This window comes from Raoultella sp. T31 (assembly GCF_002806725.1).
GTDB lineage: Bacteria > Pseudomonadota > Gammaproteobacteria > Enterobacterales > Enterobacteriaceae > Klebsiella > Klebsiella electrica.
Genome location: NZ_PIBO01000014.1, coordinates 1 through 54945, shown reverse-complemented (window position 1 = coordinate 54945; position 54945 = coordinate 1). Strand labels below are relative to the sequence as shown.

General features: G+C 51.7%; 66 protein-coding genes, 1 tRNA gene and 3 pseudogenes (1 of these 70 only partly in view). 14 read left to right on the top strand and 56 right to left on the bottom strand.

The genetic code is table 11. The annotated features are described in order from the left end of the window. The 4 genes from CWM52_RS12125 to dpaL all read right to left on the bottom strand — a co-directional run. A protein-coding gene (locus CWM52_RS12125) for an MFS transporter (protein WP_100684339.1) crosses the window boundary here: on the bottom strand, positions 1-110 show its 5' end (the start). Its footprint begins 1177 nt before the window's first position; only the first 110 of its 1287 coding nucleotides appear in the window; it begins with the start codon at positions 108-110; its stop codon lies beyond the left edge, outside the window. A 75-nt stretch (positions 111-185) separates the two neighbouring features. After that, positions 186-1781, bottom strand: coding sequence for an N-acyl-D-amino-acid deacylase family protein (locus CWM52_RS12120; protein ID WP_100684338.1), 1596 nt, complete (start codon positions 1779-1781; stop codon positions 186-188). A 67-nt stretch (positions 1782-1848) separates the two neighbouring features. After that, positions 1849-3033 (bottom strand): YgeY family selenium metabolism-linked hydrolase, encoded by a 1185-nt coding sequence (locus CWM52_RS12115; RefSeq protein WP_100684337.1) that lies wholly within the window; start codon positions 3031-3033, stop codon positions 1849-1851. Between the two features lie 21 nt (positions 3034-3054). Further along, entirely contained in the window at positions 3055-4281 is a 1227-nt protein-coding gene (gene dpaL, locus CWM52_RS12110) for a diaminopropionate ammonia-lyase (protein ID WP_100684336.1), read from the bottom strand. Between the two features lie 363 nt (positions 4282-4644). Between dpaL and CWM52_RS12105 the strand changes: the two genes are divergently transcribed. The 4 genes from CWM52_RS12105 (at position 4645) to xylE (ending at position 10051) form a co-directional block, all read left to right on the top strand. After that, on the top strand, positions 4645-6393 hold the full coding sequence (locus CWM52_RS12105) for a sigma-54 interaction domain-containing protein (RefSeq protein ID WP_100684335.1): 1749 nt from the start codon (positions 4645-4647) through the stop codon (positions 6391-6393). A gap of 52 nt (positions 6394-6445) precedes the next feature. Next, entirely contained in the window at positions 6446-6841 is a 396-nt protein-coding gene (locus tag CWM52_RS12100; protein WP_100684334.1) for a hypothetical protein, read from the top strand. 305 nt (positions 6842-7146) lie between these two features. Then, on the top strand, positions 7147-8463 hold the full coding sequence (gene xylA / locus CWM52_RS12095) for a xylose isomerase (protein ID WP_100684333.1): 1317 nt from the start codon (positions 7147-7149) through the stop codon (positions 8461-8463). Positions 8464-8578: 115 nt separating this feature from the next. After that, positions 8579-10051, top strand: coding sequence for a D-xylose transporter XylE (xylE, locus tag CWM52_RS12090; protein ID WP_100684332.1), 1473 nt, complete (start codon positions 8579-8581; stop codon positions 10049-10051). A gap of 828 nt (positions 10052-10879) precedes the next feature. Here the strand turns inward: xylE and CWM52_RS12085 are convergent. The 6 genes and pseudogenes from CWM52_RS12085 to CWM52_RS26140 form a co-directional block, all read right to left on the bottom strand. Next, positions 10880-11173 carry a hypothetical protein gene (locus CWM52_RS12085; protein WP_100684331.1) on the bottom strand — a complete coding sequence of 98 codons (294 nt, stop codon included), beginning with the start codon at positions 11171-11173 and terminating at the stop codon, positions 10880-10882. Positions 11174-11411: 238 nt separating this feature from the next. Beyond that, on the bottom strand, positions 11412-11963 hold the full coding sequence (locus tag CWM52_RS12080) for a plasmid pRiA4b ORF-3 family protein (protein ID WP_100684330.1): 552 nt from the start codon (positions 11961-11963) through the stop codon (positions 11412-11414). Positions 11964-12129: 166 nt separating this feature from the next. Continuing rightward, on the bottom strand, positions 12130-13044 hold the full coding sequence (locus CWM52_RS12075) for a sensor domain-containing diguanylate cyclase (protein WP_206057713.1): 915 nt from the start codon (positions 13042-13044) through the stop codon (positions 12130-12132). 207 nt (positions 13045-13251) lie between these two features. Beyond that, a pseudogene (locus tag CWM52_RS12070) lies at positions 13252-13626 on the bottom strand (DUF2280 domain-containing protein); the annotation flags it as partial. Positions 13627-13676: 50 nt separating this feature from the next. Then, complete coding sequence (locus CWM52_RS12065) at positions 13677-14084, bottom strand: hypothetical protein (protein ID WP_206057712.1); 408 nt, start codon at positions 14082-14084, stop codon at positions 13677-13679. Then, complete coding sequence (locus tag CWM52_RS26140; RefSeq protein ID WP_133121746.1) at positions 14071-14421, bottom strand: hypothetical protein; 351 nt, start codon at positions 14419-14421, stop codon at positions 14071-14073. Before CWM52_RS26140 ends, CWM52_RS12065 begins: the two co-directional genes overlap by 14 nt. 252 nt (positions 14422-14673) lie before the next feature. Here CWM52_RS26140 and CWM52_RS27140 point away from each other — a divergent pair, with 252 nt between their 5' ends. Both CWM52_RS27140 and CWM52_RS27135 read left to right on the top strand, forming a co-directional pair. Beyond that, the gene (locus tag CWM52_RS27140) at positions 14674-14850 is read left to right on the top strand and encodes a YnfU family zinc-binding protein (RefSeq protein WP_227521293.1); all 177 of its coding nucleotides are present in this window, start codon (positions 14674-14676) and stop codon (positions 14848-14850) included. Positions 14851-15542: 692 nt separating this feature from the next. Further along, the gene (locus CWM52_RS27135; protein WP_165785388.1) at positions 15543-15662 is read left to right on the top strand and encodes a small membrane protein; all 120 of its coding nucleotides are present in this window, start codon (positions 15543-15545) and stop codon (positions 15660-15662) included. 212 nt (positions 15663-15874) lie between these two features. Here the strand turns inward: CWM52_RS27135 and CWM52_RS12060 are convergent, their stop codons facing one another. Continuing rightward, positions 15875-16054 carry a hypothetical protein gene (locus CWM52_RS12060; protein WP_100684328.1) on the bottom strand — a complete coding sequence of 60 codons (180 nt, stop codon included), beginning with the start codon at positions 16052-16054 and terminating at the stop codon, positions 15875-15877. 98 nt (positions 16055-16152) lie between these two features. Further along, positions 16153-16581, bottom strand: a complete 429-nt coding sequence (locus CWM52_RS12055) for a TOBE domain-containing protein (protein WP_100684327.1) — start codon at positions 16579-16581, stop codon at positions 16153-16155. Positions 16582-16789: 208 nt separating this feature from the next. Here CWM52_RS12055 and CWM52_RS12050 point away from each other — a divergent pair, with 208 nt between their 5' ends. Beyond that, positions 16790-17149 (top strand): hypothetical protein, encoded by a 360-nt coding sequence (locus CWM52_RS12050; RefSeq protein ID WP_100684326.1) that lies wholly within the window; start codon positions 16790-16792, stop codon positions 17147-17149. Here CWM52_RS12050 and CWM52_RS12045 read toward each other — a convergent pair. From CWM52_RS12045 to CWM52_RS11970, 16 genes are all read right to left on the bottom strand, one after another. Beyond that, on the bottom strand, positions 17146-17337 hold the full coding sequence (locus CWM52_RS12045; protein ID WP_100684325.1) for a hypothetical protein: 192 nt from the start codon (positions 17335-17337) through the stop codon (positions 17146-17148). The two genes, CWM52_RS12050 and CWM52_RS12045, sit on opposite strands and share 4 nt — an antisense overlap. A 296-nt stretch (positions 17338-17633) precedes the next feature. Beyond that, positions 17634-18047 (bottom strand): KilA-N domain-containing protein, encoded by a 414-nt coding sequence (locus CWM52_RS27130; RefSeq protein ID WP_416308806.1) that lies wholly within the window; start codon positions 18045-18047, stop codon positions 17634-17636. Positions 18048-18302: 255 nt separating this feature from the next. Beyond that, positions 18303-18740: a hypothetical protein gene (locus CWM52_RS26800; RefSeq protein ID WP_227507030.1), complete on the bottom strand. Its 438-nt coding sequence runs from the start codon at positions 18738-18740 to the stop codon at positions 18303-18305. 2 nt (positions 18741-18742) lie between these two features. Beyond that, positions 18743-19201, bottom strand: coding sequence for a Panacea domain-containing protein (locus tag CWM52_RS12025; protein WP_048974492.1), 459 nt, complete (start codon positions 19199-19201; stop codon positions 18743-18745). Between the two features lie 138 nt (positions 19202-19339). After that, positions 19340-19672 carry a hypothetical protein gene (locus tag CWM52_RS26135; protein WP_133121745.1) on the bottom strand — a complete coding sequence of 111 codons (333 nt, stop codon included), beginning with the start codon at positions 19670-19672 and terminating at the stop codon, positions 19340-19342. Next, positions 19669-20193, bottom strand: coding sequence for a hypothetical protein (locus CWM52_RS12020; protein ID WP_100684324.1), 525 nt, complete (start codon positions 20191-20193; stop codon positions 19669-19671). The genes CWM52_RS26135 and CWM52_RS12020 overlap by 4 nt, the downstream gene beginning before the upstream one ends. A 270-nt stretch (positions 20194-20463) precedes the next feature. Continuing rightward, complete coding sequence (locus tag CWM52_RS12015) at positions 20464-21489, bottom strand: tyrosine-type recombinase/integrase (RefSeq protein WP_100684323.1); 1026 nt, start codon at positions 21487-21489, stop codon at positions 20464-20466. Between the two features lie 9 nt (positions 21490-21498). Further along, positions 21499-22086, bottom strand: coding sequence for a hypothetical protein (locus CWM52_RS12010; RefSeq protein WP_100684322.1), 588 nt, complete (start codon positions 22084-22086; stop codon positions 21499-21501). Between the two features lie 400 nt (positions 22087-22486). After that, the gene (locus CWM52_RS12005; protein WP_100684321.1) at positions 22487-23143 is read right to left on the bottom strand and encodes a Gp138 family membrane-puncturing spike protein; all 657 of its coding nucleotides are present in this window, start codon (positions 23141-23143) and stop codon (positions 22487-22489) included. Between the two features lie 10 nt (positions 23144-23153). After that, positions 23154-23411 carry a hypothetical protein gene (locus CWM52_RS12000; RefSeq protein WP_227521295.1) on the bottom strand — a complete coding sequence of 86 codons (258 nt, stop codon included), beginning with the start codon at positions 23409-23411 and terminating at the stop codon, positions 23154-23156. Between the two features lie 108 nt (positions 23412-23519). Continuing rightward, positions 23520-24584 carry a hypothetical protein gene (locus tag CWM52_RS11995; RefSeq protein WP_100684319.1) on the bottom strand — a complete coding sequence of 355 codons (1065 nt, stop codon included), beginning with the start codon at positions 24582-24584 and terminating at the stop codon, positions 23520-23522. A 2-nt stretch (positions 24585-24586) separates the two neighbouring features. Then, positions 24587-24892, bottom strand: coding sequence for a phage baseplate plug family protein (locus tag CWM52_RS11990; protein ID WP_100684318.1), 306 nt, complete (start codon positions 24890-24892; stop codon positions 24587-24589). Beyond that, a complete protein-coding gene (locus tag CWM52_RS11985) occupies positions 24889-25479 on the bottom strand; it encodes a phage baseplate protein (protein ID WP_100684317.1) in 591 nt (196 codons plus the stop codon). Before CWM52_RS11985 ends, CWM52_RS11990 begins: the two co-directional genes overlap by 4 nt. Beyond that, positions 25479-27563 carry a transglycosylase SLT domain-containing protein gene (locus CWM52_RS11980; protein ID WP_100684316.1) on the bottom strand — a complete coding sequence of 695 codons (2085 nt, stop codon included), beginning with the start codon at positions 27561-27563 and terminating at the stop codon, positions 25479-25481. Before CWM52_RS11980 ends, CWM52_RS11985 begins: the two co-directional genes overlap by 1 nt. Then, positions 27560-27745, bottom strand: coding sequence for a hypothetical protein (locus tag CWM52_RS11975; RefSeq protein WP_100684315.1), 186 nt, complete (start codon positions 27743-27745; stop codon positions 27560-27562). The genes CWM52_RS11980 and CWM52_RS11975 overlap by 4 nt, the downstream gene beginning before the upstream one ends. A 199-nt stretch (positions 27746-27944) precedes the next feature. Continuing rightward, positions 27945-28199 (bottom strand): hypothetical protein, encoded by a 255-nt coding sequence (locus CWM52_RS11970; protein ID WP_100684314.1) that lies wholly within the window; start codon positions 28197-28199, stop codon positions 27945-27947. 434 nt (positions 28200-28633) lie between these two features. Between CWM52_RS11970 and CWM52_RS11965 the strand changes: the two genes are divergently transcribed. Then, on the top strand, positions 28634-29572 hold the full coding sequence (locus CWM52_RS11965; protein WP_100684313.1) for a patatin-like phospholipase family protein: 939 nt from the start codon (positions 28634-28636) through the stop codon (positions 29570-29572). An 83-nt stretch (positions 29573-29655) separates the two neighbouring features. Here CWM52_RS11965 and CWM52_RS26795 read toward each other — a convergent pair. The 11 genes and pseudogenes from CWM52_RS26795 to CWM52_RS26335 all read right to left on the bottom strand — a co-directional run. Next, a pseudogene (locus CWM52_RS26795) lies at positions 29656-29754 on the bottom strand (single-stranded DNA-binding protein); the annotation flags it as partial. A 12-nt stretch (positions 29755-29766) separates the two neighbouring features. After that, complete coding sequence (gene xisR / locus CWM52_RS26790; protein WP_227521292.1) at positions 29767-30105, bottom strand: excisionase family protein; 339 nt, start codon at positions 30103-30105, stop codon at positions 29767-29769. An 18-nt stretch (positions 30106-30123) separates the two neighbouring features. Beyond that, positions 30124-30504 (bottom strand): hypothetical protein, encoded by a 381-nt coding sequence (locus CWM52_RS11950; protein WP_100684312.1) that lies wholly within the window; start codon positions 30502-30504, stop codon positions 30124-30126. A 335-nt stretch (positions 30505-30839) separates the two neighbouring features. Then, the gene (locus CWM52_RS11945; RefSeq protein ID WP_100684311.1) at positions 30840-33503 is read right to left on the bottom strand and encodes a TOPRIM and DUF927 domain-containing protein; all 2664 of its coding nucleotides are present in this window, start codon (positions 33501-33503) and stop codon (positions 30840-30842) included. Positions 33504-33507: 4 nt separating this feature from the next. Beyond that, positions 33508-34080 (bottom strand): hypothetical protein, encoded by a 573-nt coding sequence (locus CWM52_RS11940; protein WP_100684310.1) that lies wholly within the window; start codon positions 34078-34080, stop codon positions 33508-33510. Then, on the bottom strand, positions 34073-34294 hold the full coding sequence (locus tag CWM52_RS11935) for a DUF4222 domain-containing protein (RefSeq protein ID WP_100684395.1): 222 nt from the start codon (positions 34292-34294) through the stop codon (positions 34073-34075). Before CWM52_RS11935 ends, CWM52_RS11940 begins: the two co-directional genes overlap by 8 nt. Positions 34295-34306: 12 nt before the next feature. Further along, on the bottom strand, positions 34307-34522 hold the full coding sequence (locus CWM52_RS11930; RefSeq protein WP_100684309.1) for a hypothetical protein: 216 nt from the start codon (positions 34520-34522) through the stop codon (positions 34307-34309). Then, the gene (locus tag CWM52_RS11925) at positions 34519-34782 is read right to left on the bottom strand and encodes a nicotinic acetylcholine receptor subunit beta (protein ID WP_100684308.1); all 264 of its coding nucleotides are present in this window, start codon (positions 34780-34782) and stop codon (positions 34519-34521) included. The genes CWM52_RS11930 and CWM52_RS11925 overlap by 4 nt, the downstream gene beginning before the upstream one ends. Further along, positions 34779-35096: a ubiquinol-cytochrome C reductase gene (locus CWM52_RS11920; protein ID WP_100684307.1), complete on the bottom strand. Its 318-nt coding sequence runs from the start codon at positions 35094-35096 to the stop codon at positions 34779-34781. The genes CWM52_RS11925 and CWM52_RS11920 overlap by 4 nt, the downstream gene beginning before the upstream one ends. After that, entirely contained in the window at positions 35093-35272 is a 180-nt protein-coding gene (locus CWM52_RS11915; protein ID WP_100684306.1) for a hypothetical protein, read from the bottom strand. The genes CWM52_RS11920 and CWM52_RS11915 overlap by 4 nt, the downstream gene beginning before the upstream one ends. Beyond that, complete coding sequence (locus CWM52_RS26335; RefSeq protein WP_165785387.1) at positions 35265-35483, bottom strand: host cell division inhibitor Icd-like protein; 219 nt, start codon at positions 35481-35483, stop codon at positions 35265-35267. The genes CWM52_RS11915 and CWM52_RS26335 overlap by 8 nt, the downstream gene beginning before the upstream one ends. Before the next feature lie 211 nt (positions 35484-35694). Here CWM52_RS26335 and CWM52_RS11910 point away from each other — a divergent pair, with 211 nt between their 5' ends. Then, complete coding sequence (locus tag CWM52_RS11910) at positions 35695-36030, top strand: YlcI/YnfO family protein (RefSeq protein WP_100684305.1); 336 nt, start codon at positions 35695-35697, stop codon at positions 36028-36030. A gap of 423 nt (positions 36031-36453) precedes the next feature. Here the strand turns inward: CWM52_RS11910 and CWM52_RS11905 are convergent, their stop codons facing one another. The 7 genes and pseudogenes from CWM52_RS11905 to actS form a co-directional block, all read right to left on the bottom strand. Then, a complete protein-coding gene (locus CWM52_RS11905) occupies positions 36454-37128 on the bottom strand; it encodes an ORF6N domain-containing protein (RefSeq protein ID WP_100684304.1) in 675 nt (224 codons plus the stop codon). A 13-nt stretch (positions 37129-37141) separates the two neighbouring features. Continuing rightward, positions 37142-37575, bottom strand: a pseudogene (locus CWM52_RS11900) (hypothetical protein). Next, the gene (locus tag CWM52_RS11895; protein ID WP_100684303.1) at positions 37575-37781 is read right to left on the bottom strand and encodes a helix-turn-helix transcriptional regulator; all 207 of its coding nucleotides are present in this window, start codon (positions 37779-37781) and stop codon (positions 37575-37577) included. Before CWM52_RS11895 ends, CWM52_RS11900 begins: the two are co-directional and overlap by 1 nt. Positions 37782-37923: 142 nt before the next feature. Then, a complete protein-coding gene (locus CWM52_RS11890) occupies positions 37924-38991 on the bottom strand; it encodes a DUF6387 family protein (RefSeq protein WP_100684302.1) in 1068 nt (355 codons plus the stop codon). A 144-nt stretch (positions 38992-39135) separates the two neighbouring features. After that, complete coding sequence (locus tag CWM52_RS11885; protein ID WP_100684393.1) at positions 39136-40350, bottom strand: tyrosine-type recombinase/integrase; 1215 nt, start codon at positions 40348-40350, stop codon at positions 39136-39138. Between the two features lie 164 nt (positions 40351-40514). Continuing rightward, positions 40515-40588, bottom strand: a tRNA-Gly gene (locus CWM52_RS11880). A gap of 80 nt (positions 40589-40668) precedes the next feature. Continuing rightward, the gene (gene actS, locus CWM52_RS11875; RefSeq protein ID WP_100684301.1) at positions 40669-41391 is read right to left on the bottom strand and encodes an amidase activator ActS; all 723 of its coding nucleotides are present in this window, start codon (positions 41389-41391) and stop codon (positions 40669-40671) included. Between the two features lie 231 nt (positions 41392-41622). Between actS and idi the strand changes: the two genes are divergently transcribed. Continuing rightward, positions 41623-42177 (top strand): isopentenyl-diphosphate Delta-isomerase, encoded by a 555-nt coding sequence (gene idi / locus CWM52_RS11870; protein ID WP_100684300.1) that lies wholly within the window; start codon positions 41623-41625, stop codon positions 42175-42177. 124 nt (positions 42178-42301) lie between these two features. On the opposite strand, the gene lysS is transcribed toward idi, so the two are convergent. The 5 genes from lysS to xerD form a co-directional block, all read right to left on the bottom strand. Continuing rightward, on the bottom strand, positions 42302-43819 hold the full coding sequence (lysS, locus tag CWM52_RS11865) for a lysine--tRNA ligase (RefSeq protein ID WP_100684299.1): 1518 nt from the start codon (positions 43817-43819) through the stop codon (positions 42302-42304). Positions 43820-43828: 9 nt separating this feature from the next. Beyond that, a protein-coding gene (gene prfB / locus CWM52_RS11860) for a peptide chain release factor 2 (protein WP_100684298.1) occupies positions 43829-44927 on the bottom strand; the annotation gives its coding sequence in 2 pieces (ribosomal slippage) (positions 43829-44851 and positions 44853-44927; 1098 coding nt in all). Positions 44928-45049: 122 nt separating this feature from the next. Continuing rightward, positions 45050-46783, bottom strand: coding sequence for a single-stranded-DNA-specific exonuclease RecJ (gene recJ, locus CWM52_RS11855; protein WP_100684297.1), 1734 nt, complete (start codon positions 46781-46783; stop codon positions 45050-45052). 5 nt (positions 46784-46788) lie between these two features. Further along, the gene (gene dsbC / locus CWM52_RS11850) at positions 46789-47502 is read right to left on the bottom strand and encodes a bifunctional protein-disulfide isomerase/oxidoreductase DsbC (protein ID WP_100684296.1); all 714 of its coding nucleotides are present in this window, start codon (positions 47500-47502) and stop codon (positions 46789-46791) included. A 22-nt stretch (positions 47503-47524) separates the two neighbouring features. Continuing rightward, positions 47525-48421, bottom strand: coding sequence for a site-specific tyrosine recombinase XerD (gene xerD, locus CWM52_RS11845; protein WP_100684392.1), 897 nt, complete (start codon positions 48419-48421; stop codon positions 47525-47527). A gap of 177 nt (positions 48422-48598) precedes the next feature. Here xerD and fldB point away from each other — a divergent pair, with 177 nt between their 5' ends. Continuing rightward, positions 48599-49120, top strand: a complete 522-nt coding sequence (fldB, locus tag CWM52_RS11840) for a flavodoxin FldB (protein WP_100684295.1) — start codon at positions 48599-48601, stop codon at positions 49118-49120. 5 nt (positions 49121-49125) lie between these two features. Here the strand turns inward: fldB and CWM52_RS11835 are convergent, their stop codons facing one another. Both CWM52_RS11835 and sdhE read right to left on the bottom strand, forming a co-directional pair. Then, entirely contained in the window at positions 49126-49536 is a 411-nt protein-coding gene (locus CWM52_RS11835; protein ID WP_100684294.1) for a protein YgfX, read from the bottom strand. Further along, the gene (gene sdhE, locus CWM52_RS11830) at positions 49517-49783 is read right to left on the bottom strand and encodes an FAD assembly factor SdhE (protein ID WP_004867358.1); all 267 of its coding nucleotides are present in this window, start codon (positions 49781-49783) and stop codon (positions 49517-49519) included. The genes CWM52_RS11835 and sdhE overlap by 20 nt, the downstream gene beginning before the upstream one ends. Before the next feature lie 297 nt (positions 49784-50080). On the opposite strand from sdhE, the gene ygfZ reads away from it, so the two are divergent. Next, positions 50081-51064, top strand: coding sequence for a tRNA-modifying protein YgfZ (gene ygfZ, locus CWM52_RS11825; protein ID WP_100684293.1), 984 nt, complete (start codon positions 50081-50083; stop codon positions 51062-51064). Positions 51065-51176: 112 nt separating this feature from the next. On the opposite strand, the gene trhA is transcribed toward ygfZ, so the two are convergent. Then, positions 51177-51836, bottom strand: coding sequence for a PAQR family membrane homeostasis protein TrhA (trhA, locus tag CWM52_RS11820; RefSeq protein ID WP_100684391.1), 660 nt, complete (start codon positions 51834-51836; stop codon positions 51177-51179). 161 nt (positions 51837-51997) lie between these two features. After that, on the bottom strand, positions 51998-52309 hold the full coding sequence (gene yqfB / locus CWM52_RS11815) for a N(4)-acetylcytidine aminohydrolase (protein WP_100684292.1): 312 nt from the start codon (positions 52307-52309) through the stop codon (positions 51998-52000). 49 nt (positions 52310-52358) lie between these two features. Here yqfB and CWM52_RS11810 point away from each other — a divergent pair, with 49 nt between their 5' ends. Together CWM52_RS11810 and CWM52_RS11805 are read left to right on the top strand one after the other, a co-directional pair. Then, on the top strand, positions 52359-53087 hold the full coding sequence (locus CWM52_RS11810) for a MurR/RpiR family transcriptional regulator (RefSeq protein ID WP_100684291.1): 729 nt from the start codon (positions 52359-52361) through the stop codon (positions 53085-53087). Positions 53088-53206: 119 nt separating this feature from the next. Further along, complete coding sequence (locus CWM52_RS11805; protein ID WP_100684290.1) at positions 53207-54640, top strand: 6-phospho-beta-glucosidase; 1434 nt, start codon at positions 53207-53209, stop codon at positions 54638-54640. A gap of 240 nt (positions 54641-54880) precedes the next feature. Here the strand turns inward: CWM52_RS11805 and CWM52_RS26785 are convergent. After that, positions 54881-54945 (bottom strand): hypothetical protein (locus CWM52_RS26785; protein ID WP_227521294.1); only part of this gene is annotated, 65 nt, incomplete at its 5' end.

The window sequence follows — 54945 nt, the reverse complement described above, 5'->3', positions numbered from 1 at the left end:
ATTCTGTCGAGGAAAGAGAGCAGCCACGCCAGCCAGATCAAGGTCAGGACGGTATATCTTGCTTTCCAGGTCTTTGGTTTACCTGAAGGTAAAGATGTTTGTAGGTTCATTGTGATGTCCTTAGGGTGTAGCGATCTCCCGCAACCATTTATGATCGCGGCAGATCAATGCGTGTTTAGCGTTATTTATTGATATTGTTTTCTAATAACCGTACCGCTACAGGCGTAACTTTCTGTGCCATTAATTAAGGCAATACGTCCATTGACCATCACGACTTCAATACCTTCCGGATACTGATTTGGCTCAACAAACGTTCCCTTATCCGCAATGGTGTCGGGATCGAACATCACAATATCCGCCGCATACCCGACTTTAAGCAGTCCGCGATCTTGCAGACCCAACACCTCAGCGGGTTTACCTGTCATCTTGCGAATTGCCGCTTCCCAACTCAGGCACCCTTCCTCGCGCACATATTTACCCAGGACGCGAGGGAATGCGCCAAACACACGTGGATGGGGTTTGCCTGCCCCCATTAAACCGTCAGTACAGACGTTCTGCTCTGGCCGGCAGAGAAACTTAATCACGTGCTCTTCAGTCCCGTAGAAATCGACCATCCCCACGGCGTTTTCTTCTTCAAAGAGCAGATCAAAGGTGGCGTTGTACGGATCTTTACCGCGTAATTCCCCCAACTGAATAAGATTCAGGCCCACGGCATCCTGATTCTTTGCCGTTTTCACGCTGGTGACAAAAATCTGCTCCAGGCCAGCAAAGTCAATAAAGTTATCCCACCCTGCAATACCTTGCTGAATGTCCTCGATCATTTTGGCGCGCAGTTCAGGCGAGGCCAGACGCTCAAGTAATTTGTCAGTGCCGCCGGAGTGAACCCAGGGCGGCAGGATCACACCAAGCATGGTGCTGCCTGCCACATAAGGATACTGGTCGTAAGAGATACGAATCCCCTCTTCCTGCGCCTGCTCCAGCATGCCCAGCATCTGGTCGATGAGCCCCCAGTTTTTCTTACCGCAGACTTTCATATGCGAAATATGCAGCCAGACGCCGGTAGCTTTAGCGATATCGATAAGCTCTTGCGTTGAATTGATGATGTCGTCAGCTTCACTGCGCTGGTGTACCACAAAGATCCCGTCATACTTCGCCGTCACCTTGCACAGCGCGATCATTTCGGCGGTATCGCCAAAGGCGCAGGGCATATAGATAAGACCGGTGGACAGACCAAACGCACCGGCCTTTAACTCACGCTCCAGCACTTCACACATCTTCGCCACATCTTCACGGGTGGAGGGGCGCCCATCCAGCCCCATCGCTTCCATGCGCACATTACCGTGCGGAACCAGATATGCCAGATTGGTCGCCGGGTGGCGGGATGCCAACAGGTTGAGATAACCGTCCGTGTTTTTATATTTCCAGTCGATTTTATCGGTATCACCATCCAGTCCGGCAATATTTTTACGCCAGGCCGGAATATATGTTTCAGGCAACGGCGCCAACGCGACGCCATCCTGCCCCAGCAGTTCCGTAGTAATACCCTGACGAATTTTCGCCGACAGCGCGGGATGAATAATGGCCGACAGATCTGAGTGTGTGTGGGTATCGATAAAGCCAGGGCAAATAATTTTTCCTGTCGCATCAATTATCTGTTCATTAATACCTGCGTCAATGTGACCTATTGCGACAATACGTCCTTCATCAACCATTACATCGGTAATGGTGCCTGGCTTGCCCGTCCCGTCGATGACCTTTCCGTTTTTAAAAATGGTTTTCATCGTTATTCTCCATAGCCGTGTCGCTTCACAACACGGCTTGTAAGGTAAGAGGTTGTTATCTTTATTTTTATTGGCGATAGAGTGTCTGGATGATGCTGTAATAGCCGCTGGCCGAACCGGTTAACTGATCGATCTCAATATACTCATCAATGGTATGCGCCAGGTTTTCACGCGAAGGTCCGAAGCCAACAGTCTTGATCCCCGCTTCGCCCGCGTAGTGGCTGCCATTAGTGCAAAAGGAATACTGAGTGATGGTCGGATCAAATCCAGCCTCACGAACGCCAGCCAGCACGGCCTGCACGAATTCATCGGACTCTTCATACACCCAGCCAGGAAAGAAGCGTTCGCCCTCGATGGTGGCTCCGGTATAGCAAGACTCATGACCCACCGCATAGGACACGCGGGCTTTAAACTGCGGATCTTGCGCAATAAACTCTGCAAGCGCATTTTCCAGCGGGGCCAGCACGCTTTCTTTGCTTTCCCCCACCAGCAAACGGCGATCGTAGGTTGCGCGGCAGTAATCCGGCACCACCGATGCGCCTGGATAGGGCGAAGATTTAATGTCGGTCAGTTCCAGGATGCCGGGGCCGAGCACCGGATGCGTTGGCGGAGTGATAGTGCGGATTTTGTCGATCAGCCGCGCCATGGTGTACACCGCGTTAATTCCGGCCTGCGGGTTGGCGGAATGCGCGGGTTTACCCAATGTTTCAACCACAATTTCAGCGCGACCACGCTGACCAATTTTCAGGTTTAATTCGGAAGCTTCCCCAATGATGACGTAGTCAGGCTTATAGCGTTCACTGACCAGACGGGCGGCAATGCCTTCAAAGCACTCTTCATGGACGATACAGGCGACGTAAATTTTTCCGGCGAAGTTACGCTGATTGTCCTGAGCGAAAAAACCAACGGCTGAGATCATCGCCGCTACCGCGCCTTTCATGTCCGTTGTGCCACGGCCATACATTTTGCCATTTTCGATATCGCCGCCGTAGGGGTCCCGGGTCCACTTCTCCTCATTCACCGGCACTGTATCAATATGACCATCGAGAACCAGCGTTTTCCCCGGCTGATTGCCCACGATGCCACCAACGATATTGCCGTACTTATCGACATGAATGTCATCGAACTGGTAATGCTGCATCATGATTTTTATGGCATTAACCACGTTCCCTTCCTGGCCGGAATAACTTTTCTGCTGGATCAATGCCCGGCAGTTTTTAACCACTTCTTCATAACGATTTGCAGATAGCATGGTGTTTCTCCGTTATCACTCTCAATCAGGAAGTGACTGGTGGATGACCGGATACTGACCGCCCCAGACAATATCAAGATATTGCTGCGGGTCGGTATCGCCTTCGGTACTAATCAGCAACACGCGGGAATGTTCGTCGAGCCCCAGTTGTTCACGGGTTTGCGTCAGCGCAGGAGAGGTCATCAGTAGTGCCAGAAGACCGGTGGTCACTGCGCCAGACTCTCCGGAAACAATCCGCGGATCGCCCGCTAACGGATTGCCCAGCATGCGCATACCGAGCGCGGCGACATCATCAGGACAGGAGGCGAATGCGGTGGCATAGTCGCGCAGCAGTTTCCAGCCGATGCTGTTCGCTTCGCCACAGGCGAGACCGGCCATCACCGTCTGCAAATCGCCGCCTACCGCCACAGCATCCCCCTCTTTCGCCAGTGCCGACTGGTAGAGGCAATCGGCAATTAACGCTTCAGCGACGATCACTTTCGGGCGGTTTTCCCCCCAGGCAGCCGTCACCATTCCCTGAACCATTCCGGCAAACGACCCTACGCCCGCCTGAACAAAAACGTGAGTAGGGGCAACCTGATGGAGCTGGTCTATCGCCTCCAGCATCAACGTGCCATAGCCCTGCATAATCCACAGCGGGATCTTTTCATACCCTTCCCATGCGGTGTCCTGGACCACAATCCAGCCGTGTTTTTCCGCCTGTTCGGCAGTCATACGCACGGCATCGTCATAGTTCATATCGACGATGTCAGCCGTTGCCCCTTCATTGCGGATCGACGCCAGACGTTGCTGAGAAGATCCCTTCGGCATGTAAACCACGGCATGTTGCTTCAACTGGCGCGCCATCCACGCCACGCCACGACCGTGGTTTCCATCGGTGGTGGTGGCAAACGTGACGGTCTTCAGGTCATGACGGACTTCCTCACTGGTCATGACCGCAAACGGCAGCTCGCTGATATCTTTCCCCACTAATTCCGCGATGTGACACGCCATCGCATAGGCGCCCCCCAGCGCTTTAAAGGCTTTTAAGCCAAAACGCTGAGATTCATCTTTGAGGTAAATATTTTTAACGCCCAGTCTTTTTGAAAGCGCCGGTAGCGAATAGAGCGGAGTCGGCGCATAACCCGGAATCGAGCGATGAAAATTCAACGCCTTTTCCAGTTCCTGGCGACTAAACGGCGCTAGCGGCGCGCTGGGCTGCCGGGTAAACGGTGTCCGGTTGATAAAAAATGATAAGTTTTCCTGCATCATAAACCTCATTGTCCTGGTATTTCATTCCCTGTCATGGGTCTGGTACCGCGATATTTCCGATATCGGCATTCCTGAAATGCAAAATCCTTACCAGTTTTTTAGAAAGTAAAAACACCCCTTAAAAAACCTTTTACCTCAATGAATTGAACAAAAAAATAATTACCAGAAAAAATCAACCGTCGTTAATTTATCGCCTCACCTTGATAAATTCTCATGAATGAGAATTTATGTGACCGCTGAAGATAAAACAAAAAAAGCGGCCAAAAACAGAACGATAGATTGATTTTTCGCAAATCAATTTTGCCTTAACTCGCCTATTTATCATTTTATTTGAGAAATGCCACCTGTCGGAGACGTACTATGATTTCAGTGCTCAGTAATATTCAGGATGATATCTGCAATTATGCCGACGCTATTTCTGGCATAACCGGGACAGATGTAGAAATCATTGATGAATCTTTAATGCGCATCGCCGGTACGGGTAAATACCGGCACATGCTTAATAAGAACGTGGCACAAAATGGCTACATCTATCGTCATGTTTTACAGGTACGAGAAACGGTACTCATCAAAAATCCTGGCGAACATCCTCTGTGTCAGCGCTGTGAAAAACATCACTATTGTTCTGAAATGCTGGATTTGAATGCCCCGATTTTTCTCAACAATCGCGTCATCGGGGTGATCGGAATTATTTGCTCAACCCAGGCACAGCGAGACACGTTACTAAGCCAAATCGATAAATTTGTCACTTTTATTGAGCAAATTGCCGTAATGATCTCCAGTAAGGTCTTTGAGTGTCTCGAACGTTTGCGCGCACAGGAAACACTCGGCGCATTCCGTCGTCTGATTGATGCCATGGATCGCGGTGTCGTCGCGATTGATGGCAATGGCCGAATCTGGCATGCCAACCATTCAGCCGATCGTATCCTCAACCGGGACGTTCAGGGATTGCCATTAACCATCGAAACAACCGGGGACATTTTGTATGGCGATGAGGAAGCGTGGCTGACGCTTGAAGGCCAAAAACACCATGTACTGTGCAAGCAAATTTCGCTCTCCTCGTCAGACAACGATCGGTTAACCATGGTTATCTTTCGGGATGCGCACGACTATCTGAGTACCATCACCACGTCCCCTTATGAGTCCGATACGCAGGTGCGGCTGATTGGCCACTCTCCGTCAATGGAACAGCTCAGAAGCACCATTGGCAAAATCGCCAACAGTTGCGCCAGCGTGCTGATTACCGGGGAAAGCGGTTCAGGGAAAGAGGTAGTAGCATTTGCCATTCACCAGAACAGTCCACGTAAAACCGCCCCATTCGTAACAATTAACTGCGCCGCCATCCCCGAGCAACTGCTGGAAAGCGAACTGTTTGGTTACGTCCGCGGCGCGTTCAGCGGCGCAGATCCTAAAGGGCGAATTGGAAAATTTGAACTGGCTAACGGGGGCAGTCTGTTTCTGGATGAGATCGGCGATATGCCGCTGCACCTGCAGGCCAAGCTACTCAGGGTTTTGCAGGAAAAGGCTATTACCCGCGTTGGTTCGAATAACACTATCAATATTGATGTGCGTATTATTGCCGCGACCAATAAAAACATTAGCGCGATGGTGGAAAATAATCAGTTTCGCGAAGATCTTTTCTATCGTCTTAACGTAGTCCCTCTGGTTCTTCCTTCTCTGCGGGAACGACGGGCTGATATCGCAGTCCTCGCCCAATATTTTGCCGATGAGTTCTCAGTAAGTTACCAGCGGCCAAGGCAAAAACTCCCTGATGACGTTATTAACCGCCTCTATGCCTGGCACTGGCCGGGTAATATCCGTGAATTACGCAACGTCATAGAATATATTTTTGTAATGCGCGGGGAAGCCGCTGGAATCAACGCCAGCCACCTTCCCCCTTATCTACTCACTGCGGACGATGGCAGAAAATCCATAATGGCTGCGCAGTCCGGGCAACTAGCCAACCAGGGAAGGCAAGCAGAAAGGAAGGTTATTGAAGCGGCTTTACAAAGATTTAGTCCCGGCGTGGAGGGGAAAAAACAAGCTGCGACCGAACTGGGGATCAGTATTGCCACGTTATACCGAAAGATAAAACTATACGGTTTATAAAACCTTTCTTCTTGCCGCCATAAGTTCATATTCATCAGGGCAGGTATAGACGATGCGAAACGTTCGGATTTTTAGGTGGGTTGCGGTACTGATGGGTATCATGGCTTGCTACGGTGTGTATAAGGTGCTCAACTCTCCAGTCATTCAGACTGTTTATAAGGTTGAGAAAATCAATTCTAAGGTGTCACTATACATTACAGAGGGCAGCGCAGGTGCTACGACAAACTTTGTGTACCAGTTTTATTTAGTCCCTCCAGAGGTTAGCAAAGACGCTTTCCTGAAAGGTGTGGGAGATAAGTATCACGCCTTTTTATCAACATCTGACGCAAGCGCAAAGGTAGACATAAGTGATGGCGCTATTCACCTGAACGTGAAAGGCAACATATATCGCTTCACTAATGGGGCGAGCTACTCAACCACAATCTACCTGAATGCCTCACCATTATAAATGGCGTAGCCAGCTTTCACGCCGGCTATTTCTTATGATTTAATAAAACAGCCATGATTAATATATTTTGTTACATAAAAAACACTCACCGGATGAAATTAACACTCAGTTTACTTAATTAAATTAATGACAGGATGTGGTCAATACGTATTTAATCTTAATTAACAAATATATTTAAATCAGAGGAAATGTGACGAATATCACGGTAACTCATTTTTATAATCGAGATGCGAAAAAACTCAATTGTATGATAAAGTGAGAGGTGTCTATATCAGGGATATCAAAACTAAACTGGAGACTAACCAATGTCATATTTCCCTGAAGTTGAACAAATTAAATTCGAAGGTACTGGAAAATATAATCCTCTTGCTTTCCGTCATTACAATCCGGATGAGATCATCCTCGGTAAAAGTATGAGAGATCATCTGCGCTTTGCCGCCTGCTACTGGCATAATTTCTGCTGGAATGGGCAGGATATGTTTGGTCTGGGGGCATTCGACCGCCCCTGGCAGAAGCCTGGTAATGCGCTGGAAATGGCGAAATTAAAAGCCGATGTCGCCTTTGAATTCTTCAAAAAATTGAATGTGCCTTTTTATTGCTTCCATGATACGGATGTTTCACCAGAGGGCAATAGTCTCAGCGAATATCGCCAGAACCTGGCGGTCATGACAGATATTCTGGCCCAGAAACAGGAAGAAACGGGCCTGAAGCTGCTTTGGGGAACGGCTAACGCATTCTCTAACCCACGCTATGCGGCAGGTGCGGCAACAAATCCAAATCCTGAAGTGTTTGCGGTCGCTGCGACTCAGGTTGCTCATGCTATGGATGCTACAAAACGGCTCGGCGGTGAAAACTATGTGCTGTGGGGAGGCCGTGAGGGCTATGAAAGCCTACTGAACACAAACTTACGCCAGGAGCGTGAGCAGATTGGTCGTTTTATGCAAATGGTTGTTGAGCATAAATATAAAACGGGTTTTACCGGGACACTACTGATTGAGCCCAAACCTCAGGAACCAACCAAACATCAATATGATTACGATGTGGCGACGGTTTACGGGTTCCTGAAACAATTCGGGCTGGAGGATGAAATCCGGGTAAATATTGAGGCCAATCATGCCACACTTGCCGGGCATTCCTTCCACCACGAAATTGCCTCTGCCATTGCGCTGGGGATATTTGGTTCCGTTGATGCTAACCGTGGCGATCCTCAACTGGGATGGGATACTGACCAGTTCCCGAATAGCGTCGAAGAAAATGCACTGGTCATGTATGAAATACTGAAAGCGGGAGGATTCACCACCGGTGGACTGAACTTTGACGCTAAAGTCCGTCGTCAAAGCACAGATAAATACGATCTGTTCCTCGGCCATATTGGCGCGATGGACACCATGGCTTTATCTCTGAAAATCGCGGCCCGAATGCTCCAGGATGGCGCGCTTGAGCAGTCTGTCATCGCCCGTTATGCCGGATGGAATCAGGAACTGGGACAAAAAATCCTTTCTGGTGGTATGAGTCTGTCCCAGCTGGCGGAATTTGCCGAAACAGAAAACTTCCGTCCGCAACACACCAGCGGTCATCAGGAAGCAATGGAAAATCTCGTTAACGCTTATATTTTCAGTTAATCCAGCTTTATAAAACAGGATAATCCGCTGATAAATATCAGCGGATTATCCGTTAATGCTCTGAACCACAAATAGATTTATTTGGCTGAGATCTTTCCGCCCTACAGGATTAAATATGAGCACAAAAATGAACTCGTACACGCTGGGTGTCACGTTAGTCGCCACCCTCGGAGGACTGCTGTTTGGCTATGATACGGCAGTAATTTCTGGCACAGTCGGATCGCTTAACAATGTTTTTGTTGTACCCCGGAATTTGGCTGAAGGGGCCGCTAACTCATTGTTAGGTTTTTGTGTTGCCAGTGCATTAATTGGTTGTATTATTGGTGGTGGGCTGGCCGGAATATTAAGCAGTAAGTTTGGCCGAAAAAGATCATTAATGGTTGCTGGTCTTTTATTCTTTATTTCCGCACTTGGGTCATCATTTCCAGAAATAGGGCATCACGCGATCGATAGTACGGCAGGCGTACCAACTTATCTGAGTGACTATGTAAGTACGTTTGTTATTTATCGTATTATCGGCGGTATTGGGGTTGGGATAGCCTCGATGATTTCACCGATGTATATTGCGGAGATAGCACCAGCTAATATACGCGGCAGGCTCGTTTCTTTTAACCAGTTCGCTATTATATTTGGTCAGCTATTGGTTTACTGTGTTAACTATTTCATTGCCCGCAGCGGTACGCCGGAGTGGCTGGATACCATGGGTTGGCGTTATATGTTCCTTTCCGGGGCAATACCTTCACTGATCTTCTTTGCGCTGTTATTTACCGTACCGGAAAGTCCACGCTGGCTGGCAACCCGTGGTCAGAATGCTCAGGCGTCCGCTATTCTGGAAAAACTGTTGGGTAAAGTTGCGGGTCAGGCTGAATTTAAGAATGTGGTGAAATCAGTAAGCGTCAATACCGTACAATCGGCCCCTCTCTTTTCCTTTGGTATTGCCATTGTTGTAATTGGCGTGATGCTGTCGATATTCCAGCAGTTCGTGGGGATCAATGTGGTGCTGTATTATGCGCCAGAAGTTTTTAAAGAAATTGGTTCAAGCCAGGATACAGCGTTGCTGCAAACAATCATTGTTGGCATTATCAATCTGCTGTTCACGGTGATTGCTATTATGACTGTGGATAAATTTGGGCGTAAGCCACTGCAGATCATCGGAGCGCTGGGGATGGCTTTCGGGATGTTGCTGCTGGGTACGGCGTTTTATGCTCACTGGGCTGGCGGTGTCGCACTCTTCGCTATGCTGCTGTATGTTGCCATGTTTGCGGTGAGCTGGGGGCCAGTCTGTTGGGTTCTGCTGGCGGAAATTTTCCCGAACCGTATTCGCTCAAAGGCACTGGCTATTGCGGTAGCCGCACAATGGATAGCGAACTATTTCGTAAGCTGGACATTCCCGATGATGGCGAAGTCCACCTACCTACAAACTCATTTCAACAACGGATTCGCATACTGGGTTTATGGTGTTATGGGGATTCTGGCCGCGCTGTTCATGTGGAAATTCGTCCCAGAAACTAAGGGTAAAACTCTGGAGGAACTGGAAGCACTCTGGAAAAAACCTGACTCGTATAAACATAGAAAGCCGGTTGTATAAAGTTGTCTTTAAAACAGAACTGACTATGCGTACCTGTGATGTATCTGGATAGTACCGTTATTTCCATGCACACAACGTTACCTTATTGCGTTCAGTGCGAAAATATAAGTAATAAACAACAATATCAATGAATTATGGATAATTTTTATGTAAAAAGGCTCGGAAGAGCCTTTTTATTTCCTACAGAAAAATACTTAAGGCGTTTTCTTTGGGCTGTGTGAGAATGCGACTGCCGCCAAGGCTGAGTTTTACTGTCATCTCACCCTATAACTTAGCGTGACAGTGGCTAAGGACGGATCACAATGGTAGAGCCTACAGGAGACAAAACAGAGGGTTATTTAAGTTACCGATAGAGAAAGGTTTTAAGGCTTCTCCGTCAGGCGGAGAGATCTGGAGCGGCGAAGGGAGTAGAACAAAATGCAGAAAGACCAAGAATAGAGCCAAACCAAGACTTTAAAAAACCAATTCTATACACATTCCTATACACATTCGATCCTCGCTAGGGCGACGCCGCATTCAGTTATGGCTGGTGGCTATCCGTCAGAGGCTGATACTTATAGGCTGCTAAGGAACCACCCGGACAAAAGAATGCCCATAAGCCCGAAATTGCGTAAAACTTTATGTCCGGAAAAATTTCTCCGTATATATACGAAACTATGTTGGTTCAGTCAGTTCAGTTGGTTCAATTTGTAAACACCATTGTTTTATATGAATTATGTCAAAAAAAGTGAACCAACAGCACCCGATTTTGAACCAACATTTAGCGGATTGAACCAACATTCACGACGTTTCAGACAGCAAAATCACACGTTCAGCAGGTAATTACCGTTACTGATTCTGCTGACGCCATTCTTTGACCATATCTTTCGTGACCTCTTTCTTGTAGCAGATGGGTGAATAGCCTCCCGCTTTGCTCCAAGCGCTGCGGCGGCCACATGAGCTGCCGTTCCGCGCCGTATTGAAAGGACAGGCGCAGGTGCCGGGGTACGATGCTACAGAATCGTCGATGATTCTTTGCTTAACCTGGTCGTCAGTTAACTGGTTCGATTTGGCGATGGCCATATCTGTCATAAAGACGAAAGCAGCAGCGAGTACGGAAATCGTGACTAATTTGATGTTCATTTGGCTCTCTCCGAGCAGTAGATGAACATCCAAAGTATGCGTTGAAAAACTAGTCAATATTGATCTTTAACAACCAAGAGAGGATACCTCCCAGAAAAGGTAGTCCGCCCCCGTGAATGGGCTGTCAGACATTTTAAGTTGTTGCCCGGATTTGATGCACATATACAGATCTATGCTGGTGGGTCCCTGACATAAACTGAATACGCCAGCATGCCCCACTTGTAAATTCACAGGGCATTCAGGATGGGTCAAGGGCCTGCAATCTGCTGTTGATAATACTCAGATCGTAACGGCGATTATCAATATCCTGCATAAGAAAGCGATGGAGCCCAGCCTGAACTGTATTTTCTGCGTCGATGGACTGTAACAACATCTCTGTGTAGCCAGATAAGCCGCCGGAATTTTCTACAGGGGTAGTACCTTTGCCGCCCAGGCAGCGTATCGGCTGCTGACTGGTATCGTGCGTCTGCTTTTCCAGCAGCACCGAAAAGTCCCACCAGTCGCCAAAGTCATATGTATAAATCAGCTTATCGCCTTCGCTCTGGAGGGTTGACCATAGCGGCGTAACTGTCGCGTTACCCATGCACTCATCTTCTTCGCCCCATACACGATAGTCATTGCTGGACGAGCCCTTGCACCCTTTCTCAAACATATACAGATGCTCATTATTCCAGCCAAAGGACAGCTGGATCACCCGATGAAGGGTGCTTAATGGCGTTTGCTCAGGAACCAGCACCCGCCGCCATATCGGAGGTCTGCTGTCACGTAGAGAAATCTTTAACTGAAACATGGGGGAACCTCAGGACAATAACCACATTGTGACAATGGCACATATTATTTTTTCTCTGAAATACCATTAAGTTATAGTCGTTTAGAGAGCATTTCCCTTCGCGTTATCTCGAATAGCTTAACTTCCCCTCGCCAAGATATTCATATCATCATTTTCCATTACTTGCCTATCTCACACCACAAGAGATTCTGTTTCTTCCCGCTCGTTTTGAATTGTAAAGTAGCTGATCGACAGTATTTAATATTTCTCTTGGAGAGAGTCCAGGGGTAAGGATAGTAAGAACACCAAGACTGCATGTGATACATCCCGTCTCTGGCGAAAAAACATGACTAATACTCAAGGAATTAATACGCTTTTTTATTTCTTTTGCCAGTTCCCTGACCCCATCCTCCGATGTTTCAGGAAGAATAAAAGCAAACTCCTCACCACCGTAACGAGCAACAAGATCTCCGGGCCTTTTAATTATATCAGCAAGAGCTTGTCCAATTTTTTGCAAGCACTCATCTCCCGCAACATGTCCATAATGATCATTGTATTCTTTAAAATAATCAACATCTAACAGAACGACAGATAGAGGAGCCGAGGCGCGTGAATGTCTCTTGATCTCGCGTATAAACACCTCATCAAAATAGCGGCGATTTGATATACCTGTCAGCCCATCAGTGATACTTAAATGGAATATCATTTCATTCAATGACCGTAACTCTTTTTCTGCTCGCTTATGTTCTGAAATATTCCTGACAACTGAACAATTATATTTCTCACTTCCGAAAAAAACCATGCTTGCTGTAACTTCTATAGGGATATCCTGTCCCGATTTTTTTCTGTTTACAGTCTCAATTCTTAACGATTTTTTTTCCTCAAGCTCACGCCAGTGAGCATACCATTTTTCTTCAGAAAAAAGAGGGTCGATATCCCAGACTTTTAAGCTAAGGAGTTCATCTGAGGAATATTCAAGAAGCTCAGTTGCGGCTTTGTTGACAAAAATATATCTTCCATCTTTATCCAGCCAGATGACCATGTCAGCGATTACATCAATTGAGTGCGCAATGATCGCCTGACGTCGTTGATAATTAGTCACTTTAACCGCACTCCGAAGCGTACTCATCCCTGTAAAATATACTGGTTATCTTTACTGTACAAGATGGTAATTCGAATAAAAAACAAGATATATCGGTTAACTTAACAACTGAGTTAAAACCCTCTGATTACACTCAATTTGATGTTGAAGAATAGTGTACGTTATGCCTGATCTCAGAGGGTCGGCGCTTTAACCGGTTTTTTATGTTTTCACCTTACTAGTGTACATTCCGCCAACCTCTTTCGCTGCCTGTTCGAGAATATCGGCCGTCATTCCGTAGTTCTTCATTCTCTCGGCGTCTGCAGCCATTCTGTCGAGGACGCGCAGACGATAGGCCTTGTTGGCGATCGGAATGTCTGAGGTTTCTTTTTGGAAGCGCTCGCGGGTATCGTTGAATATGTCTACCCATTTTTGAGCCAGCCCCTTACTGCTGACCTTCGTCGGGTCGTGTGATTCGACCTGCTGGCGGGTGATTTCAATGCCAAATTTATCCCTTACAGACTCCACGACCTGAGAAGGCGTTTCGTAGCACGCAATGGATTGGACAATAAATATTTTGCACTCAGCCTTTAACGTCGCCATATTCCCCATCCGTCCAGAACTGTCCAGAATTTTCACCACCAGCCGGCAAATCACGCATCCGAAACACTTCGCTTCCTAATCCTTTGCAACTCCCGTTTTACATAGGCACGGACAGCCTTCGCTTTCATCAGTTCCAGCCTCATTATCTCATCGGTATGCAGTCCCATCAGCCCATGAATCAGCGTCATTTCACGCCATTGTTCCGTTTCTGGCTCCGGGTTAGCTTTTAGCAACTGTCCGAACCTCTCGGCCAAAAGGAGGTTTCTAACGCGGTTGGTTTCCAGTGGGGAGAGACTCTCGCAATCTTTTTGTGGAAAGTTTTCACAATCTTCCAGTGGGAAGAATGCCCGTCGACTGCGCTCACCATGCTTTACCGCGTTCGTGTTGCCGTAGGGTGCCCCAGCGCCGGTACGCTTTCCACCCCATCCGGATCTTGATTGTTGGTCAGGTTTTTTCATTCAGGTTCGTCTCTCCGCGGCATAAACGGTACATTCCGATACAAATTATTGCGCAATTGAACGCTGAAACCCTGGCATTTCTTGGCATTAAATCTGCGAATTGCGCACAAATTTTGCGAATCATCACCAGTAAATACCAGTGGTGGTGCGGGTTACAGGCCTGTTTGCGCAGTGATTTTACAAACTGCGCAATTCGCAATTTACTGCGCAGTACGCATACCAGGTTTCCAGTGGAAACTTTCCAGTAAGTGGAAACCTCGCTGGAAACCTCATCAGCTTTTTGCTGCGTACTTTTTTGCGTACCACCAGATCTGACGGGCTTTTCGCTGGTACGCACTTTGTTTTTTGCGTACCGCTTTGCGTACCTGCGTACCGGTCTTGCGTACCTCGTTACGCACTACGCACTCTGAAGTACCGGCCTCCGACTTTCCCTGGCAGGGCATAACAAACCATAACAGCCAGGCCTCAACAAATCTCAACCGTCCGGCAGGATTTGTTAGGTTTGAAAGACCGGAGCCCCACTCAGCGATCATTACTGTAAAAATGATTGTGTATAACTGGGTTATTTCCCCATAGAGGAGTTATCGCCATGTCATATTCCAGCGGACTCAGACATTTCAAAGAGCGCCCGGTAGAGGTCAGATGTCCCCGATGCTCCCAGACAACAAATCAGAAATCGGTAATGTTGCGCAAAGATAAACCTTTGGTATGCGCACACTGCGGCCATATTTTTCGCCCATCAGAATGTGCTCGTATTGGCGGTTAATGGGGTATCAGTAATCACACATGTTCGCGCGACGGGTGGGTTATGAGCCGCCGTCGGTGAGCCCTGTATGGGGAGTGGCCACCAGATTGATTTACGACAACCCACTGAGTGAGTGGCGTCCTGGCGGCCAAAAATAGAAATAGAAAAGGCCACGCAAATGCATAGCCTGTTATTCGAATTTACTTCTTTAAGGGTGGTAAGATTATCGTGCAGCCTGACTTAACTCGTCAGGTGCTTAATTTTGCATATCACTTTAATGCGCTCGCTGATTTAACTCTCTCTGAGCGGTTTTTTTCGCCCAAAGAAAAGGCCCACCGAAGCAGGCCTTCCGGCTATCATCATCTTTATATTGGTTGTGGCGCCGGGTGCCTCCCAGTGAGCCAGCTACAGCACGCATGACCCGCGGACAGAATCACAATAATCGCTGATCGCCCCTCCGCATAGGGGGATTCACCACGGCGATACATTAGCCACGCGACATTCACTTAGTCAATATACTTCTTGCGGAGACCCTATGATACGTCAGATTCCGCCAAATTAATGCATGTAAAATCATTTCAATATAAATGATAAAATCTAATACAAAACTATCAAATCTAAAGGAATTATTCGTTAGGATTTTTCTTATAAACCCCATACGCTACGACCCACAAAAACAATAATGTCCATATTTTTTCAGAGGTTTCACTCACATGACTGGCATAGCGATGATAGCGTTAGCTGTAGTTCTTCTCTTGGTTGCTGTGGGTTTTCTAGTTTCCTATCTCAAAGAACGGAAGAGATACAAAGACACCTTTAAAAAGAAGTATTAGTAGCTAGATAGTATGAATGATGATGAATGGCTGGTTTTTCAGCCATTCATCACTACGGGTTACTGTGTTTTTTGAATGAGCGGCCAATAAAAAGCACCAGCACAGCAACGATAAACGCCAGCAGCACCATGTCCATCAGCATGCCGACCAAGCGCCAGGCTACGAGCAGCAGAACGGCAAACAGCGCCAGTAACGCAGCCTGCGCATCATGGTTACTTACCGTTCGTGCCGAGCACCCGGCTCAGGTTTTTCAGCAGTACAGTCGAGGCCGTTTCCAGCATGTCATCGCCCGCATCAGTATTGGCGACCACCAGCGTTTTAGCGCAGAGAATCTTCACCTTTGAATCGCTCAGCCAGCCGGACTCGGTCACCGCCTTTTTCAGCTCGTACACATTCGCTCAAGAACCTATTAGGGTGCGGATACAAAAAAGCCCCGCTTGTGCGAGGCCGGTTGCAAATTAAGCCACCCAGGTAGAAGCGTTAAGCAGGCCTACGTACGCGTAGCAATGAGAACGGAAGAGGCTTTGATCAGTGCTAACACGCGAACCCCCTCAGCCAGCTGTAACGCTTCACAGCTTTCATTGGTGATCACTGCCACGATTTCAAAACCGGCATCGGCTTTTACGTGAACGGTCGCATTTACCGCACCTTCCGTTACCTTGCTCACCTCACCTGCGAACTGATTGCGGGCAGAGAATTTAAGGCCGCAATCTTCAGTCGCCAGTGTAACCCAGGGAGCCTTGATCAGCGCGATGGCTTCTTTACCCGGCACCAGCCCCAGCACATCTTTGCTGCCAGAGGTGACGATAGCAATCAGCTTCGCGCCGCCTGCCAGTGTTAATTCGACTTCATCGTTAACGGCACCGTGTTCGGTTGAGTTCACTATTCCGACGAGCTGATTACGAGCTGAAATGGCCATGTTACCTCCAGAGGAATGAGCGGAGATTTGTTATAGCAATCCTTAACCTTTTTATCTATAACCACTTTCTTATAATGGTTTTGCTGGTGGTACGCTGCAGATAGCCAGAGGTTGCTATTGCATGAGAGTGGTGTCATACAATAAGAATAACACCTTCCCCTTTAATTAATGTATGATAGCACTATCCTATATTAAGGAATCTCCCACCATGAGACTGACCAGCCGCAAAAAGACGATACTCAGCTACTTTGAGCCGGATAACCGGGAATGGGTGACGCGCGAGATCGGTGCGCCTCCACTCGATGTATCTGGTGTGGCATACCTGCTGTATGGAACGGGCATCAACGATAACCGGCACTGGCTCGAGTCCACCAGGCGAACGCTGGAAGCAATGGTGAAAGACGGGTTACTGGAGAGATACCGGAGCCGGGAGGCAAGGAGCATCGTCATGGGTGGCGAGACGACCGCTACCGTTGTCCGCTACGGCCTTCCGGGGTCCATCTCGGTGATGCGTGACAGGGAAGGCGCGAAAGGTGCTATAGATGGCGAGTATGCGCGTATCTTTTAGCGCCGCGGATTATCCGGCTTCTTCCATTGGTAGGCCGGTGCCATCATCCGTTGTCGGTGCCGTTTTTTGGCGGCCAGAGCTGTCGCTACCTGTGTGCGAATATCCAATAAATCTTTTCCATTCAGGCTCAGTCCCTGTTTTGTGGCAAGGCTAATGACTGTTACTTCTATATCATCACGATTTAACATGAGCTTAATCTCCTAGAGGGAAAAATCTTTGTTATTGGTTTACGAAATATTTAACCCGGTATTTTGCATACTTTGATAAAGCCTATAATATGAGCAATGTCGCTTCTCATCCCATGCTTGAGATCTGGAATATGAAAATAAAAAGCATTATGGCTGTATCTCTCGTCCTCACTTCATACAACGCACTCGCTTTCGTATCACAACCTGTCGCTACAAGCGCAGCGAGTTCCATGCAGGCAGAAACTCTCGCCGACAATATCACCAACAATTTTTACGGTCGACAACAGGCCGGAACATCACAGGCAGTCAATATCGGGTCCTGTACTGCCAGCCCGGTAAGTGGCTGCAACTGTCCTTTCTGTACGATGCTTCGTAGTCATAAGGCTTAAAAAAACCAGCCCCAAAGGGCTGGAATAGCAGTCGCCGACTTTCACGCCAGATACTTTTTCCGCCAGAGCCAGCATCCATATACGGAAGTCTTTTTCGACTTTAAGTGGTTGAATTTGTTCCAGAGTGCTTTTTTGCACTTTGGCTTTTAGTGCTTTTATGAAACGCTTAATCTGAGCGCTACGTAAAAACTGACTTGGGCGCTGCTGCTCTGTAGCCTCTCCGTTTGCGACCGCAGCCGCATGGAGATCGTTAAGATTGTAGCGACCTTCATCGTCAACGCGAACAGAAACACCGTTTACTGATACGGTTGGATATTTCATCGTATTTACCTTTCTGTGGTGTGAGCCTGCTCGCGTAGAGGGTAATCCTCGTAACCTTCAGTTACTCCCCTCTCGTGAGCCAAATCCGGCTTACAGTCCAAAGCTGGACTTTGTTGATTTTCCTCATGATGGGGTAATCCCCCCCCCCCCCCCGAAAAATCGGTATCTCTCAACCGCGTTTAACGTTGTTTTGCCCACATATGGATTGAATCCGACTCACGCCATTGGCAGTTTTCGGAATAAACAATGGGTTGACTATTCGCCGGGGTAAAGCTGGTGGTTGGGATCGAGCCATACTACGTAGAACACATTGCCAATGAAAAAGCCGTGTATACGCCCGTGCTCATTGCGAGATATGGCGAACTGATAAGGCGTATAGCTCTGGAACTGCTCGTTAAGGTGAGTAAAGCCGTCAGGCTCAGAGGTAGTTTTCCACTCGATACAGTGCGATTTGAGAGCCGCATTTCGGTTTGTCGTAAACTCAAGCGGCGTCAGACTCGATATGTCTTTAAGGCGCTCCAGTACTTTGCAAAAGTAAGCGGCCGCCTGTCCTGCGAAACCAAACTTAGCGTGCGCGGGGTCAATGTACTGGAAAGAAAAGCTAAGTGTTGAAGTGGTAGGGTTGGGCGTTCCGGCGACGATTTGGCTACCCGCCGCCGGGATTCTACTCGCTTTAATCTTTCCTTTAGCCACGTTCAGGCATCCATCATGCCGCGGTAGAATTTTGCAGTGACGTCTTTGTCGATATCATTTCGACACGGAACATCGGATGGAATCCCTGCGCGAGCCAATAGCCAGGGTTCTTCCTGGTGGGTCATCTGCTCCAGCTCATAAGCTGAGTAGCCGCCAAAGACTTTATAAATTTCGTCCAGATGTTCGGTAACGTCCTTAGTGAGTTCCGGGCATCTTATTTCACCGGTGATCGGCTGCCACTTATAGTCGGCAAAACGAATGTAAAGGTCTCTCGCTACCGGGCCATGCACCCACGCCTCAAACCGATCGGCGATCAGCTCTTCACCATCGTTCAGAGCCATGTACCAGGCATCGGCATAAAACACCATTTTCTGCAGTTTCAGCGGCGTCATAACATCCCCGTGCTCTTGAGCAAAGCACAGCAGATAGTCCGCCACGCTGTTTAGGGTTGTAACTGCCATGATCCAATCTCCTGCCGTTTATTATCGTCTATTGCCATCTACTGCCGTTAATAATCGCATATAACCCAGAATAATGCGCGCTGTAAAGTGCGGCCTGATGACTGCCGGTGATAGCTCACATCTCATCGGCATTGAGACTTATTTTCGGTCGAAACCGATAGCCACCAGCCCCGCGCAGGAAGGAAGCACAACCACATCCAGCCAGGCAAACAGGCTAGCCCTGCAGGCGATATCTGCTTCTAACGATTCGTTATAATCAAGCCTGTTCAGTGGGTTATCCAATTCTCGCATTTCGCGATAATTAAGCTGGCTCAATGAGCTGGGTACATTCTGAGCAGACTGTATATTTACAGTCTTGAACAATATCAATGAGTTACACACATTCCGAGCAGACCGGGAATCTCCGGTCTGGAACATTTTCAATGGGTTATCAGAACTGAAAATTAGCGGTAAGCGGCGCTCAACGCTCACCAGTACCGCCGGACGGTACTCACCGAACACAACAGGCTTTCTGCTGCCAGAGCCTGGGTTAACCCTGACCGCCTGCAGCGCTGTACCGCGTCACGCCGCTGCGCTCTGGCCTGCTCATGACGTGCGGCACCATCAACAACCCGGCGCGTTCTCTGCTTTCTCTGTGTATGGCGGATCTCCCGCTGCCGGTCCCTTTCCGCTTCGGCGGCGATCAGTATTTTTCTGGTCTCGCTGTCTTCCAGGTGACTGTTGTAGCAGTCGCGCTCCCGGTACTTCGCGGGTTTATCCGTGCTGCGCTTCACCTCTTCCTCAAGACTCCGGATCACGCTGTCGGCGGTCCGACTGCGCATCCTCAGCTTTCTGACAGCCTTTTCAGTCGCGCCGAAATGAAACGCTATCCGGCGGTTGCTTATTGCCCGGTGCAGGGACAGCACCCGCTTTAATTCATCGGTAAATGTCGCCGCCGTCCACCAGATCCCCTTCAACCGGAAGCCGTTTTCAGCGGCTGCTGATACCTTCATTTTTCCCTCTCCCGGCATGCCATTGGCAAAAACGGCAGGTGCTCACGAACTGCAAAAAAGTCCGCGGCGTATCGATAACGGTAGAATGCGGCCTGAAGCCATGCGATATGCCGCACTTTATCGACCTACAGGCCGCGCCATTCCTCATTTCTCCGCATTCTGACGCCACACCGTTCTGAAAGCGTGAAAAAATGCGGTTTTATCCAGAAATGCCCCGATCGTCGATTTCAGTCAATGAACCCGCATGCTGCCTGAACAGTAAGGAGTTTACTATATTCTCCTTACTCCCCCGCGCAGGGCGTTTTTCAGCGACGGTTTTTCACGAAAAAGATGCCCGTAAATATTCAGCGTCACAGACGGTCTGGAATGCCCCACCATATCCGACACATCCAGAATATCGACGCCGTTTTTTACCAGGCTGGAGACGGCAAAATGCCGCAGATCGTGGTAGCGGGCTATGCCGAACTCATTCAACAGGCGCTTCATCACCCCCGATGTGCTGTAATTCAGGCTCAGCCTCTGACCGTGGCTACCGGCAATCAGTGGCGTGTCGGTACCCAGCAGCGTTTTATCGAGGCATTCATACAGGCCTGCAGGCATATCGACGGAACGGCCCCTGCCGCGTTTTCTGCCGCGAATAATCCCTCTGGACGTCAGATGGTTGCGTACCTGAATGCCATCCGCACTCACGTCACGATAGGTCAGCGCCAGCACCTCGCTGATGCGCAGACCGCAGGCCGCTCCCAGCCAGACAGCGATTTTTTCCCTTTGCTCTGCCCGCTCCAGCATGGCTATCACCGTATCTTCATCCGGGATGTGCCAGGGTCTGTCCGCCGGGGCGCGGTTCCGGCGGACCGGATTATGCGCAATCATGCCGGCCCGCACGAGATAAGCAAAAGCCGCGCCGATATAAACAAGCGACTGCCGGTTAAGCCGTTCGCCAAGCTGGCGAGAGGTGATTTTATTCAGGTTTTTATTCAGCAGATCAGGCGGCAGGTTTAACAGGCAATAGCGGTAGCGGTCATAGCTGGTCACCCGGATCCGGTTACGGTTCAGCCTGTCACGCTGATGCCCCAGCCAGAACAAGGACAGTTTCTGCAATGTCCAGCGTTTTACCACCTCCGCATTATCTGCCGTTCGCCAGTCAAGGGCTGACACCTCCAGCTGATACAGGAGCGCCGCCGCATCATCGATAGTGCGAAAGGTATTGCGCCGGCCGGTGCGGGTCTCCTGATCCAGCCAGTTAACGACATAACGCAGGCGATTACCTGCGCCGACCTCCCGGACAGATGCCATAGTGCCCTCCTACACACCCTGCAACGGCAGGGCCAGCGGGCGCCAGCTAAATACTGTCACCCCATATTCATCATTTCGCTGGCGGACCAGGCTGATGAGGATATCCGCGCGGGGGGATGATCGCATCAGCGCCGCCAGCGTCGCATTCTGTGAGGCCGCCGCGTTTCTCGCCCGGTAATCATCAATCTCATCGCCCACCAGCGCCTGCAGTAACATGCCGTCCGTCATGCCGGGCCTTTCCCTGCAAAGCTGCTCGAACTGTTCTGCTGCCGCCCGACGGAGCGGTATATAAATCCGGTCTTCCAGCTCCCGCAACCGGCGGTGCGTATTCATCAGGGCAATGCTGCGATGACCATTATTCTCCAGCGCCTCCGGCAGCCCGGCGATGCGTTCATGCAATGCGGAGAGCTCATCTTCAGGCACTCGCGCATCAGGAATATAGCTCACCAGAAGCGCTACTCTGGCCCGGATACGGTCGACAGCAGACGCCTTATTGCTGACAGCTTCATCGGAAAGTGCCTGCCTGTATGCCGGTAAGTTTTCACTGCTGTGACTGCCGACCTTCAGCGCATCAGTGCCGGGATTTGCCTTGTTCATGCTATTTTTCCTCTTACGTTACCGTTCCTCTCGTCTGACATGTAACCCGGCTTAACGCGCTGTTTATCCGCTACGCAGGGCGCCTGCGGTGCAGGTTTTCGACATCATCAGCAGGTTAGCGTTTATCGCAGATCGCGATAATTACGCTGACTAGATGGCTGTGAGTGAATTCTGAGCAGAATGCATATTTACAGTCTGGAACAATCTCAACGGGTTACGATGTCCGTACGCTAAACGTACGGACCTGATTAGTGTGTACGAACTGCTCAGACGCATTGTTGTGAGCCACTGCCGGTGGCCCGCAGACTCCGTTTTAACCTTAACAATTCTTAACAATGAAAGCGGGGGCACATCCCTGTTCCTGCCGCTGGTGGGCGTCATGCCGGCCAGAGAAAATCGCTTACTGCGGTGCGCCGGTATTGCTGCCACCAGACTCGACACCACCGTGTGTATGGCGCGTCTGGCTGATACCTGCCGCCGTCTGGTCGCCGGTAGACGTGATCGTGCCATTAACCTGCAGGGGGCCGTTAAAGGTGATCTGCGGGCTGGTGATGTTTACAGCGCCGCCCGGTGCCAGCTCAATGAATGCCGATCCGTCGTCGGTACGCAGCTGCGCGGCCGTGGTGCTGATACCGGTGATTTTCTTCGCCTGCGACTGTGGACCGGGAATAACAAACGCATCCGATAAATCATGACTGCGCCAGTCCACCAGCTCCTGCACCCCGCCGTTCTGCCACCAGAAATCGATACAGCGGTCGGAGAACACAACCAGGCATTCATCACCTTCAGCCAGCGGGAAGGTCAGCGTAACGCCGCCACCGTGAGGAAAGACCACCGGCAGGTCCACCAGCAGCGGGAAATCCATAGACTCCGTTTTGCCGATATCTTCATACGGTACCGGCTTGCTCGATTTGCTGCAAAGCGACACAACGCAGGTCACCGTATCCGGGTCAAATGACTGGATTACGCCAGGTAATGCTGTCCTGGCGTTTGCGACAGATTTTTCCCTCACACGCTCCAGAGTTTCCTGAAGTTCAGCAGGTCTGATATTCGCCATCTTTTGCCCCTTAGTCCGGTACGCGCTTACAGTCGAAACTACCGATAATGCGGGGCTCTTCCATAACCCGGCGAATCAGCTCAACGTTCAGAAAGGCTTTACCGTTCTGCTTAATGAACTCGTAGCCGTACATATTGCCGTCTCTGGCTGGCATCAGAGTCATTTCCATTTTCATTTGGTTGTAATCACCCTTAGCGCCTAAAAAATAGATTTTCTGCGATGTAACCTGCTCTCCATTGACATAAGTCATGCTTCCACCTTCATCCATTTTCAGCAAAAAACCACCGCATTGCGCTGCTGCGAATAACGTCGATGGAGCACATGACAGAGCGAGAAAAACTGAAGGCCAACACCAAGATTTAACGTTTCTCATTGTTTAGAACCCTGCATTCAACAAGTTTTTATTCGGCACATCTGCCGCGCTACGCGCTTCACAGGCCATGTCCATATACCACTCCTGCCCGCGGGTATCACCGCGATAAATGATATAGCGCACCAGATAAACGCCATCTGTTGCGATGCTGGCCGGGTTCTGCCGCTGGGCCAGACCGGTCGTCACCTGGTTGCCGTTGACGGTATCGACGGTAATAGGGCCAGACTGTTTCACCTGCTCGCCTGACAACTGAGCGCGGTAGATGGAGGTCTGATCCAGCTGAATAAGGCCATTTAACCGGATGTTCGGATTGATAAGGCATTTCACGTTCACCCCGCCACCGATGGTCTGCTGCGGCATGCCCACCAGCCCGGTATCCGAATTCAGGACAACCGCCTTATGCATGGCCATATCAGCGGTGAGCATATCTACCCGGCCATAAGCGAACTGCCAACGGGCGCCGCACTGATTCGCCACGTTATCGAGATACTGCTGAACGGTACCGTGCAGCACTCGGCCGCGCGGGAAGACCGTAGACGGGAATTCCGGTACCGCACCGCTGACAATGCCGAAAGGCTCAAGCGCACGCATCAGCACGTTGTACACGTCTTTCACGGTGTAGCCTTTCGCCAGCGTCGTGCTGATAAACGCTTTAGAAAACGCTTCCTGACCATCGCACGCCTGAACCTGCACCCAACTGTCGGTTACGTTATCTTTCCCGGTGACGGTAAAACGGATATCTCCGCTAAAAATTACCCCATAGTTGGCGCCGTTCGTCTGCCCGACCTGAGACGGATCCACCTCGTGAACCTTGCCTACTTCGCTGGCCGGAACAACTGGCGCAATGCCATCGTACCCGGCGATGATTTTCATTTTCGAGAACTCACGACCCATAATGCGGTTTGCCGTCTCGCTGGCCACGTTATACACGCGCACGGTCGCCACGCTGGGCCATTTATTATCGTTCCATTCGATTTCGAACGTCGCTTTAAACTCGCTGAGCACCAGGCCCTTACCTTCGTTATCGGTGAGCACCAGCTCAAAGTGACGCATCCAGTTCTTTGACATAATTATTCCTCTGTCTCTGCGTAAAGGTGGCTTTTAATGCCGAGATCAAACTGAGTCGGGTTTTCGCTGGTCGGGTCATCACAGGCCACATACAGCGAAAATCCCAGATTGAGGTAAGTGTATTGCGCCAGCAGGTCAGCACCAGTGATAAGCGGGATACCGCCGATTATCAGCGTACCGGCACTGTCCATCAGGTCGAGGAACCAGCAGGCACCACGCCACACAACACGCATCCGGTATTCGGTGCTGTTCAGGGTTACGCTGAAGCTCTGGCTGTCGGGGCTTAACGGAATTTCGGTCACACTCATTTAACACCTGCCAGTTTGCTGAGTTTGTAGATTAACGATTCATCGACCGGAACCGGGTTTTTTACGCCTTTGTCCTGGACTGCTGAGGTGTTAACGCCGAGCGCCATATCAGCCTTATCGGCTACCGTTATGCTCTGGGTCTGCGTGATAATGACCTCGCGAAGCGTCAGAACGGCACGCAGGACGTTTTCGCTGGTACGGTCGGTGGTGACCTCCAGACTACGGATCAGCATGTTGGTGTACAGTCGCTTGCCCGTCGTGACGTCGAATGGCTCCCGCGAGCGCTGCAGATCGAGGATTTGCTGATACACCTCTTTCGGGCTCAGCTTCGCTTTGATGCCAAAGCTGGTGGTATCGAATAAATCCAGCAATGACCCGCCGCCGGCAAAGCCCACCTCCATGACGACTTCGGACGGCCGACGGTAGGCGTGGTCTGTCATCACCCCCGTACCTGCACTGGTGACCTTCTCGACGGGATGTTCGGTAATCTCCAGCACATCACTGTGCTTCTCCGAGACCACCACATCCGGCACGATAATCCCGATATTGCGGGTATGCTGCTGGAACAGCGTTGAGAGAATATCCATCAGTTACCCCCTGCCAGATCCTGAGTTGCGCGATTGTTTATGGCGTTCTGTCTTTCGACCACCAGATTTGCCGCCTCTCGCGGATTATTGACGCCGTGGATATGAATGTTCGTTTCCTGATTCAGCGTTGCTCCACCGCCTGGCATATTACTGAGCACTTTGGGGATATATTGTCTGGTTTCCTGCGGCATCAGTGCCATGCCGTACTTCTGCACGTTACCGATGCCCCAGTTGTAAGACGCCAGCGCTTTACCCAGATCGCCGCCGTTCTTCTGCAGGAGCATCGAGAGATATCGCGCCGCTGCTTCTGCCGCTTTCATCGGGTTAAACACATCGTTGCCGCGCAGCCCCATATCCCGAGCAGTGCCTGGCATGAACTGGAACATTCCCTGTGCTCCAGCTCCGGATACAGCAAACTGGTCTCCCCCTGACTCAGTAAGAGCCACACTACGGAGTAGGCCCGCAGGAAGGTTATACAGCGCTTCCAGTTTGCCCATCATAGGTGCCATCCAGCCCAGTAGCTGAGCGCCTGCTTTAGTGGCCTGTGGCCGCTTAACAGACTGCCCGTACTGAGCGGCATCGCCACCCGGAATGTCACCCTGAATATTGGGCCCATATACCACGCCGTTACTCTGCCCATAACGGATAATCTTTCCGGGTCCGAGCAACCAGTCCATCCATGCGGGGTGGTCACGAACTTCACTGACATCTTTCCGACCAAGATCTGTTTTGATACCAATCGCAGCCAGCGCATCACCGATATTTCGCTTCGTGTAATTCCAGGAGGATTTGGCGCTGTCAGAGATGTTATCTTTATCGCTGACAATATACCCGGCATACAGAGCCCAGAGCTTCAGCCAGGGCGGTAACGGGAGGCCCATCAGTTTAGAATGAGCACCAATGATTTTCGCCACCCATGCACCAGCCATGAAGGTAGCGATTCCTTCCAGGGCATTTTTCCATCCTCCCACATCGTCCTTCAGGCCCAGAAACTTGTCGCGAAGCCATAATATCGCCGCTTTGGCTTTCTCAATGGCGGGCTCCCACTGCTTCCAGTCGATAAGGCTTTTACCGCCTTCTTTCCATGTTTTGTAATCGTCATAGAGCAGCAGAAGCGCACCAGCGAGCGCCAGCACCCAGGTTATCGGAGAGGCGAGCATAGCGGCGTTCAGCAGGCGCCAAATCAGCAGCATTCCGCCAAGCGTACCGATGAGTTTCTGAGAGTCTTCATCAAGCCCTTTCCACCAGTCCCGGATATCACCCGCGGCCTGTATCAGACGATAGACCACCCGTCCGACGGCCTCCCCCATCCAGAGAATGCCTTTCACAACCGCGTTAATGGTGCGCTCTATTTTCGGGAAGTTATCGAGGATCTGGCGGCGAAGGTTATCAATGGCGCCAGCGAGACCACCCGCGAGGTTAGAACCGATTTTGTCGCGAGCCATGCCGGCCATTTCGCCGAACGACCGGAGCGACGTCATAAACCGGTTGGATGCCGCCGCAGCCTGATCAGGATTAAACCCGATGGCCTTTTTCATGGCATTGTACTGGCCCATGTACTCGCCGATGCCGCGACGCATCGCCAGCAGGGTATTTTCATCCATGCCCAGCATCTGCGCGTACTGGTTAGCGCGGTAGTACGGCATGCTGCTAAGCCGCTGGCCGACGCCAGTAAAGATCGTCGCCATATCGCGCATGTTGCCGCTGGCATCGCGGGTCTGAACGCCCAGGCGATTCAGGAAGCCCTCAGCGCCCGGACTGGTACGGATAAAATGAGCCAGGCTTTCCAGAGAGCCGCGGGCGGCGTCCACGCTGCCGCCCATCTGGCTGACGGCGTAGCCTATCTGCTTAATGCCCTCTACCGTTGCGCCGGTGCGCTGAGAGGCCCAGTACAGGTTATCGAGGCTGCTGGCGACTTTCGCGGTGAATGCCACGACAGACGCAGCGGCCAGTTCCACCTTAGCACCCAGCTCAATCGCCTTGAGTGTCGCGCCGGTAACGATGGCATCAAACTTTCTGGCGCCGGCATCATCCACCTTGAAGCCCAGGCTGATTAAAAAGTCCTTCAGGGTCTCAGCGTTCATACTTTTGCCCCGTCTGACAAAGACGCAAGCGCCTTGTCCATCAGACCGCGGGCAATTTCATGGATAGTAGGCGCCACACCGACGCTGGACGCTTTGCGGTGCTGCTCCTGAATGTTACTCAGCGCCTTTATCTGTTCGAAGCTAAGTAATACTGGTTTTACCTTTACGTTTTGTCTGGACATATGCCACCCCCCTGATATTTATACAGTCATTATAATTGCAAATAACGGAATGATCATTGCTTATATTGCAAAATATGAAAGAGTAAATTTGATCGTTACCAGAAGGGAAATTGATTGATTTGTGAACTAAAGAAAGAAACTGTGCAGATTTGCACAGTAACGAAAAGGGGGTCAGGTATTGATGGCGGGAGTCGGGGTCTTACCGGCCTTCTATCCCGGCAAGATGTACAAAGCTGCCTGCGCCTCCCACCAGCCATGAAGAGGGGCTACGCATCGTCGCCCCGAACTGCCAGGCAGCAAAGACCAGAAAACCAACCAGGACAACGATGGACAAATTCAGCACCCGCCGTTCAGCATGCAGTAACACGACAACGGCTACCGATAGCAGGATCAGCGTCACAGGCCAGCAGGAAGCAAGTGCAATATACGACATCAACAGATAATTCGTTATCATGGTCTCACCTCTTCTTTTTGACCTTAACATTCCATAATGTTCCGTGCTATGCATTATTAAATGCTGTTTTCATTTTGATATAAAGCAATTATCACTGGAATCATTAATTATTGTAATTGGGTGTTTTTTGTGAATGTGAGATTATTATTCATTTCAGTGATCATAATTAGCAGCTACATATAAATAATATTTACTCATCATACTTGAAAAAGAAAGCTTAAAAGCTAACGTGTATAGAAGATACCAAACATTTCTTCCGGGGCCTCACTTACATTTGAAGTTTGCGCAATGGTTATGGTATCTAAAATACAAATTAACGGTGAAGTCTTTTTGTCATATTTTATGCTTATCAATTAAAATCTCAATGATACAAATCCCTTAACAATGATGTAAGACGTAGAGCTCCCCCTAAACACATTCTGGAGTGTCATATCATGGCTACGAGAAAAATACTTAGCATTGATGGTGGTGGTATTCGTGGAATTATCCCTGCCTTAATACTAGCTGAAATTGAAGAGAGGGTAGGAAAGCCCATTTCTAAATGCTTTGATTTAATGGCCGGAACATCAACCGGAGCGATACTTGCTCTAGGTTGCGCTAAAAAAGATTCAAAAGGTGATGCGAGATATAAAGCGAGTGACCTTGTGAAAATTTATGAAGACAGAGGAAAAGATATATTCCCTCGTTCTTTCTGGAAAGGTGTTTCTTCTGTAGCGGGATTGGCTGATGAAACGTACTCAGCAAAGGGGCTGGAAAGTGTTCTCAATGAGTATTTTGGCGACGATGAAATGAAGTCCAGTATAACAAAAACGCTCGTAACAAGTTATGACATCCAGCAAAGGACTCCTTTATTCCTAAAGAGTTGGGATGATAGATATAGCAATGTGCTAATGAAAGATGCAGCCAGAGCAACCTCCGCCGCTCCGACTTATTTTGAACCGGCATATATATCTATAGGAGGGAGCAAAAGAGCTCTTATTGATGGAGGTGTATTCATCAATAGCCCTGCCGTATCCGCATTCGTAGAGGCAAAAAAAATATTCCCTGGTGATAATGACTTCATTTTGATATCACTTGGAACCGGCGAGCACACACGGGCAATACCTTATGATGATGCAAAAGGATGGGGGAAATTAGAATGGGTTTTGCCATTGTTAAGTTGCATGTTTGACGGCTCAGCTGATGCTGTAAATTATCAGATGAATTCTCTTCTGGGCGAAAAATACCATAGATTCCAGGCAACCCTGGATAAGGCATCGGATGATATGGATAACGTAACGAAAGCAAACATTGAAACACTAAAAATGGCCGCAAACTTTATCATTAGCAATCAAAGTAATGAGATTGACAGGGTATGTGAATTATTAAAATAGTAATCTACCGGTATAATATGAGACAGCATATTTTCACATATATTTAACAGAAATTATTCTGCACTCAGCTATAAGCAGTACTAACCACCCTGTGCGGTATTACAGGGCAGTGATACCGCCAGCCGGGCCATCGCCATATTCGTACCTTTTCCCGTTGTTCTGGTCTCCGGGTCGGCCACCAGCCAGCATAATCATTAAGTATCTCCAACAAGCTTATTGATTTTTGTGTAGTTATAAAGAAGTGTCGCTCTCCCTTCTGTAGCGAACGGATCGGGGGAATGCTTCTTATAATGAATGCCTTCTACCCACCGCCCGCTACGGTAAGCTCTTATTTGCCGGGGAGTCATATACATCCTCGCTATAATTCCCGCTTCCATCATCCATTCATCATCTTGAGTAATATTGGCCATAATTAACCTCATTTCTTCTTTTGACTGGTCAGCTCGCCGCGAACGGGCGGTTCCGCTGGTGGCTGAGTAGAGTAAATTGGCTGGTGGGCTACCGACAAACTTGTCCGGCCACCAGCCGGCCATATGCTGAAATCTGTGCTGTCATACCTGCTCACCATGCCCGGTGTATTCATCAATAATGTTTAACGTCATATCAAACAGTTGTAAAGCCGCGGCCTCAGCACATCCAATATCGAGATTGTAAAATCGCATGAGAGAAAAAGTGATAGCCCGTGATGTCATTGCCGTTGTGTGCTGCTGATAAATTTCCTCGGCGCGCTGCTCAATGTCGCGCCGAAAATCCAGGTGGCTGAACAGGTCGCGATGAGACACCTGATACGGCTCATTCAGCCAGACGATATCGGCAAATCTCATCCGCTGCCAGATAATGATGGCCGGATACTGATTCTCGTTACAGTAGTCCAGATAACCAACCGAAATAGCCAGGGACGGCTGTCCGAAACAAATCAGAAACTGTTTCATATTGCTCTCCTGACACGAACAACCCGTTCATCTCCCCCTCGCTCCGCTGCATGGTTCAGCCGCCAGACAGTCGCGTATCCGGTTTGATACCCGCCGCCATACGCTGGCAATAGTTCCGCCTGAGCGCAACAGCTTCACGCAATTTCTCATCGGCAATAGCCGCACACTGGCTCAATGTTGGTTCAATATAGTGGATTGTTGGTTCAAAACAGCCATTTGTTGGTTCGGTGTTGGTTCAATTTAAAACAAATAAATACATGTAAAACATACATATAAACACAACCAATACTTACTGAACCAACTGAACCAACATTAATAAGCCTCACATGTGTAATTTAACTCTCGTCTTTTTCTGTACCGTACTGGAGTACATAAACGTTGACCTGTCGTCCATTAACACGCGGTGATTTTTGCTGATACCCGCGCCCGCTGGCTGGCTCCGAAAGCATTCCGGCAGAGATAAGTGCTCGTGCGAACTGGCTGACGTTAAAGGTCTGAGCAATCTCCTTCTCAAACGTTGCAGGGAACGTGTAGAACACCATCGGCGCATCGTCATGGCTGCTCTTCCGCTTGCGGTACCCGGCGAGGTTGCTGATTGGCAGGCTGGCGGGGTCATAAGGCAACGGAGCGAACCGGCTCAGACCATAGGCATTCAGAAACGCCTCGCACTGCTCGATGATCTGCTGGTGCTCCTTGTTACCCGTCCCGAACTCTTTCACCCAGGCGTTAAAGCTGTGCTGAATGGCATCACGACTGGCCTGCTCACTCCAGCCAGTGATCGGCGCTCCCGTTACCAGAGCCGCTTCAAGGATGGCAAAGCGTTCGGCCACACGGTGTACCTGATCACCATAATCAGCCGGAATGAGGCTACGCCACCGCGTTTGCGCGTCACGTACCGCCTGTTTAGCCTCCTGCTGATGGGCTGCCAGCCATTTAACCCACTCACGACCCGCAGCACCGTGATTATCGTTCCATGCCTCTTTCAGTGCCTCGGCATGAGCCTTGCCGTTCGGCAGACCGTTAAAGACCGTGGATTTCTCCATCGGGATGTTCAGCAGACGCACCAGTTGCCCCGCTTTGACCTTTAACCCACCCGCAGCCAGGAAGGTTTCTATGTCCATTTCCCCGGTGCTGATCGCCACCGTTCGCCAGCGTTTCAGTTCCCGGTTTCCGCCCTCTTTGGCTCCCTGCAGCTTTCCGGCACCGTTAAACAGGGTATAAGCCGAAGTCGCAACATCTTTAGCGCTGCTGCCCTGTCCCACCTCATCAAGCGGTAACAGGCTGTCGTTATGTGCTTCCGCTTCATTGGCGATGCCAAGCGCCGTACCGTACCAGGTAAGCCGCAACGCATCCGGCTCACCCCACAGGCTGCTCGCAATATTGGCGGTGGTGGTCTTACCAGCACTCGACTGTTCGAACAAATGGACGCCGAAGCCATCAGCACCCACCAGCCCGATAAGCGGCGCCGATAATGCCGCTGCCACGCCCAGCATCATGGAAGGGTTCCCCCCGGCCAGGCGGGCGACAGAATCCCGCCAGCTGGCAGCCGTACCAGCAACGGCATACCCGGAAGATGCCGCGCTGCGACCGTTAAAGAGAATGGGCGTCTCTGGCTCACCAATCACCTCACCATCCGGCATGATATAGGCCCCATGATGCCAGCCAGTGGTATGGGTGATAATCCACTCATGGCCCGCGCCACACTGCTGCAACCAGTCGGCCAGAATCGCCCGGAACGTGCTTTTCGTCGTGACATTTACCCCACCACCCTTGAGGGATCGCCAGCCTTCACGCTCTCCGATATCCGCGCAGGGGATCGCCCTGGTCATATCTTCGTGGCCACGCGGCGAACGCCAGCGCAAAACAAGATAACGCTCGGTACCGTCGCTTCCAGCCCCGACCACTTCAAGCGGCGAGCACAGCCATGTTTCGTTATTGATAATCTCGCCGCTGTCTTTGTCCACCTTTGGCGTGATCCAGTACAGTCCATCGGCGCGGCTCTCCACGCGAGGTTTCAGTTCATCAGCTCGCGGGGCTGGCTTTTGCTCTTTCTTTCCGCCGTCAATCGCCTTAAGTTTTACTGCCACTTTCTCGCCCTCCGGCTTGTACATCGAATCGTTAAACGCAGCCGTAGCGGCTTCCAGCCCGTATTGCTGGTGGTAGTCGTTCCAGTCGGCCTTTTCCTCAGACTGAGGTAAAGCCACCCAGCCAGAAACAGCCTTAGCGGCTTTCTCCGCGGCTTCTTTGCCTGTATTTGGCTCTCCCGGCTTTATGTCGTTATCGGCAGCAATGATGATCTGCGCCCCCGGGTGCCGCTGGCGCATGAGCTCAGCAACAGGCAGCAGGTTTCCGGCATCAACAGCGGCCACGCATAAAGCGTCAGGGCGCAGCTGGTGAGCCGAAAGCGCGGTTGCCAGCCCTTCGGAGATAATCACCGCTTCCGTCGATTCAACGGAATCAAGCGTGTAGAAAGAGCCTTTCTTCACCGTGCCGGCCACCAGCCGCTTATTGCCATCTGGTTTAATCGTCTGTGCGCCGGTGACTGCGCCAGCGCCGTTTTTCAGCACCAGCAGCAGAGAACCATCGGGCATCAACGGGAAGGGGCATTGAAGCCCCTTTGATGTGAGGTAGACTGACTGACCAGAGGTCGATTTCGCCAGCATCCCGGCCACTTTCCCGGCAATATCCGCCTGAGGCTTCTCTCTGGCTGGCTTCGGTTCCGGCATTGGTAACGCCATCGCCCCGGCCACCAGTTCCGCCGCCTCTCTGGCGCCGCACTGATTGACCTTCATCACCAGATCCAGACCAGTCCCGGCACCACAGTGTGAGCAGTAGTAGGTGCCCCGCCCGTCTTTGTCATCGAAACGGTAACGGGTATTTCCTCCGCACGCAGGGCAAGCCCCCTCGCTGCGGTTGGTCGGAATAGCCAGGCGCTCCAGTATTGACGGCCAGTAGCCATTAGCCTTGCCGCGCACGTCGTTCACGAAATCATTTCGCATATGTTTAGTGCTCCGTCGGCATTGAAGGCGCGCCAAAGGCGCTGATGGTCGCAAGCAGATTGTCATGCAGGTCGGCCAGCACATCCCGGCCATGATCAGACAGCCAGTAAGTGCCATCACGCCATTCGACCATGGTCTGGTAATACTGGATGGCCAGATCCATACCCGTCGTGGGCCCGTATTTCTGCAAGGCGTACCCTTCTACGTGACTGGCAAGAGCGATACGCTCCGCTGCCGCATAAACGGTCATTGCGCCCGGTTTCCCGGCATAGACAGCCACCTTAACTTTGCTGCCATTTTCGCCGATCGAGTCGATAACCCCGTTATTTTTCACCTGTTCATCAATAAATGCCGCCGCAACAACCCATCGCCAGAGAGAAGCGTGCTGTTCTGGCGCAGCTGCGAACCACGTCAGCGCCACACCGTCCAGCACCGCACAGGCAAGGCCCATACCTTCATCCAGGTTATGGTCGTAATCGCCGCGACAGAGGCTTTCCACTACCGAAAGAAAACCCACCAGCCCGGATCCGGTAATAACACCATCACGGTCTGCTTCCGGAGAAAATGGTTTATTCATGGCCCGCTCCTTTTGCTGGTGAAAATTCTTTGATAAACCGCTGCTCGGGGTAAATACACGGCGACTGATAGCCTTCGCGGTAAAATTTGACCCTGTTGAACTGGCAGCTTTCGATAATTACCCGAAGGCCGTTGTTATCCGCCCATTTATCGCCTGGGAGGATTTCAGGGTGAGCGAGACCGCTGGCAACTGATCCAGAATCTTTATTTTTCATATTCATAGTCTCTTATTTTGCGCTGTAAGCGTCTCTCGCTTTCACCAGCTCACTGACGGCATCACTAACCAGCGACATTACCGCCGCCACCCGACAGGCTTCAGTGTAGTATTCATCTTCACTGGAAATGCTATCGATCCACAGACCCAGAACAGCCATAGCAGACTCACCAGAGGAGAGAGCATTTTCCGCATGCATCAGGACTTCAAAAGGTACGGATCTGTTCATGATCTGGCCTCCGCATCAATTCGGGCTATATCGACAATCGCCAGGACTTTATCCAGCCAACAGTGCACGATGGCTGCTTGCTCACCGTCGAGGTGTGGGGATAAATCAGTCATAACGTGAGCCAGCCCATTGCGAGCTCGGGTCATACGCTCTGCTGTGCGCTCTGCCAGCGTGAACTCATCCGGATAAGGCTGTATGCGGGAGAGCATCGCCTCGGCCTCAAGCTCTGCAGGATGGCGGTATATAGCGTTAATATTCATTTGGCCGCCCTCAGTTTTGATGCGTTCCCGCTGTCCGATAGAGAAAAACCCGCGTTCGCTGCTGTATCGTTCAGCGCAAGAACCACCTCCCCAACCGCACCCAGCATTGCGCCTATTTTGCGCATGTCGCCCTTTGCGGCTTCCTCGGTGTAGTTTTCATTGTCCGTTGCCCAGAACATCAGGCTGCCAATGGCAGTAATACCTAGCACCAAATCACTCACGGCCTCTTCTGCGCGGTTCTGAATGCTTTCCAGCTCATCGGCGGTGATGCCTTTTCCGAACTCATGGCGAACTAAATCGTTATACAGGTTCATGCTGCCACCTCCCGGACAAAGTTGATACGAACGTGCAGATAGCCGCCCTGCTGCGCCAGTAATTGCGCGGTCGATTTGGCCGCATCCGGGCTGGCGCTGGTCAGGGTGTAGTGAATGCCGACGGTGTTACCGCGTTTATTAACCGCATCCCCGTCAACCTGGAAGGTTTTAAGCATGACGTACCTCCGCTACCGGCAGACGAGCGGCCAGAGAGAGGATGAAGTGAGGTGCCAGAATGCGGCGGGCTTCACGTTCGGTTGCGGCCTCGACAGACAGGCGGCAGGGCCTGGCCTTTTTGTCATGGCGGTTGAGCGCCAGAAAGCGCCAGAGGAATAAATTAGGGCTGAGTGATGCCCGCCCTGCAGGGGGTGTGGTACGATTTGACATAGCTACCTCGTTATCTACGCTAACGCTGGTGGTCAGAAGCCCGGAAGGTGTTAGCGCACCTCTGGGCTTCGCCGTTTTGTGCCTTACCTGTTCTTTGCTTGTGGATAAGGTGTGTATTTCATTTGATATCAAGTGTGCATTCATGTCAACACTTTTAAATGCACACTTATTAATGTAATGTATTACACTCACACACATCACAGGGGGTCTAATGGCTACAGGTAGCGTCAACAACAAATCACAAATCAAAAATGTCCGCGTTCCACACGATGTTTTGAATGACATGGAATCTGTAAAGCTGGAAGGGGAGTCAACTGCTGGTTTCATCGTTACCGCAATGCGTAGCGAAATCGCCCGCAGGCAGACTGAAGGCAATGAGGAAGCCTTACTGCTATCTTCCCTTGATGCGCTGACCCGTGTTGAAGAGATCGGCACGAGAGCTGGTGAGGAAATCCAGCAGATCATCACGATTGCTCGTGACGAACTACAGCGCCGGCAGCGTAAGATGGCCAAAAGCCAGTCGGACAATCCAGACGTACCCGGCTGAACGTAAGACTCCTGAGAGGTGATTAAAATGCTTAACAAGCTATTAATCGTAGTACTCGTCATCGCCGTAGTTGCAGGCTGCTTACATCTTTTCTTTTCAACGCACTGAACAGGGTTACTCCCAGTAATTCTGTTAACTACCGGATTCTCGGTAGTTTGTCGAAATCCCAGAGCCCGAATTCGGGCTTTGGTATCCAGCCAAAGGGTCGGACTTGAAATCCGGCCCTTTTTCTTTGGTCGGTCTGCGCCATTGCTGATCACCACCAGCAAACAGCTACAAAATCCCGCCGGCTTGGCTGTGACAGAACTTCCCGCTTTAGGCCCGCTGGCGCAGACCTCATTTTTCAGCGAATTATTCTGCTTCTTCGATGGTCGCCCGCTGTCTCGATCTCCGCCAGTGCGCATGACCGACCCTGTTTTACGCTCAATCATGCCGCGCCTCCCACTCGTATTCATCAAAGCCAATCTGCCCCATCGCATCCACCAGCCGTTCCGCCGGGCGCAGGGCTTTGAGTTCCTTCTTACGCAGGTTCATCCCGTTACTGCCCTGTGAGCCATGAAGCCGCTTAGAATGATTGCCTGCACGAGTTACGGTGTTTTGCGCATCAATAACCGGCATAGCTGCCAGTTCTTTGAGCGATGGCAGTTCGACGTGCTGGAAAGTGACAACCTCCGGGCAACGGAAATAAGCTTTTACGAGCTGGCGCTGTACCTGCCAGGCCAAGTCATCGTTAAACGGCTTTGTCAGCAGCAGATAACCTGATTCGGTAATCAGCGTTACGCGGCCACGTATCGGGCTGTTCATTTTTTTGCCAGGGCGTTTAATGCCCCTGGCTAAATGATCAGTGACGTCCCATTCGACCTCAGACGCGCCGACAATAAAAAAATCGTCGCCATCAATGAAGCGGGCGCGGTTACGCTGAAAAGCCTTTTTGGCTGTGTCTCTCGGTCGCTGGTGGGCCTCGTCAATCATGGCGAACGTCACTACACGCTGTCCGTGAAATTCGACGGCAGGAAGCTGTTTAACCTGAATAGTAATATCCACCAGCCCAGCTTTGGATTGAGGGGCGGCCTCAGAATTGAATCTGATATTTTTCATTTTGTCGGCTCCGTTATGCGGCGGTGAGATTGTCCGGGTAGAGTTTCAGAATGTCGGTAATATCCTGAGCAGAAAGCCCGCTGTGCTGGTTAATAGCGGCCATATGGTTCACGAACTGAATAACCTTGAGCACGTCATAGCGCCCGGTAAAGCGGTAACGCATATGAGCGCCGATCCCGTCCGGGTTTTTCTCTCCCAGACGCTCGAGGCAAATACTTAGCTCGCGTTCCAGCTCTGTGGCATAGTTCCGGCCAGAGGAAAGCCGGCAGTAGCGCAGGATATCGTTTTCCGTCCATCCCTCAACGCCGGTACGCAGCATATAAACGCGGGCGCGGTGCTTCTTCGGTGTGCGTCGTGGGGCTTGTTTGTGGCTGGTGGCTGGCGTAACATCAGATCCGCGAGTATCTGTGTTAGCCGCCTGCTGTCCGGGCGGTTTTCTTTTTTCATCAGGCCACCTTCCCGCGAGACTCAGCAATACGCTGATTAATCCAGTCGTCGATTTCACTCTCAACGAAAGCAATAGCCCGAGAGCCGATTTTTACCGATTCGGGGAATTTCCCGCTGGACATAAGGCGATAAATCCAGGCCTTGCTATAACCAGTGCGACGCCTGACTTCAGAAAGTCGAATAAATGATTTGGTTTCGTAAGACATACTTTCCCCATTTATCTTATGCGCCCTCTGTGGACGCAGGTAGATTTCAGGGGAATTTTCTTCTTACGTTGATTTAAACTAAAGGTATGAAGCAAAAAAAAATTCTTACCGGAAATAAAATCTCTCTTTTTTCTTCCGGTCACTATCTGGGGATTTTTTCTTCCGCTAGAATCTTACTCAAAAGATGCTCCAGACTGTTACCATCCAAAATATCCTGAACCAACGGAATTAGGGTTTTCCTTACTTTCTCAGTCGTATCGACGTCAAACTCATCATAATAAAGAGCATCTCCATACTGTTTTAACGTAGGGCATTGATTAAAAAAATCCGAAAGTATCTTCATATCCAAATATGCCAAAACCCTTAAGCTCTTCCATCTTTTCAATAAAGATAATTTAAAGTGATTTTTAATGTTTTTTTTAGGACTATCATCCCCAAAGACTTCTTCGTGAGCTTTTCTAGCATGAAAAATCCAAGTCTTAAACCCTTCAATAAGAATTTCATCTGGAACACTTAGATCCACTTCAGCCCAAACAGTATTTCTACTTAAAGGTCCAGCCTCCCACCCATAACCATTTTCTATTTTCCTTACATCAGAAACAGAATCAGAGAACGAATCATTAAGTATTACATCGCTTATCATTTTATTGTATTCTTTATTCCCCAACCCTCCCATAAAACCATTATATCGATTCATAAAAGCAATTTGTGGCATATCAATCAATACAATACCAGACCTACAATGCCAATGACTTACATGTCTTAAGTCCTCATTCGTTATGGCTAACGCATCCCCATAGAATATTTCCTCTAAGAAATTGGAAACCACAAGTAACTCATCTTTTATTTCATCTTTTTTTCTTTCATGAAATTCTTTCTCTGATAATGGGAAAGGGGTCATTTCATCTAGAAGATCATCTTCGGTATAGCCATCTAAATACTCTTTATACTCTTCCCCCTCAAGATATCTTGCATATTCTAAAGAGTGTATCATCTCCACTCTTTTCTTGAAGGCTATGTAGAATTGAAGTCCATCATAATTTTGGGTGGACTCATCATATTTATTGACATGGATGGAACTGAGCACATCTTTAACGCCGAAATCAAATCCTCTTAAGTAATTAAAGAAGTCATATCCCTCGGTAATTGTTTTTGAAACCTGATCAATTTCTTGATCTATCTCGTCAGCAGACCTTAAATTTCGTTTCATAACGCCACCTCACGCCCTCTGATTTAGGCGGCTATGCCAGCCCGCAGAGGTGTACGGGTTTTCGGGGATCAGCCTAGACATAGCCTATTCTTTGTTCGTCTACCTAAGTCTACTATCGTCTGTATATACTGTCTATGCATCCAGTCAGGCACGTTTTCCGAACGAGCCATGCACCACATTTTCACCATTCTCAAGAGCCGCCATATAGTCGGCATACCACTGGAGCATTTCCCGACGGCCATCCAGATACTGAGCGTGGTTGTAGGTGCCGCGGATGGAGTTCTTATCAACGTGTGCCAGCTGCGTTTCAATCCAGGCGGTGTTGTAACCCTGCTCATGCAAGATGGTACTCATGGTGTGGCGGAAGCCGTGCCCGGTTACGCGGCCTGCGTAACCTATGCGACGGATCAGTACGTTCATCGCCATTTCGCTCATGGGTTTGCTGTGATGGATACGGCCGGGGAAGATAAAAATATATTGGCCGGTAATCGGCTTTAGTTGCTCCAGAATGGCAATGGCCTGGTCTGATAACGGCACGCAATGCGGGCGCCGCTTCTTCATCCTGGCTGGTGGCACTTCCCATATGCGTTTATCAAAGTCTATCTCTGACCACTTCCCTTGCCTGAGTTCGCCGGGGCGCAAACCGGTAAGAACCTGCAGGCGCATCGCCAGCTTTACCACGATACTGCCGCTGTATGTATTTAACGTTCTGAAAAATTCCGGCAACTCCTCGGTCTTCAAAAAGGCGTAATGCTCTTTTTTATGGGGAGAAAACGCACTAGCCAGATCCGGCGCGGGGTTATACTCCGCCCGACCAGTGACGATGGCATAGCGCCAGACCTCGCCGCAGCGCTGCCGTACTTTCCGCAGTTTTTCCGTTGCCCCTCGCTCGTCCAGGCGAGACAGAACTCCCATCAACTCCATCGGTTTAATGTCTGCGATGGGGCGGCCGCCGATATACGGGAAAACGTCAGTCTCAAACGTCTTAAGCATTTCCTCCGAATATGAGACGGACCACCGGTCGATACGCTTCTCGTACCATTCGCGGGCGATAGCCTCAAAGGTATTGCTGATTTCGTTCTGTCGGTCCTGCTTATCCCTCTTTCGCACATCGCTGGGGTTGATACCCGCGGCCACCAGCTTTTTGGCTTCATCCCGCTTTTGTCTGGCTTCGGTAAGAGAGGTAAGCGGATACGTGCCAAGCGACAGCATCTTCGGCTTTCCATCAAACCGATAGCGGAAACGCCACCCCTTCGATCCGTTCGGCTCAATGAGAAGAGAAAGCCCGTTACCATCGTTGAGTGTATAGGGCTTATCCAGTGGCTTAGAGCGCCTGATTTCAAGGTCTGTGAGTGGCATTGTGTATAGTTCCAAAGTGTAGAGCACGGGCTATACGCATTACTATACACACAGATGTATAGATTCCGGTAGATGTAAGTAGACGTAGAAATAACGAGAATTGGCGTTAGAGCCTGTGGTTACTGGGTTTTGTAGACTTGAGTAGACGTTGAGAGATGTTTGTTTGGAGCGGGCGAAGGGAATCGAACCCTCGTATAGAGCTTGGGAAGCTCTCGTTCTACCATTGAACTACGCCCGCTTTGAGGTGCGAGGGCCATTATAGACCTTACGCACCGTCTTACAAGACTGAATCTTGCTAACTGCTGATAAAATAACCTCTTAGCACTTAGGTTTACTGCCCTGCGGCGGTAAATAGCGCTGTGGATCGATAGCCGTCGCCCGGTAGCGAATCTGGAAATGCAGGCGCACGGAATCGGCGTCGCTACTTCCCATCGTGGCTATCTGCTGGCCAATCTTCACGTTCTGACCATTATTGACCATCATTTTGTCATTATGGGCATAGGCGCTGATGTAATCCTCACCGTGTTTAATCATGATCAGATTACCGTAGCCGCGGAGCTGATTACCGACGTACACCACTTTACCCGCCCCTGCCGCGTAGACCGGCTGGCCGCGCGTGCCGGCAATATCAATCCCCTTATTACCGCCATCATTTGATGAATAAGGCAGAATAACTTTACCGCTGGTCGGCCAGCGCCAGCAGCGTTGCCCCACCGGTGGCCAGGAGACCGGCGGCAGCGTCACCGGCGGCTTACTGGCCGCGGTGCGCGTACCGGCGCGACTCTTCGCGGATGAGCCACCCTTTGTGGTACCCGAGCCCGGATTCAGCTTCAGACGCTGTCCAACCTCAATGGTATACGGTGGGGAGATATTATTCAGTCGGGCCAGATCGTTAATGCTGGTACCGGTCGTCCGGGAAATACGGTACAAGGTATCGCCGCGTTTAACGGTGTAGACGGAAGCGGAATCAGATGAACTGGAACACCCTGCAATCACCAGGCTGCTGACCAACATCATCATGATAAAAAAGCGTTTTCTCATCAGGCGTCCTGCACTCAGCACAGCTCTCATCTCTTCACAACGGACGACTATCATACCAGCCCGCAGGCAGATCCCCAATCGATACGCTTGTGTTGGCGGATTCGGGTATCCCCCTCAGCAGTACCGACAGCGTGTTTTGGTAATGCCTTTCACGCGGTTATCGGCTACCCTAGTGGCGAGTACGTGACCAGGCGAGTGTATGCCGGGTCACTTTTATTATCAGGAGTTGTCATGACCGGGGAACATGTCATTTTGCTCGATGAGCAAGATAAGCCTGTTGGCAGGCTGGAAAAATATGCCGCCCATACCCTCAATACCCCTTTGCACCTCGCCTTTTCCTGCTGGTTGTTTAATGACCATGGCCAGCTACTGGTGACGCGTCGTTCACTGGGCAAAAAAGCCTGGCCCGGCGTCTGGACCAACTCCGTCTGCGGACATCCTCAGAGCGGAGAGACGTTTGACCAGGCCGTGACGCGGCGCAGCCGTTTTGAGCTCGGCGTTAACATTGCCAACATCGCCCCCGTTCATCCGGCGTTTCGTTACCGGGCGGTGGCCCCAAACGGGATTGTCGAAAACGAAGTCTGCCCGGTTTACGCCGCACGGATTATCAGTCCGCTGCAGGCCAATAGCGACGAGGTTATGGACTATCAATGGTGTGAGCTGGAGGATTTACTGCAGTCGTTGGCGCTCACGCCGTGGGCCTACAGCCCGTGGATGGTGCTCGAAGCGGCTGATGATAACGCCCGACAAGCGTTAAGAAACTATGTCGCGCAGCTGCGCTATTAGCCGTAATGCCGGATAGCGGTTTTTTCGCCGCCTGTCCGCCCCCTCTCTCGACTCATGCAGCGGGTGGCTGAGGCACAAACAAAAAACCCCGGCATTGCCGGGGTTGCGCTTTGGGCGGTCGGTCTTATTTAACCGGACGCATCGCCGGGAACAGGATGACGTCGCGGATGGTGTGACTGTTGGTAAACAGCATTACCATACGGTCAATACCGATACCCAGACCTGCGGTCGGCGGCAGACCATGTTCCAGCGCGGTCACGTAGTCTTCATCGTAGAACATGGCTTCATCGTCACCAGCGGCTTTCGCATTCACCTGGTCCTGGAAGCGCTGCGCCTGGTCTTCGGCGTCGTTCAGCTCGCTGAAGCCGTTACCGATTTCACGGCCGCCGATAAAGAACTCAAAGCGGTCGGTGATTTCCGGGTTCTGGTCATTACGACGCGCCAGCGGAGAGACTTCGGCCGGGTATTCGGTGATAAAGGTCGGCTGAATCAGGTGCGCTTCCGCCACTTCTTCAAAGATCTCCGTCACGATACGGCCCAGACCCCAGCTCTTCTCAACGTGAATGCCGATGGACTCTGCAATCGCCTTCGCAGAATCGAAGTTATCCAGATCCGCCATCTCGGTTTGCGGACGGTATTTCTTGATAGCTTCACGCATGGTCAGTTTTTCAAACGGCTTGCCGAAGTCGAAGGTCTGATCGCCATAAGGCACCGCGGTGTTGCCCAGAATATCCTGCGCCAGGGTGCGGAACAGGGATTCGGTCAGCTCGATCAGATCTTTATAGTCCGCGTACGCCATGTAGAGTTCCATCATGGTGAACTCTGGGTTGTGACGCACGGAGATGCCTTCGTTACGGAAGTTACGGTTGATTTCGAACACGCGTTCGAAGCCGCCCACAACCAGACGCTTCAGGTACAGTTCCGGCGCGATACGCAGGTACATGTCCATATCCAGCGCGTTGTGATGGGTGATGAACGGACGGGCAGACGCACCGCCGGGGATCACCTGCATCATTGGGGTTTCCACTTCCATAAAGTCGCGCCCCACCATGAACTGGCGGATACCGGCCAGAATCCGGGAGCGAATCTTAAAGGTCTTACGGGATTCGTCGTTAGAGATCAGGTCCAGATAGCGCTGACGGTAGCGCGCTTCCTGATCCTGCAGACCGTGGAATTTGTCCGGCAGCGGGCGCAGGGCTTTGGTCAGCAGACGCAGTTCGCTGCAGTGGATAGAGAGCTCGCCGGTTTTGGTTTTGAACAGCTTACCGCGCGCCGCGATGATATCGCCGAGGTCCCATTTTTTGAACTGCTCGTTGTAGACGCCTTCCGGCAGATCGTCACGCGCGACGTACAGCTGAATGCGGCCGCCGACGTCCTGCAAAGTGACGAAAGAGGCTTTACCCATAATCCGGCGGGTCATCATACGGCCAGCAACGGAGACTTCAACGTTCAGTGCCTCCAGCTCTTCGTTTTCTTTCGCATCGAAGTCAGCGTGCAGTTGGTCAGAGGTATGGTCACGACGGAAATCGTTCGGGAACGGAATACCCTGCTCACGAAGCTGAGCCAGCTTTTCACGACGGGCTTTCAGTTCATTATTAAGGTCAATTGCCGCGTCAGCGCCCTGTGCTTGTTGTTCAGACATGTTGGTTCCTCATAACCCTGCTTTCAAACTTGCTTCGATAAATTGATCCAGGCTGCCGTCCAGCACGGCCTGAGTATTGCGGGTTTCCACCCCGGTGCGCAGATCTTTAATGCGGGAGTCATCCAGCACGTAAGAACGGATCTGGCTGCCCCAGCCGATGTCGGATTTGGTATCTTCCATCGCCTGCTTCTCGGCATTTTTCTTCTGCATTTCCAGCTCATAAAGCTTGGCTTTCATCTGCTTCATGGCCTGGTCTTTGTTCTTGTGCTGCGAACGGTCGTTCTGGCACTGCGTCACTAAGCCGGTCGGAATGTGGGTGATACGCACCGCGGATTCCGTACGGTTAACGTGCTGACCACCCGCGCCGGAGGCGCGATAAACGTCGATGCGCAGGTCCGCCGGGTTGATTTCGATATCAATGTCTTCATCCACTTCCGGATAGACGAACGCGGAGCTGAAGGAGGTATGGCGGCGGCCGCCGGAATCGAACGGGCTCTTACGCACCAGGCGGTGGACGCCGGTTTCGGTACGCAGCCAGCCGTAGGCGTAATCGCCGATAATCTTGATGGTCACGGACTTAATGCCCGCCACTTCGCCTTCAGACTCTTCAATAATTTCGGTCTTGAAGCCACGCGCTTCGGCCCAGCGCAGATACATACGCGTCAGCATGCTGGCCCAGTCCTGCGCTTCCGTACCGCCGGAACCGGCCTGAATATCGAGATAGCAATCGGCGCTGTCGTACTCGCCGGAGAACATGCGACGGAACTCAAGCTGCGCCAGTTTCTCTTCCAGCACGTCAAGTTCGGCAATGGCTTCGTTGAAGGTCTCTTCGTCGTCGGCTTCGACAGCCAGCTCCAGCAGTCCGGAAACATCTTCCAGCCCCTGAGACATTTGATCCAACGTGTCAACGATGGCTTCCAGTGAAGAACGCTCTTTACCCAGCGCCTGTGCGCGCTCGGGTTCGTTCCACACGTCCGGCTGCTCCAGCTCGGCGTTTACTTCTTCCAGACGCTCTTTCTTGGCATCGTAGTCAAAGATACCCCCTAAGAACGTCGGAGCGCTCCGTGAGGTCCTGAATGCGGTTTTTTACCGGATTTATTTCAAACATGATCGATTTTCTTTTAATGGATTGGTCAAAATGCGGTGATAAGAGCGGAATTGTACCGGATCCCCGCTCTCTTTTATAGACACTTCGGCCTTCCGTCAGCCTGTTTGTTGACGACTTTTTCGTCAGACCGGCCAGAGATGGTCGATGATAAGCTGCAGGCTGCGATTGCCGCGGAACTCATTAATATCGAGCTTATAGGCCAGGGTGACTTCGCGCACGCCGTTATCCGGCCAAATCGAAGTATCAACGTTGAAGGCAATCCCGTCCAGCAGCGGGCCGCCGCCAACCGGCTCGACCATCACCTTGAGATGCCGCTCGCCCACCAGGCGCTGCTGTAGCAGACGGAAACGACCGTCAAACAGCGGCTCCGGGAACATCTGTCCCCAGGGTCCCGCTTCACGGAGCAGATGCGCGACTTCCATGCTCATCTCAGCCGCTTCCAGCGGGCCATCCGACATCACCTCCCCCTGCAACAGCGCTGGATCCAGCCACTCGGTGACCAGCTCGCCGAAACGCTGCTGGAACTCCTCAAAGCGCGCCTCTTCCAGCGACAGTCCCGCCGCCATCGCGTGGCCGCCGAACTTAAGAATGAGCCCCGGATGCAGCGTATCAAGACGTTCAAGCGCATCGCGCATATGCAACCCCTGGATAGAGCGCCCGGAGCCTTTTAACAGCCCGTCGCCGGTTGGGGCGAAGGCAATAACCGGGCGATGGAAGCGCTCTTTAATCCGCGACGCCAGAATCCCGACCACCCCCTGGTGCCACTGCGGATGATACATCGCCAGCCCGCCGGGCAGCGTGTCGCCGCTGCGTTCAAGCTGCTGGCACAGCGTAAGCGCTTCCGCCTGCATCCCTTGCTCAATCTCTTTGCGCGTCTGGTTCAGCGCATCCAGTTCATTGGCCAGCATCCGCGCTTCGCCGACGTTATCGCACAACAGCAGCGCCACGCCGACCGACATATCATCCAGCCGGCCTGCCGCATTCAGCCGCGGTCCCAGGGCAAACCCCAGGTCGCTGGCCGCCAGCTTTTGCGGATCGCGGTTGGCAATCTCCAGCAGCGCTTTGATCCCCGGACGGCACTTACCGGCACGGATACGGCTCAGCCCCTGCCAGGTGAGAATGCGGTTATTGGCATCGAGCGGCACGACGTCAGCCACCGTCCCGAGCGCGACCAGATCCAACAGTTCGGCGAGATTCGGCGGCGCGATGCCCCGCTCTGCAAACCAGTTTTTATCACGCAGGAAGGTGCGCAGCGCCAGCATCAAATAGAACGCCACCCCGACGCCGGCCAGCGATTTCGAAGGGAAATCGCAGTCGCGCAGGTTCGGGTTGACGATAGCCTCCGCCGCCGGCAGCGTCTCACCCGGCAGGTGGTGATCGGTCACCACCACCGGAATACCCAGCGCATGAGCATGATCGACGCCGCTATGCGACGAGATACCGTTATCCACGGTCATAATCATCTGCGCGCCGCGGGCGTGGGCCTGATCGACCACCTCGGGACTTAACCCGTAGCCATCTTCAAAGCGATTGGGTACCAGATAAGAGACATTACTGTAGCCGAGCGCGCGCAGCGCCAGCACGCTGAGCGCGGTGCTGGTCGCGCCATCGGCGTCAAAATCACCGACCACAACAATGTGCCGCTGTTGCCTGAATGCGCCGTAGAGCATCTCCACGGCTTGTTCGATGCCGGTCAGTTGCGTCCACGGCAACATGCCTTTGACGCTGCGCTCCAGCTCCTGCGCATGCAGGACGCCGCGGCTGGCGTACAGCCGCTGCAGCAGCGGCGGCAGATCGGTGGGGAGTTCAGTCCCTTCAACCACCTCACGGCGGCGTAGTTGTATCTGTTGTTTCACGCGAATTATTTACCGCTTGTCTGTTTTTGATGCTCATCAAGGAAGGCTTTCAGCTCTTTCGGCCCCTGATAACCCGGAAGCACGTAGCCGTTGCTCAGCACCATCGCCGGCGTTCCATTGACGCCAAACTGCACGCCAAGCGTGTAGTGTTTGCTGATATCAACCGGGCAGCTCGCCGGCTGGATACCTTTACCGCTCATCGCGTCATCCAGCGCTTTGTTACGATCTTTGGCGCACCAGATAGCTTTCATATCCTGCGCAGTCTGGCTTTGCAGCCCCTGGCGCGGGAAGGCCAGGTAGCGAACGGTAATCCCCAGCGCGTTGTAGTCGCTCATCTCTTCGTGCAGCTTGTGGCAGTAGCCGCAGGTGATGTCGGTGAAAACGGTGATAACGTGTTTTTCCTGCGGCGCTTTATAGATAATCATCTCTTTTTCCAGCGCATTCAGCTTGCCCACCAGCAGCGCGTTGGTGACGTTTACCGGCTGTGCGCCGCCGACGTCGTACATCGGCCCCTGGATGACGTGTTTACCGTCATCGGTCACATACAGCACGCCGCTGTCGGTCAGTACGGTGCTCATTCCGGCAACCGGCGAAGGTTGAATATCCGTACTCTGTACGCCCAGTTTTGCCAGCGACCGTTTGATAGCCGCGTTATCCGCATGGGCCGCACCGGACAGCGTCGCCGCCAGCAGCGTAAACATCAATAAACCTTTTTTCATACTCAGTCCTTTTATTCAGCACTCACGCCCGCGGGTGGTGCTGTTGATGAAGTTGTCTCAGACGCTCGGTCGCAACATGGGTGTAGATCTGCGTCGTAGAGAGATCGCTGTGTCCCAACAGCATCTGTACCACGCGTAAGTCTGCGCCATGGTTGAGTAAATGCGTGGCAAACGCATGGCGTAAAACGTGCGGGGAGAGCTTCGCGCTATCTATCCCGGCCAGCACGGCATAGTGCTTAATCCGATGCCAGAAGGTCTGGCGCGTCATTTGCTGCGCGCGCTGGCTGGGGAAAAGCACATCGGATGCCACGCCGTTCAGCAGCCAGGGGCGCCCGTACTCCAGGTAGTTCTCAACCCACAGCACCGCCTCTTCGCCAAGCGGGACCAGCCGCTCTTTGTTGCCTTTGCCGACGACCCGCAGGACGCCCTGGCGCAGGCTGATGTCGCTCATCGTCAGACCCACCAGTTCCGATACGCGCAGGCCGGTGGCATACAGCACCTCAAGCATCGCTTTATCGCGCAATTCCAGAGGCTGATCGACCAGCGGCGCCTGCAGCAGGCGATCGACCTGCGCCTCGCTCAGATCTTTCGGCAGCCGCTGCGGCAGCTTCGGCGACGCCAGCAGCGCGCTGGGGTCATCCGGGCGGATTTTCTCCCGATAGAGGTGCTGGAAGAAACGGCGCACGGCGCTCAACAGGCGCGCGGTACTGGTGGCTTTATAGCCGCCCGTTTGTCTCTCAGCCAGCAGCGCCTGCAGATCCTCGCCGCTCACGCTAACCAGCGACGACCCGCGATGATGCAGCCATTCCACGACCATGGTCAGATCCCGACGGTAGGCGCTCAGCGTATTTTCCGCCAGATTGCGCTCCAGCCACAAGGCATCAAGAAACTGTTCGATTCGTGCGAGATCCTCTTTCACATCGCCCTCTTTGCTCGTTAAAACGGCTTCAGTATACCCAAATAAGTGGCCCGACTGGGCAAAAACGGCGGCGCTGTTTTTCCCGGCGGCCTGACAGAGCAGCTTAAGTATGCGGCTGACGACGGCTTTCTGATAAACTAGCCGCAAAATCACCGCATGAATTGAGATGTTTACGCCATGAACATAGGTCTTTTTTACGGCTCCAGTACCTGCTACACCGAGATGGCAGCGGAGAAGATCCGCGATATCATCGGCCCGGAATTAGTGACGCTGCATAATCTGAAAGATGATTCCCCTTCCCTGATGACACAGTATGACGTGTTGATTCTCGGTATCCCGACGTGGGATTTCGGCGAAATTCAGGAAGACTGGGAAGCCGTCTGGCAGCAGCTGGATACGCTGGATCTGCAGGATAAAATTGTGGCGCTGTATGGCATGGGTGACCAGCTGGGTTACGGTGAATGGTTCCTTGATGCGCTGGGAATGCTGCACGACAAACTGAGCGCCAAAGGCGTGAAGTTTATCGGTTACTGGCCGACGGAAGGTTACGAATTCACCAGCCAGAAACCGATTATCGCCGATGGCCAGCTGTTTGTTGGCCTCGCGCTTGATGAAACGAACCAGTATGACCTGAGCGACGAGCGCATCCAGAACTGGTGCGAACAAATCCTCGGCGAAATGGCAGAGCAGTTCGCCTGATTTGCTTAATCCTGTGCCGGTTTTTGTAACACCAACCGGCGCAGATCTCGCCACTCTCTGGCATCCATACTGTCTGCAGCGACCCACAGATGCTGACGGCGGCGCGTTTGCATATCCTGCAGGCGCAGCAACATCCCGCTATTAATCACCCACGGCGTGCCGACAATCTCCCATTCCGCTTTTTGCCAACGCAAACGCGAATCGGTCATCAGCTTTATTTCCCCCCGGCAGGCGTGGATCCGCCGCTGGCTGCGCACGCTGTCGAACACCACCAGCGACAGCAGCAGTAGCCAAAGCGGTGTGTAGCTCAGCGGCCACGGCATCAGCAGCACAATAGCCGCCACAACGCCATGTAGCAGCAGCGAGAACCACTGTGAACGCCAGGAAATGCGTAAATCAGATTGCCACAGGACCACGTTCCCGATTCCGAGTCTGGATTAATTTTACCATCCGTTGCAGTTGCGCATCAGCCGGTTCGCCATGATTCATCAGCCAGTTAAACAGATCCGGATCGTCGTTTTCTAACAGGCGGATGAACAGCTGTTTGTCTTCATCGCTGAGCGTATCGTACTCATACTCGAAAAACGGCATGATGGAGATATCAAGTTCACGCATACCCCGGCGGCATGCCCAGTGGATGCGGGCTTTATTCGTAATGTCCATGTTGTCCTTCCAGCATAAAGAGAGTCTGACATCGTCCTTCAGGGCGCCGAAAAGCGGCCTGAACAGACGTTGTTGATAGGTTAGTGTAACCCGTTTTTTGCACTTACTTTACAGCAATATCGAGAACAGAGAACGCCATTCCACAAAAACCACAGCGAAGATATGGAATTATCCCTCACCTTTGTTTCCCCATTTGTGCTTTCAGGGCACAAATGGCCTGCCAAAAGCGCTTGCATTGCACCATAGCTCTTTTACCATTAGCTATTCACTCTGCGTTAAGCTATTCAGGACATGACTATGGCTTTTACACCTTTTCCTCCGCGTCAGCCCTCCTCTTCCGCTCGTCTGCCGTTAACGCTGATGACCCTGGATGACTGGGCGCTGGCGACGATTACCGGTCAGGATGGCGAGAAGTATCTGCAGGGGCAGATTACCGCCGATGTCAGCGCGTTAACCGACGATCGGCATCTGCTTGCCGCGCACTGCGATGCCAAGGGCAAGATGTGGAGCAACCTGCGAGTCTTCCGCCGTGGCGATGGTTTCGCCTGGATTGAACGCCGCAGCCTGCGCGAAGCGCAGCTCACCGAACTCAAGAAATATGCGGTGTTCTCCAAAGTGACCATTGCCGCCGATGATGAACACGTCCTGCTGGGCGTTGCCGGTTTCCAGGCCCGCGCCGCGCTGGCGCCGCTGTTCAGTGAACTTCCGGGCAGCGACAAACCGTTGGTCACCGATGGCGTGACCAGCCTGCTGTGGTTTGAACATCCGGCGGAGCGCTTTCTGCTGGTGACCGATGTGGAAACCGCTACCCGCGTGGCCGACGCGTTGCGCAGCGATGCGCAGCTAAACAACAGCCAGCAGTGGCTGGCGCTCAACATCGAAGCCGGTCTGCCGGTTATCGACAGCGCCAACAGCGCGCAGTTCATCCCGCAGGCAACGAATCTGCAGGCGTTGGGCGGTATCAGCTTCAAAAAAGGCTGCTATACCGGCCAGGAAATGGTCGCCAGGGCGAAATTCCGCGGCGCAAACAAACGCGCGCTGTGGTATCTGGCCGGAAAGGCGAGCCGCGTCCCGGAAGCCGGAGAAGATCTTGAACTGAAAATGGGTGAAAACTGGCGCCGGACCGGCACCGTGCTGGCGGCGGTGCTGCTGGATGATGGTCAGTTGCTGGTGCAGGTGGTGATGAATAACGATATGGAGCCAGACAGCGTATTCCGCGTGCGCGATGATGCCGGCACATTAAACATCGTCCCACTGCCGTACTCGCTGGAAGAAGAGTAGATTTTCGTTTCCGGGTAATAGCGATGTTGATGCTATTACCCGGCCAGCACCACCCCAGACTGCGCGGACCTGTAGCCCCGCCGGGGAGTTACCCGATGATGCGACGTTTTATTTATACCTGGCCAACATACAAATAAATAGCCAGGAAGTGACAGACGCTGCCGCCCAGCACAAAACCGTGCCAGATAGCATGGTTATAAGGAATGCGCTTGCAGACGTAGAAGATAACCCCCAGCGAATACACCACGCCCCCGACCGCCAACAACGTGACGCCCCCTGCCGCCAGTTTGATCGCCAGTTGATAAACCACAATCAACGACAGCCAGCCCATCGTCAGATAGGTCACCAGAGAGAGGACCTTAAAGCGGTGCGCAATGGTGAGCTTAAACAAGATCCCCAGCAGCGCCAGGCTCCAGATGACAACCATCAGGCCGCGCGCAAGCGGTGAATTGAGCCCTACCAGGAGAAAAGGCGTATAGGTTCCCGCAATCAGCAGATAGATGGCGCAGTGATCGAATTTTTTCAGCCACTGCTTGGCTCGCTGATGAGGAATAGCATGATAGAGGGTGGAGGCGAGAAACAGCATAATCATGCTGCCGCCGTATAGACTATAGCTGGTTATCGCCGTTGCGCTGGCATTGCTGTCTACCGCCTGCACCAACAGGAGGACCAGGCCGATGATGCCAAACACCAGCCCGATACCGTGACTGATACTGTTGGCAACTTCCTCTGCCAAAGAATAACCCTGCGTGATTAATGGTTTGCGAACCATATTTGACTCCGAAAACAAGAACGCTTTCAATGCCCGTCTAGGGTAACTGAGAATGATTCCAGTGAACACCTGTTAGCTAAAATAAAAAGATGAATATTTGTAAACATTGTAAAATCATAATGTTACATTAAAATTTCAACTAACAGCCGTTCGCTGTTCTATCAAAGCTTTCTGAATTCAATAACATAAAACTGGTCTTCGCCGGGATAGATCGCCGTAATCACCTGCCGCAGCTGCGCGAGGGTCATATTCTCCTGTTCGGCATGGCGTTCCGTGAGGCTGTCGAGCGTCACCGTGGACGTCGCCGTCACGCTAATCATGCAAAAATAGCCGTCATCTTCATAACGGCCGACGCGCAGCACGTCGCCGGTTTTAAAATGCGACTCGGCGGCATTACGAATGGTGATGGTTTTACGCCCGGCGAGGATGTCGTCCTGAAAGCGCTGAAAAAAGGTTATGTCATTCGGCTGCATGGTATAATTCCATCCTGGTTATGATGAATTGTGAGTTATTACTGTGAGTATGTTCTCCCACGCCGCGATCGCCAGTCTCAATAATCTTGAGATGATGGTCTACCACTACGTCATTAAAAATCGTGACAAAGTGATGTATATGACCATCCGCGAACTGGCAGAAGCCGCCGGGGTCTCGACGACCACCGTCCTGCGCTTTTGTCGTAAACTGCAGTGCGAAGGCTACTCGGAGTTTCGCGTCCGCTTTAAATTATATCTCGAGAAGAACCAGCCTCAACAGGCAAATATCGGCGCCAGCGAAATTATGAGTTTTTTTAAAAGCGTCAACAATGACGAATTTGATCATTTACTCGAACGCGCCGTCGATATTATTCTCGCATCGGAACGTATTATATTTGTCGGCGCAGGCACCTCCGGCGCGCTGGCAAAATATGGCGCACGCTTTTTCTCCAACGTCGGGAAATTCAGCAATCATATCGACGACCCTTATTTCCCGGTCACCAACGACATGGCGCGTAACGCGCTGGCGATCGTCCTGTCCGTTTCCGGGGAGACCGAAGAGATTCTCCGCTTCGCCAGCCAGTTCAGCCTGCATAACTGCAAGGTGATGTCGGTCACCAGCCATGAGCACTCCCGACTGGCGAAGCTGGCGGACTTTAACCTCTCCTGGCACGTCCCGCAAACCCGCATCGGCGGCGTGTATGATATTACCACCCAAATTCCGGTTATTTATATTCTGGAATCCCTGGGGCGTAAATTAGCCCGTAAACTCAGCTGAAAATAACACCCTGTTTTTCCGATGTAACATATTCCAGCTGAGGGAAATTGTTATATCGTGACATTTATTTCCCCTTTGTTAGACTCGCCAACAGATGCTATTTGACGAGACGAGCAAAGATGAAAAAAATCACCTTACCAAAAGACTTTTTATGGGGCGGCGCGGTTGCTGCACATCAGGTTGAAGGCGGCTGGAATAAAGAGGGCAAAGGCCCGAGCATTTGCGATGTGCTGACCGGCGGCGCCCACGGCGTGCCGCGCGAAATCACCCATGAAGTGGAAGCCGGGAAATACTACCCGAACCACGAAGCCATCGACTTCCACGGCCGCTACAAAGAAGACATCAGGCTGTTTGCCGAAATGGGCTTCAAGTGTTTTCGTACCTCCATTGCCTGGACCCGTATCTTCCCGCAGGGTGATGAAACTCAGCCCAACGAAGAGGGGCTGCAGTTTTATGACGACATGTTCAATGAGCTGCTGAAGTACAACATCGAGCCGGTTATCACCCTCTCTCACTTCGAAATGCCGCTGCATCTGGTGCAGCAGTACGGTGGCTGGACCAACCGCAAAGTGGTCGATTTCTTTGTGCGCTTCGCCGAAGTGGTCTTCGAGCGCTATAAGCACAAAGTGAAATACTGGATGACCTTCAACGAGATCAATAACCAGCGCAACTGGCGCGCCCCGTTGTTCGGCTACTGCTGTTCCGGCGTGGTCTATACCGATCACAAAAACCCGGAAGAGACCATGTACCAGGTGCTGCATCACCAGTTCGTTGCCAGCGCGCTGGCGGTGAAGGCGGCGCGACGCATCAATCCGCAGATGCAGGTCGGTTGTATGCTGGCAATGGTGGCGCTCTATCCGTTCTCCTGTAAACCTGACGATGTGATGTTCGCTCAGGAGTCGATGCGTGAACGTTACGTCTTTACCGACGTGCAGTTGCGCGGTTACTACCCGACCTACGTTCTCAACGAGTGGGAGCGCCGCGGGTTTAACATCGTGATGGCAGCGGGCGATGAGCAGATCCTGCGTGAAGGCACCTGCGATTACCTCGGTTTCAGCTACTACATGACCAACGCGGTCAAAGCGGAAGGCGGCAGCGGCGATGCCATCTCCGGCTTCGAAGGCAGCGTACCGAACCCGCACGTCAAAGCCTCCGACTGGGGCTGGCAGATTGACCCGGTGGGCCTGCGCTACTCGCTGTGCGAACTGTACGAACGCTATCAGAAACCGCTGTTTATCGTTGAAAACGGCTTCGGCGCCTACGACAAAGTGGAAGAAGACGGCAGCATCAACGACGACTACCGTATCGACTACCTGCGCGCGCATGTGGAAGAGATGATCAAAGCGGTGACTTACGATGGCGTCGAGCTGATGGGCTACACCCCGTGGGGCTGTATCGACTGCGTCTCCTTTACCACCGGCCAGTACAGCAAGCGCTACGGTTTTATTTACGTGAACAAGCATGACGACGGTACCGGCGACATGTCCCGCTCGCGCAAAAAAAGCTTCAACTGGTATAAAGAGGTCATTGCCAGCAACGGTGAAAATCTCTGATTCCCTCTCAGCAATGCCCCCTCCTCGCCAGAGGGGAGGGCACTGCCCGCCTTACAGACAGTTCTCTACAGCTTTTAACATTGCTAAAACGCATTCGCCCGAGCGGCGGTGACTGGCATCATAATCCCCGGCTTGCGCTACGCTTAGCCGGGCTACAAGTGCCGGATGGTAGCCGTTATTTGCCGCCGACCAGCAGCTGTAGCCCGGATAAGGCGTAGCCGCCATCCGGGTTCGCACATCTTATTTGCCGCCTGCCAGCTCCAGGAAACTACCTGTCACATAAGAGGCTTTGTCGCTCAGCAGCC

Excerpts from the sequence above, each read along its gene's own strand:
- CWM52_RS12015 (WP_100684323.1), bottom strand. The coding sequence starts at position 21,489 with ATGGCATCTGTCCGGGAGGTCGGCGCAGGTAATCGCCTGCGTTATGTC.
- CWM52_RS12025 (WP_048974492.1), bottom strand. The coding sequence starts at position 19,201 with ATGGCAGTTACAACCCTAAACAGCGTGGCGGACTATCTGCTGTGCTTT.
- CWM52_RS11995 (WP_100684319.1), bottom strand. The coding sequence starts at position 24,584 with ATGTCAAAGAACTGGATGCGTCACTTTGAGCTGGTGCTCACCGATAAC.
- xylA (WP_100684333.1), top strand. The coding sequence starts at position 7,147 with ATGTCATATTTCCCTGAAGTTGAACAAATTAAATTCGAAGGTACTGGA.
- CWM52_RS12050 (WP_100684326.1), top strand. The coding sequence starts at position 16,790 with ATGAGACTGACCAGCCGCAAAAAGACGATACTCAGCTACTTTGAGCCG.
- CWM52_RS12065 (WP_206057712.1), bottom strand. The coding sequence starts at position 14,084 with ATGAAAAAACCTGACCAACAATCAAGATCCGGATGGGGTGGAAAGCGT.
- CWM52_RS11990 (WP_100684318.1), bottom strand. The coding sequence starts at position 24,892 with ATGAGTGTGACCGAAATTCCGTTAAGCCCCGACAGCCAGAGCTTCAGC.
- xylE (WP_100684332.1), top strand. The coding sequence starts at position 8,579 with ATGAGCACAAAAATGAACTCGTACACGCTGGGTGTCACGTTAGTCGCC.
- CWM52_RS11895 (WP_100684303.1), bottom strand. The coding sequence starts at position 37,781 with ATGTCTTACGAAACCAAATCATTTATTCGACTTTCTGAAGTCAGGCGT.
- CWM52_RS26335 (WP_165785387.1), bottom strand. The coding sequence starts at position 35,483 with ATGTCAAATCGTACCACACCCCCTGCAGGGCGGGCATCACTCAGCCCT.
- CWM52_RS11940 (WP_100684310.1), bottom strand. The coding sequence starts at position 34,080 with ATGAATAAACCATTTTCTCCGGAAGCAGACCGTGATGGTGTTATTACC.
- CWM52_RS12100 (WP_100684334.1), top strand. The coding sequence starts at position 6,446 with ATGCGAAACGTTCGGATTTTTAGGTGGGTTGCGGTACTGATGGGTATC.
- CWM52_RS12055 (WP_100684327.1), bottom strand. The coding sequence starts at position 16,581 with ATGGCCATTTCAGCTCGTAATCAGCTCGTCGGAATAGTGAACTCAACC.
- CWM52_RS11905 (WP_100684304.1), bottom strand. The coding sequence starts at position 37,128 with ATGAAAAATATCAGATTCAATTCTGAGGCCGCCCCTCAATCCAAAGCT.
- CWM52_RS11885 (WP_100684393.1), bottom strand. The coding sequence starts at position 40,350 with ATGCCACTCACAGACCTTGAAATCAGGCGCTCTAAGCCACTGGATAAG.
- CWM52_RS12010 (WP_100684322.1), bottom strand. The coding sequence starts at position 22,086 with ATGAACAAGGCAAATCCCGGCACTGATGCGCTGAAGGTCGGCAGTCAC.
- CWM52_RS11890 (WP_100684302.1), bottom strand. The coding sequence starts at position 38,991 with ATGAAACGAAATTTAAGGTCTGCTGACGAGATAGATCAAGAAATTGAT.
- CWM52_RS27130 (WP_416308806.1), bottom strand. The coding sequence starts at position 18,047 with ATGAAATATCCAACCGTATCAGTAAACGGTGTTTCTGTTCGCGTTGAC.
- CWM52_RS12120 (WP_100684338.1), bottom strand. The coding sequence starts at position 1,781 with ATGAAAACCATTTTTAAAAACGGAAAGGTCATCGACGGGACGGGCAAG.
- CWM52_RS12080 (WP_100684330.1), bottom strand. The coding sequence starts at position 11,963 with ATGTTTCAGTTAAAGATTTCTCTACGTGACAGCAGACCTCCGATATGG.
- CWM52_RS11805 (WP_100684290.1), top strand. The coding sequence starts at position 53,207 with ATGAAAAAAATCACCTTACCAAAAGACTTTTTATGGGGCGGCGCGGTT.
- CWM52_RS11810 (WP_100684291.1), top strand. The coding sequence starts at position 52,359 with ATGTTCTCCCACGCCGCGATCGCCAGTCTCAATAATCTTGAGATGATG.
- CWM52_RS12115 (WP_100684337.1), bottom strand. The coding sequence starts at position 3,033 with ATGCTATCTGCAAATCGTTATGAAGAAGTGGTTAAAAACTGCCGGGCA.
- CWM52_RS11985 (WP_100684317.1), bottom strand. The coding sequence starts at position 25,479 with ATGGATATTCTCTCAACGCTGTTCCAGCAGCATACCCGCAATATCGGG.
- CWM52_RS12005 (WP_100684321.1), bottom strand. The coding sequence starts at position 23,143 with ATGGCGAATATCAGACCTGCTGAACTTCAGGAAACTCTGGAGCGTGTG.
- actS (WP_100684301.1), bottom strand. The coding sequence starts at position 41,391 with ATGAGAAAACGCTTTTTTATCATGATGATGTTGGTCAGCAGCCTGGTG.
- CWM52_RS12020 (WP_100684324.1), bottom strand. The coding sequence starts at position 20,193 with ATGAAGGTATCAGCAGCCGCTGAAAACGGCTTCCGGTTGAAGGGGATC.
- ygfZ (WP_100684293.1), top strand. The coding sequence starts at position 50,081 with ATGGCTTTTACACCTTTTCCTCCGCGTCAGCCCTCCTCTTCCGCTCGT.
- sdhE (WP_004867358.1), bottom strand. The coding sequence starts at position 49,783 with ATGGACATTACGAATAAAGCCCGCATCCACTGGGCATGCCGCCGGGGT.
- CWM52_RS11945 (WP_100684311.1), bottom strand. The coding sequence starts at position 33,503 with ATGCGAAATGATTTCGTGAACGACGTGCGCGGCAAGGCTAATGGCTAC.
- CWM52_RS11920 (WP_100684307.1), bottom strand. The coding sequence starts at position 35,096 with ATGAACCTGTATAACGATTTAGTTCGCCATGAGTTCGGAAAAGGCATC.
- CWM52_RS27140 (WP_227521293.1), top strand. The coding sequence starts at position 14,674 with ATGTCATATTCCAGCGGACTCAGACATTTCAAAGAGCGCCCGGTAGAG.
- CWM52_RS11930 (WP_100684309.1), bottom strand. The coding sequence starts at position 34,522 with ATGAACAGATCCGTACCTTTTGAAGTCCTGATGCATGCGGAAAATGCT.
- trhA (WP_100684391.1), bottom strand. The coding sequence starts at position 51,836 with ATGGTTCGCAAACCATTAATCACGCAGGGTTATTCTTTGGCAGAGGAA.
- CWM52_RS27135 (WP_165785388.1), top strand. The coding sequence starts at position 15,543 with ATGACTGGCATAGCGATGATAGCGTTAGCTGTAGTTCTTCTCTTGGTT.
- CWM52_RS11925 (WP_100684308.1), bottom strand. The coding sequence starts at position 34,782 with ATGAATATTAACGCTATATACCGCCATCCTGCAGAGCTTGAGGCCGAG.
- yqfB (WP_100684292.1), bottom strand. The coding sequence starts at position 52,309 with ATGCAGCCGAATGACATAACCTTTTTTCAGCGCTTTCAGGACGACATC.
- CWM52_RS12105 (WP_100684335.1), top strand. The coding sequence starts at position 4,645 with ATGATTTCAGTGCTCAGTAATATTCAGGATGATATCTGCAATTATGCC.
- CWM52_RS11965 (WP_100684313.1), top strand. The coding sequence starts at position 28,634 with ATGGCTACGAGAAAAATACTTAGCATTGATGGTGGTGGTATTCGTGGA.
- CWM52_RS11935 (WP_100684395.1), bottom strand. The coding sequence starts at position 34,294 with ATGAAAAATAAAGATTCTGGATCAGTTGCCAGCGGTCTCGCTCACCCT.
- idi (WP_100684300.1), top strand. The coding sequence starts at position 41,623 with ATGACCGGGGAACATGTCATTTTGCTCGATGAGCAAGATAAGCCTGTT.
- CWM52_RS11970 (WP_100684314.1), bottom strand. The coding sequence starts at position 28,199 with ATGATAACGAATTATCTGTTGATGTCGTATATTGCACTTGCTTCCTGC.
- CWM52_RS12085 (WP_100684331.1), bottom strand. The coding sequence starts at position 11,173 with ATGAACATCAAATTAGTCACGATTTCCGTACTCGCTGCTGCTTTCGTC.
- xisR (WP_227521292.1), bottom strand. The coding sequence starts at position 30,105 with ATGGCCGGCTGGTGGCCGGACAAGTTTGTCGGTAGCCCACCAGCCAAT.
- CWM52_RS11950 (WP_100684312.1), bottom strand. The coding sequence starts at position 30,504 with ATGAAACAGTTTCTGATTTGTTTCGGACAGCCGTCCCTGGCTATTTCG.
- CWM52_RS11910 (WP_100684305.1), top strand. The coding sequence starts at position 35,695 with ATGGCTACAGGTAGCGTCAACAACAAATCACAAATCAAAAATGTCCGC.
- lysS (WP_100684299.1), bottom strand. The coding sequence starts at position 43,819 with ATGTCTGAACAACAAGCACAGGGCGCTGACGCGGCAATTGACCTTAAT.
- CWM52_RS11975 (WP_100684315.1), bottom strand. The coding sequence starts at position 27,745 with ATGTCCAGACAAAACGTAAAGGTAAAACCAGTATTACTTAGCTTCGAA.
- CWM52_RS11980 (WP_100684316.1), bottom strand. The coding sequence starts at position 27,563 with ATGAACGCTGAGACCCTGAAGGACTTTTTAATCAGCCTGGGCTTCAAG.
- CWM52_RS12000 (WP_227521295.1), bottom strand. The coding sequence starts at position 23,411 with ATGGATGAAGGTGGAAGCATGACTTATGTCAATGGAGAGCAGGTTACA.
- CWM52_RS11915 (WP_100684306.1), bottom strand. The coding sequence starts at position 35,272 with ATGCTTAAAACCTTCCAGGTTGACGGGGATGCGGTTAATAAACGCGGT.
- fldB (WP_100684295.1), top strand. The coding sequence starts at position 48,599 with ATGAACATAGGTCTTTTTTACGGCTCCAGTACCTGCTACACCGAGATG.
- dpaL (WP_100684336.1), bottom strand. The coding sequence starts at position 4,281 with ATGCAGGAAAACTTATCATTTTTTATCAACCGGACACCGTTTACCCGG.
- dsbC (WP_100684296.1), bottom strand. The coding sequence starts at position 47,502 with ATGAAAAAAGGTTTATTGATGTTTACGCTGCTGGCGGCGACGCTGTCC.
- CWM52_RS12045 (WP_100684325.1), bottom strand. The coding sequence starts at position 17,337 with ATGTTAAATCGTGATGATATAGAAGTAACAGTCATTAGCCTTGCCACA.